The organism is Natrinema marinum (assembly GCF_024296685.1).
Taxonomy (GTDB): domain Archaea; phylum Halobacteriota; class Halobacteria; order Halobacteriales; family Natrialbaceae; genus Natrinema; species Natrinema marinum.
Genome location: NZ_CP100763.1, coordinates 1,623,277 through 1,680,947, shown reverse-complemented (window position 1 = coordinate 1,680,947; position 57,671 = coordinate 1,623,277). Strand labels below are relative to the sequence as shown.

The following is a 57,671-nucleotide window of genomic DNA, read 5'->3' as shown; positions in this document are numbered from 1 at the left end:
CTGATCGCGGTACACGAGCGCGGCCTTCCCCATCGACGTGATCTCGTAGAGGCCGGACCGTTCGGCGGGCCCGATTTTACGGACGAGTCCGTAGTCCTCGAGCACCGGCAGTCTGGTGTTGATGTTCTTTCGGCTTTTCCCCGTGTGCGCTGCCAGATTGGTCGCGACGTTCCGTCCCTTGTCCTCGAGCGCCTCGAGGATCAGGAAATCAGTTGGCTGTCTGAGTTTCACTCTCGTTCACTCTCGTACCTGACCATATTTCCAGTGGTAACTAATACTTTCGGCTCGAAACGGTGTATTAGTAATGGGCATTACCGTAAGTTAGTTCCTGTGGTCGCGGTTCAAGTCCCGTCGCTACTGTATTTCCGTGGGAACCGTGTCCCTCCGACTCGATCGGTCGATCAGTTCCGTGCCGGTCGCCTCGAGCCACGAGAGAAACGACGCCACGTCCGCGGGGTCGCCGAGCCGATAGGAGGCTGCCGTCGGATCATCGTGTCCGACGCGAACGCCGATGCCGTCGGGTTCGACGGCCCGAAACGCCGACTCGTCGGTGACGTCGTCCCCGACGTAGACGACGGCCGTCTCCGGCGGCTCGTCGGCGGCGATCAGTTCGACCGCGTTGCCCTTCCCCCACGGGAAGTCCGGCCCGAACTCGAGGATTCGTTTGCCCGTCGAGAGCTCGAGTTCGTCGTCGCCGAACCGGTCGACGACGCGCCGCGTCAGCCGCCGGACGACGCCCTCCGCGGCCGCCGGCACGGACCTGAAGTGGACGGTTCCGGTCAGACGCTTGTTCTCGACGCGGGCGTTCGGCACGCTCGCGAGCGCCGTCTCGAGGGTCGCACAGATCCGTTCGACCGTGGCCGCGCGCTTGCGCGCCACCGGATGCACGGCAACCGCACCGTTGCGGACGAGTTCGAGTCCGTGGTTCCCCGCGTAGATCTCGGGACCGTCGATCCGCCCCCGGACGTCGGCCAGCGCTCGGCCGCTGACCACCGCCGTCGTTACCCCTGGCGTGCGCGCCAGCGCGGTCACCGCCTCCCGGTTGCGGTCGGTCGGCGCTGCGGCGTCTGGCTCCTCGACGATCGGCGCCAGCGTCCCGTCGAAGTCCAGACAGACGAGGAGGCCGGCGGCGCGCTCGAGCGTCGCCCGAATCTCCGGTATCCGGTCCTCGAGGGGGGCCGGCGGCGATTCGGTGCGTGTGCCCGCCATCGATTACACGGGTGGGGTCGGCTCCGTGGAATCCGGCCCCGAACCGGAACTCGGTTCGCCCTCACCGGAGCCGTCGTGAACGCGACGGATCCAGTCGAACTGGGTGTCCATCCACGCCTCGATGTCGCCGGCGAAGACGCGCTGGCGCAGCGTGTTCATCCGCCGTCGGCGCTCGTAGGCCGTCATCGTGAGCGCGTGCTCGAGTTGGCCGGCGAATCCGTCGGTGTCGGTCGGATCGATCGTCAGCGCGTGCGAGCCGAGGCGCTCGTGTGCGCCGGTGCGATCGCTCAGCACCAGCGTGCCATCGCCATCGACGCTCGCGGCGACGTACTCCTGAGCGACCAGGTTCATTCCGTCGACCAGCGGGCTCACGACCATCAGATCGGCGTGGCGGTAGAGCGCACAGAGGTCCTCGCGGGGCAGCACGTCCTCGGTGTAGACGATCGGCCGCCACTCGGCGGTCGCGAAGCGGCGGTTGATCCGCTCGACCTCGCTGCGGACGTGCTCGCCGTAGCGTTCGTAGGTGTCGATCTCGGTCCGCGAGGGGGTCGCTTTCTGGAGGAACGTAAACTCGCCGCGCCAGTCGGGGTTCCGCTCGAAGAACCGCTCGATGGCCGCCAGCCGCTCCGGGATTCCTTTCGAGTAATCGAGGCGGTCGAGTCCCAGCCCGAGCGCCGTTCCGTGGGGAATGCCGTACTCCTCGAACAGCGATGGGAGCCGATCCGTCTCGACCGATCTGGTATCCCGGTCGTACGATTCCGCGTCGACGCCCATCGGCGTCGCGACGACACGGGTCGTCCGTCCGTCGTACCGGACCGTCCGGTCGGCGCGGTCGACGGTCGCGCTCGGGACGTATCGCTCGACACAGTCGAGGAAACAGTCGACGTAGCTCTCGACGTGGAAGCCGAGCAGGTCGTTACCGAGCAGTCCCTCGAGGAGTTGCACGCCGGCGGGGCAGTGCTGATACGTCTGCGGCGTCGGCCACGGGATGTGCCAGAAGTGGGCGACGGTCGCGCCGTCGGGGACCGACTTCTGGACCAGCCGCGGCGCGAGCGCGAGGTGGTAGTCCTGTAGCCAGATCACCGAGTCCTCGTCGGCGTGGTCGCCGACTGCGTCGGCGAAGCGCTCGTTGACCCGCCGGTACCACTCGAAATCCGTCGGTCGATCCTCGATCAGGTCGGGAAAACCGTGACAGAGCGGCCAGAGCACGCGGTTGCTGAAGCCGTAGTAGTAGGCGTCGACCGCGTCCTCGGAGAGGTCGAGCCGGTGGAGCGTGTAGGCCTCCTCGTCGGGCGGCACGGCCACGCAGTTTCGGTCGTCCGCCACGTCGAAGTCTGCGTCGCCGTCGCCCCAGGCGATCCAGGTTCCGTCGGTCTCCTGAACCACGGGGTCAAGCCCGGCGGTCAGGCCGCCGGTCGGTTCGTCGACCGTGATCGATCGCCTCGCGGTGGCCGACCGCGCACCGCCGTCTGCCTCCGTCGGCGGTTCGCCGTCGGCGTCGGCGCCGTCCGAGCCCGCGGATTCGTCTTCGTACTCGTGACGGTAGGGTTCCCGGTTCGAAACCACGATCAGCGAACCGGGGCAGTCAGGGCCGTCGATCGCGCCGTTGCCGAGCCGGCCGCGTCCGTCGCCCCGTTGGTGTCGGTTGTGTACGGTCGTCGACGACAACCGCTCAGTATCTCGCATTCGCTGCAACAAGACAGCCTCCCCACTGGTTGCTTCGCGGCCTGCGACCGCAGGGAGTCTAATATGCTCCCGCTGACGGCCGCGAAATCCGAACCGTTCCGTGCGGTGGACGGTCCGGCGAGCGATACCCCAACCGGAAGACCGGTAATTCGCTCCTACCCGCGAGGCTCGAGTGAGGGTACGGCTGGCCCGCCTCTCGCCGTCGTCGCGACCAAACGTTGATTGTCCGCTCGAGCGAACCGTCAGTTATGAACGCCCCGTTCGAGCGCCGGCTCGCGGCCTGTCAGCGGCGGCTCGCGGATCAGGGAGCCGATCTGGCCGTCTGCTTTCCGAGCCCGAACCTGACCTATCTGACCGGATTCGCGGAATCCCCCTCCGAACGCCACCTGTTGCTGTTCGTCCCGCAAGCCGGCGAGCCCGCGCTCGTCGCGCCGTCGATGTACGACGACCAGCTGTCCGAGCTGCCGGTCGCGGATCTCGAGGTCCGCCTCTGGGCCGACGCGGACGAGCCTCTCGAACTCGTGGCGGCCGTGCTCGAAGCTTGTTCGCTCGGTGGGTCCGACCCCGCGACCGTCCTCGTCGACGACCGGATGTGGGCCACGTTCACGCAGGACCTGCGTGCGCTGTTGCCCGCGGCCGAGTTCGGGCTCGCGAGCGCCGTCCTCGAGCCGCTGCGCGTTCGGAAGGACGAGGTCGAACTCGCCGCACTTCGGCGGGCCGGCGAGGTCGCGGACCGAGTCGCGCTCGAGATCCGCGGGCGCGGGACGGACCTCGTGGGAACGACCGAGGCGGACCTGGCGAGCGAGATCGACCGGCTGCTCGCCGCCGAGGGCGGTATAGAGCCCGCCTTCGAGACGATCGTCGCCGCCGGCCCGAACGGCGCGCGCCCGCACCACCACCCCGGGTCGCGCGAGATCGAGGCCGGCGATCCGATCGTCCTCGATTTCGGTGCGTTCGTTCCGGCCGACCTCGAGGTCGGAACGGGCCGATATCCGGGCGACCAGACGCGGACGATCGTCGTCGGCGAACCGCCCGCCGAGTACGAGCGGGTCCACGAGACCGTCAGAGCGGCACAGGAGGCGGTGATCGACGCCATCGAACCGGGTGTGACGGCCAGCGAGATCGATCGCACCGCCAGGTCCCTCATCGAGGACGCCGGCTACGGCGACGCGTTCGTCCACCGAACCGGCCACGGCGTCGGTCTCGAGGTCCACGAACCGCCCTACATCGTCGACGGGAGCGATCGCGAACTCGAGCCCGGCATGGTCTTCAGCGTCGAACCGGGGATCTACCTCGAGGGCGAGTTCGGCGTCCGGATCGAGGACCTCGTCGCGGTGACCGAGGACGGAGCCGAGCGACTGAACGACACGCCGCGAGGCTGGCAGACCGGTCGATAGCGCGCGGGCGGCGACCTTCGACCGCCGTCAGCGTCGGCTCCGACCGAACCGGAGCCGATCGGCGCCGCTCGAGGAGTCGATCCGACGGCGAGAACCGGTTCGCCGGCGACGAGTCCGCTTCGCCGGCGTCAGTAATAGTAGAGCTCGAGTTCGTGGCCGCAGTTACGACACTGCGTTTCCGTTCCGAGGAGGGGGTTGGAGTCGCGCTCCGCGTGGATGCCGGGTCCGGGCGGCACGGACGCGGCGATCGTTGCTTCGCACTCCGGGCAGCCGATCTGCATATCTGGTTGACCTGTACTGGACATGCCCCGAACGTAATCCGCGGTCCCGGTTAGTTATCAGAACCGTACGGCGCTGCTAGCACTCGTTTCTCATCCACGGCTCACGGTACGCTCGAGTTTACGCGGTGGAACGGCGAACGAAACGCCGAAGCTGCGCCGTCCCGCCGGCGGCTACGCTGGTGCTCTCACAGCACCGGTACGTGCCGCGGTCTCTGTCCGAAACTCGGTGAAACCGTCCCGTCCGTCGCGGTTCGTCAGACCGTGTAGGTCACCGGCTCGAACTCGAAAAACGCCGTCTCGTAGCCGTCGTGGCGGGCCACCTGCGGCGGCGTGTCGACGGTGATCGTGACGTGATCGCCGGCGGCGAGGTCGTCGACCGCGAGCCCGTAGTGGTGGCCGTACTCGCCGTCGAGCGTCTCCGTGAGCGCTCCCTCGGCGACGACCGAGCCGTCGCGTTCGACGGTCGCGGACAGGGACGTGAACGGAACGATAAGATCGTTGTACGGCGTTCGGGGAGAGACCGCCAGGTAAGCGCCCCCGTCGGTGAACCGGGCGGCGTCGGACGCGAGCGCGGGAAGCACCGCGTCGCCGCTGCGTTTCGTCCCGAGCAGTTCGCCGGGGAGGTCCTCGACCGGGGTTCCCCGTCCCATCGGTCGGCCGCCGGAGTCGTCCCCGTCGTGGTTCATCAACGGCAACGCGTCGCGGCTGCCGCGCTCGCTCTCGTCGATCGTCTCGAACGAGAGCCCGTTGATGTCCGACCGCGCATATTCGAAATCGATCTCGAGCGTCGCCCGCGAGCCCAGCCGGTCCTCGAACGCGCCGGTCCGCTCGAGCGCGACGGGACCGGCCGTGATCCGGGCCGTGTACTCGCCTTCCCCCGGCAGCCGGACGTTATCGCCGTAGTGAAAGCCCATCCGCTGGGAGAGCATCGGCCACAGCGAGGAGACGCCGATGTCGACCGGCGAACCGTCCTGCAGGATCTCGAGGCGCGTGTTCACCGGCAGCACGGTCTCGGTCTTGCGGTCCCAAAGCGAGAACATGAGGTGGAGGCTGTCGTCGGTGTCGACCTCGACCAACTCTTTCCCGCCGCTGACGATCCAGAAGCGGTGCGGAAACGTGTAGGTGAGCATGGCGGCGTAATCGCCGTCGGTCGCCATGCCGTACATGCCCATCTCCTCGCGGGAGGCCGGGAGGTAGACGGCGTCGGGCCGATCCTCGACGAGCGGGGGGTTCGCCCAGGCGGATTGCTCTTCGAAGCCGAGCCGCTCGAGACAGCCGGCGAGCCCGACGGTGCCGGCGGCTCCGGCTGCGGCTGTACCACGGAGGAAAGACCGGCGGTTCATCGGCGGATCTTGGAAACGGGCGACAAAACGCCTGTTGGTTCGGGGGTCGAACGCCGCGAGTGCGCCGACTCACAGTCGGCTCGCGGTCGGAGCCGACGGACCCGCTTCGTGAAATGAACCAACGAGCATTTGATCGGGGGCTCCCTCGAGTTCGATATGAACCGGCGGACGTATCTCGGCTCGCTCGGCGTCGCGGGGCTCGCGAGCGCGGCCGGCTGTCTCGGCGACGCGCTCGGCGGAAACGGAAGCAACGACACCGAGACCGTTCTCGACCCGCCGGAGTACGAGCAGGGCGATCCCTCGTATCCGATCTACGGCGATGAGTTCCCGTCGTTTTCGATCCGGGACCCGCTCAAGGAGGAAGCCATCACGCTCGAGCACTTCGTCGGGGAGCGCCCGTTCGTGATGACGCACATCTACACCTCCTGTCCGGACGGGGCCTGTCCCACGCTGCTCCAGCACCTCCACCGGATACAGGAAGACGCCGCCGAGACGGGCTATACGGACGACGTCGGGCTGGTCGCGATGACGTTCGATCCGAACCGCGATACGCCGGAGGCCCTCCGATCGTTCGCCGCGCAGATGGGCATCGACTACGAGGCCGAAACTTGGCACTTCCTCCGACCCGAGACCAACGAGGACGCCAAATCGATCATGACCGACACGTTCGGGCTCCCACTCCGGCGGACCGAGGAGATGCCGAACGCGAACACGTCGACGAGCGAATCGACGAACTCGTCGTCGGGCAACGAGTCGATGAGCCACGACCACGGCGAGTACATGTTCACGCATTTCTCGCTGGTCACCCTCGTCAACGACCGCGGGATCGTCGAGCGAGCGTATCCGAGGGCCGCTACCCAGAACGAACGGATCAACACCGAAGTGATGGTCGAGGACACGCGCACGGTCGTCGGGGTCGATAGCTAACGATGCGCCGACGCGAGCTCCTCGCCGGACTCGGTGGCGCGGGCATCGTCGCCGGTGCCGGCGCGCTCGCGGCCACCGGCGGGAATCTCGACACCGGCGGCTCCGGCGACGGCTCCGACGCCGACGGGTCGTCCGGGCTCGTCGGGAAGCAGTTCGACCCCCTCGAGATAGAGACGGTCGACGCACGCGGGAGCGAGGCCGGCACCGTTCAGGTGCCGGCGCCGGGACAGCCCACCTTCGTCGACTTCTTCGCGACGTGGTGTACGCCCTGCGAGAAACAGATGGACGCGCTGGCGGACGCACACGCTCGAGTCTCGGACGACGTCGTCTTCCTGTCGGTGACTAACGAACCGTTCGGCCGGTCGATCGACGCGTCGGAGCTCTCGACGTGGTGGCGAGAGCACGACGGAAACTGGACGATCGGCCTCGATCCGACCGCGAAGCTCACGTCCCGGTACTGGGCGAGCCAGTATCCGGTCGCCGTCGCGGTCGACGCCTCGGGAACCCTCCGGTGGCGCGAGACGGGAATCAAAACCGCGGACGAACTCGTCGCCGGCATCGAGCAGGCCGTCGCGGCCGGAGGCGAGTAGGATGGTCGACGCGGCGCTCGTCGGCTCGGCGATCTTCGGCCTGACGACCGGCATCGGCACCTTCTTCTCGCCGTGTGCATTCCCGCTCCTGCCGGGATACGTCGGCTTCTACGTGAGCCAGACCGACGGCGAGCGCGCGTCGCTCGGCGGCGCACTGAGCCGGGGACTGATCGCCGGCCTCGGCGTCCTGCTGACGTTTACCGCCTTGCTCGGGGCGGCGTTCTGGGTCGGCTACTCCGCGCTCTCGTCCGTCACGCTGTTCGAGGTGGTCGCTGGCGTCGTTCTCCTCGTGTTCGGCCTTCTGGTCGTCACCGACCGCGCGCCCTCGTTGACCATCCCGCTCCCGAAGCGGCGCTCGAGCGTGTTCGGCTTCGCGATTTTCGGCATCGGCTACGCGCTGGCGGCAGCGGGCTGTGTCGCGCCGGTGTTCTTGAGCGTCGTCACCCGCGCGCTCTCGTTGCCCGTGGTCTCGGCGAGCGTCCTCCTCGGGACGTACGTCGGCAGCCTCGTCGTGCTCATGATCTCGCTGACCGTCGCGACGGGGATGGGCCTCGTCGCTGGCGCGGGGCGATTGGCGGCCTACGCCGGCCCGCTCAAGCGACTCGCGGGCGCGGTCATGATCGTCGCCGGTATCGGCCAGCTCTACCTCGCGATCGTCGTCCTCGAGGTAATTCAGATACCATAATCGCAGCTGAATTATAGTTAATCCAAATTGCCAAGGGTGAGTGTTTATCGCCGGTCGGGCACCAGTACGGATCGTGAGCCGACACCGCTGTCCGAGCTGTCTCGAGAAGGCAGGCGAAGAGGTCGATCGATCGCTGATCGATGCCGGGTTGCAGCGGCAGTTCGAGTGTCGACGCTGCGGGCATACGTGGACCGTCGTCTTTTGAGCGCCGTTCCGAAGGGTGAAAAACCGGCAGGCAACGGCAGGTCTGGGATGTATGCGCCTGTCCGACGAATGGGGCGAGTAGCGATGTATCAGGATCTGCTGCTCGCGACGGACGGGAGCGACCCGGCTCGTCGAGCGACCGACCACGCGGTCGAACTGGCGGCCCAGCTCGATGCGACGCTGCACGTGCTATCGGTGTCCGAAGAGGGGCCCCAGGCCGAGGACACGGAGGACCGGTTACGCCACGATCCGGAAGACGAGGCCGCGAGGGCCGCCGAGGAGGCCGCGGAGGCGGCTGCTCGCGAGGGCGTGGAGGCGACGACGGAGATCCGTCCGGGCGTGCCCCAAGAGCAGATCGTCGACGTCGCGGAGGCGAACTCGATCGATATGATCGTCGTCGGGACGGCCGGCCGATCGGGGCTCGATCACCTGATCTCGGGGAGCGTCGCCGAAGAGATCGTCCGAAACGCGCCGGTGCCGGTGGTCACCGTTCGGGACCAGTCCTGACTTCCGCCGTCAGGTGACGGCGACTCGTACCACCGTACTGGGTACTGATACGGGATCGATACGTATGCAGCGAGACTGCAAGTCGGCCGCCGTCGTGTCCGGGTCCCTCGTTCGCGGTCCGGGCCGCTCGGCGCTCGGTCCGCCGGACCGACAGCGACACATGGACGCGTCGAGCGAGCAGCGCCACTCGGGACCGCACACCCGGCCGGCGGGAATCGGTCGCTCGGTGGTGGCACTCCGATGAGCGACGGTGCGACGACGGTCGTCGGCGACGCTCCGCGCGTTCTCGTCGTCGGCGACTCGAAATCGGCAGACGACGCGATGGCCGCCCTCGAGGCGGGGTTCGAGGGCGGGTCGCTGCTCAGGGCGCGGTCCGTCGTGGCCGCCGGCGAGCGCCTCGCCGACCGCGAGGTCCACTGTCTCGTCTGTCCGTACGGGGCCGCGGACGCCTCGGCGGCGACATCGACCCTCGAGCGCTTGGCCGACCGCGCCGACGGACGACCGATCGTCGCCGTCGCCGACGAGGACGAGGCCGACCGGGCGCTCGAGGCCGGCGCGAGCGATGTCGTCGACCGGCACGCGTCCGAGGCGGTGTTTACGGCGCGCGTCAGGACCGCCGCCGAGCGCGAACGCTATCGCCTCGCAGCGGCGGACGCGCGCCGCCGTTCCGGCTCGATCCTCGAGCGCGCCGACGCCGTCGTCTGGGTCGTCGACGCCGACGGGGCGGTCGCGTACGCGACGCCCGCGGTCGAGTCGCGGCTCGGATACACGCCGGCCGAACTCGAGCGGGCGTCGCTCACTCGGATCGTTCATCCGGACGACCGTGAGGCGGTGACCGAGACGATCGACGCCGTCGCGGCGGCACCCGTCGGGACGACCGAGCGCGTCACCTGTCGGCTCGGCCGCGCCGACGGCACCTGGCGGGTCTCGGCGCTTTCCTGTACCAACCGGCTCGCGGATCCGGCCGTCGAGGGAATCGTCATCACGGACACGGGCGCTCCGGCGGCCGACTCGGCCGTTGACGACGCCGTACGGGCCGGAATCGATCGGCTCGAGGACGCCGTCTTCGCGATCGGCCCGCGGGACGAGCTACAGTACGCGAACGCGGCGGCGCTGTCGCTGTTCGCCCCCGGCGACGGCCGCGAGGCGGACGCCCGCTCCGATCGCGGCCCCGGCCGCGAGATTCCCACCGGAACCGTCGTCTGGGATCTGTTGCCCGACGGCCTCGCCGGCGCGCTCGCCGATCGGGTTCGCGAGGCCCGGGCGACGGAGTCGATGGTCTCGTTCGAGGCGGCCTCCGACTCGTTCGAGCGACCGCTCACCGTCGACATCCACCCCGGAGCGGACGGCGTCTCGATCCGCGCCAGCGACCGGGGCCCCGACGCCGCGGCCGCGGCGGACCGGGATCGGCTCGCCCTCCTCGAGTCCGTCGTCGACGCGCTGGACGACGGCGTCGCCGTCCTCGAGGACGGAACGGTGCGGCTGGCTAACCCGGCGCTGCGGGAGCTCGCCGGAACGGACGACCTCATCGGCCGCGACCTCGCCGCGCTGTTCGACGCCGACCTCGCGTCGGCGGTCCGCGAGCGGGCGCGCTCGCCGGTCGTCAGGTGGATGGACCCCGTCTCCGGCGACCTCGCGATCGACGCCTCCCGGCCGGTCGACGTGTTCGTCGCGCCGCTGTCCGACCCCGACCGAACGCTCTGCGTGGTCCGCGACCGGCGTGGCTCCCCGGCCGCCGCGCTCGAGACAGTGCGCCGAACCGCCCGCACCCTTCGCGAGGCAGAGACGCCGTCGACCGTCCGCTCGGCCGTCGTCGACGCCGTCCGGGAGTACGCCGACGCCGATCTCACCGTCTGGTATCTCGCCAGCGACGACGGCTTTCGACCGGCCGCGATCGCGGCGGCGGAGCGCGTTGCCGGGGGCGACGGGGAGTCGATCGAGCCCCCGTGGATCGACCCCGAGGGGACGCCGCTGGCCGACGCGCTCGAGGACCGGTCCCCGACGATCTACGATCGGGGCGCGCTCCGGCGGCTGTTCGGTCCCAACGGCCTCCGCGCGGAGCGGATCCTGGCCGTGCCGATCGCGGCCGACGGCGTCGTCCTCGCGACCGGTACGGAGCCGCTGGCCTTCGAAAGACTCGATTTCGCCCCGATCGAGACCCTCTCGGACGCCGCTACCGTCGCGCTCGCTGGCCTCAAGGACGCCGCCGATCTCCGAGCGTGTCGACGCGAGCGTTCCCACCTCGAGGCCGTCGCGGCCCGGACGGAACGGCTGTGGGACGCCGAACGGTCGATGCTGAACGCCGAGACGCGCGCGGACGTCGAGCGATTGCTCTGCGAGGCGGTCGTTTCGCTGACGCCGCTCGAGTCGGCCGGCGAGATCGAACTCGTCTGGGTCGGCCACGCTGACGACGGCCGCGAGGCGGTCGTCCCGACGACCTGGGCCGGCCGAGACGGCGCCTTCCTCGAGTCGACGGCGCTTCCGCAGGACCGGGAGGGGGCCGAGCCGACGGGGGTCGCGGCGGCCACCCGCGAACCGACCGTCGTCGACGATCTCGCCGCCGATTCACCTCGTGGACCCGACTCACGCGCCCGAGCGACCGACGCCGACACGGACGAAGCGTGGCGGCAGCGCCTCCTCGAGCGCGGCTTTCGGTCCGCGCTGAGCGTTCCGGTCGCTGCGGGCGAAGTGCGCTACGGCACGCTCACCGCGTACGCGGACCGGCCGTCGGCCTTCGACGAGCGCACACGGCGCGTCTGCGCTCACCTCGCGGCCATCGCCGGCGCCGCCATCGCCGCGATCGAGACGACCGAGGCGTTGCTCGCCGACCGAATCACCGAACTCGAGATCGTGCTCCGAGACGATGCGGAGCCGCTGTCGGCGATCGCCCACCGGCTCGGTAGCCCGCTCGACGTTCGGGCGGTCGTTCCCCGATCCACCGGTGGTTCGACGGTCTTCTGTGCGGTCGCGGTAGCCGACCCGGACGCGGCCCGCGAGTCGGTCGCGTCGGTCGCTGCCGTCGACTCGGTGTCGGTCGTCGGCGGTGGCACCGACGATGCGGTCCTCGAGATCGCGCTGACCGAACGGACCATCGCTCGAACGGTCGCCGATCGCGGCGGCGTCCTCCGATCAGTTTCGCCGGTGGACGACCGAACCCGTCTCACGATCGAACTCGGGGAGCCGATCGCCGTCCGGCCGTTCGTTCGGGCGATAGAGCGGACTTATTCGGGGGCGGAACTGATCGCGCGCCGGGAACGGGACCGGCTGCCGCGAGCGACGCGCCCGTTCGATCGACTCGGCGAGCACCTCTCCGAGCGCCAGCGGCGGACGCTCGAGGCGGCCTACTACGGCGGCTTCTTCGAGTGGCCCCGCGAGCACACCGGCGAGGAGGTCGCCGACTCGCTGGGAGTCTCCCAGCCGACGTTTAGCCGTCACCTCCGACTGGCCCAGCGGAAACTGTTCGCGCTGCTGTTCGACGACGGCGCCGACGAGTGACTCTCTCCGACCCAACCCTGCTACCGGTAGTCCGTTCTTACCCGACTTTTCCACCGAGGTACAAGCGTATGTAATCGGGTAATAGACTGTTTCCGAGTGCCGCTACACCGGTCGAACGACTGAAAGATGAATACATATTGGTGTCAGCGTTGGAAACAGTTCCGTATCTAGCGCGCACGGTCATGTTCTCGGCACCTAATGAGCCATTCAATGAGTGCGTCCGAGGTAAGACGAGATTACGACGGCCGATCGATCGGCTCGCGGGTGGTTCGATGAGCATCGATATCGCCGACGCCGAGGACCGGTCAGACGCCGTCGCCGACGCGGACGGTGATCGGGCGGGGATCCGATCTGTGGCCGACGGCGGGATCATCGCCCAACTCCGACTCGATCATCCGGACCTATTCTTGCGGCCGACGCTCGAGCGCACCGCCGACGTGACCGTCGAACCCGACTACTGGACCGCCGTCGACGCCGATCGGACGCTCGTGTTCGTCACCGTCTACGGGAGCGATTTCGACGCGTTCGAGACCGCCCTCTCGACGGATCCGACCGTCACCGACCCGGTCCTCGTCGATCGCTATCCGGACCGACGAGTGTACCGCGTCGCGCTCGCCGACCGGACCGTCACGTTCACCGCCGCAACCGCCGACGTCGGTGGCCGCCTGCTCGAACTCTCGAGCTCCCGCGACGGCTGGCTGGTCCAGCTTCGGTTCCCCGACCGCGATCGTCTCGTCGCTTTCAACGACTACTGTCGAAACCGAGATGTCTCCGTCACGGTCGACCACCTCCGTGTGTCCGACGACGGGGACGACGCCGTCGTCGCCCTGACCGAGAAACAACAGGAGTTACTCGCCGTCGCCCACGAGGAGGGGTATTTCGACGTGCCGCGTGGCATCTCACAGGACGAACTCGCCGATCGGCTCGAGGTGTCGAAATCGGCCGTCTCCCAGCGGCTGCGGCGTGCGATCGGCGAACTCTGCGGCTCGACACTCGCCTGAACCGCGGGCTCGCGCCCGGTTTGGGGTGGCGCTTCTCCGTCCGATTTAGTACCCGTTTCTCGCGCGTGCGGAGACAGTCCGAAACAAAGAACAGCGTTGGCGACCGCGTCAACCCAGTCACGGTCGGGAAGCGCACCGATGGCCGGGTGTCGGCGGCTCGCACCGACACGCCGTCGGAGAGCGCTAGTCGTCCGATTCGTCGTCTTTCATCGAGCCGAGCTGGGAGACCAGCTCGTCCGTCGAGACATCGGACTCGAACGACATCTCGCCGTGGTGCTCGTGCTCGTGGACGTTGACGGCCTCTACGTCTTCGTCGTCGGTCGTCTGCTCTTGCTGTTCGGACTCGTCGTAGCTACCAAAACCCATACTCCGTGTCACCCCACCCATTGCAAAAGGTGTGGCGATTCGGTTTCGTCCGGGCACACGCCTCCCGCCGGTGTAGGGTTGGAACGGCCGCCGGCGAGGTCTACGTGCGTTCGAGCGGTGATTACCGCCAGTATTCGACTCGCTGTGTGCCACGCAGCTGTTTCGTCCCCATACCGTTGATTGGGCCGTGACTACTGGTCGTTCGTCGTTCCGTACTCGAGTCAGGATTCGCTGTTCGTTCGCCGTACTTTTCCCCTGACTGTGATAGTTCCCACGAGCGGGGCCTCGAGCGCCGGAATAATCGACTGGTCGTGTTTCAGTGAGCGTCTCTCGAGCATCGCGTTCCGAAACCTGCCGTTCGCGATCACTGCCAGCCAGCAGCCGAGTACACGGTGGCTACAGGGTTCAGTAGTCCGTCTATAGTAATGGGTTCGGGAGGTTTGAATTTCGCTCATGGTTGCGTACCGTCTGCCATCTCGAACAATCGCCACGAACCATCAGTCCGCTTCGTCAGTACTCTCATCCCGGTCGGGAGCCAGTCGAGTCGGCGTTGCGGCCGCTGCGGGAGCGGACGCCCCGAACGGACGAGACGAGCATCCCGAGCGACCACTCGGGCGGTGATTCTCCGATGTGTGGCATTATCGGCCGCGTGGGTGACGGCAACGCTCTCGAGCCGTTGCTGACCGGGCTCGAGAACTTAGAGTACCGCGGCTACGATTCGGCCGGCGTCGCCGTCCAGAACGGCTCCGGCATCGATGTCGAGAAACGCTCCGGGAAGGTCGAGGAGTTGAAGGAGTCGATCGGCGAACCGCTCAAGGGCGAGGTCGGCATCGGGCACACCCGCTGGAGCACCCACGGGCCGCCGACCGACGCGAACGCGCACCCGCATACGGACGAGAGCGAGGACGTCGCCGTCGTCCACAACGGGATCATCGAGAACTACACCGCGCTCAGAGAGCGCCTAGCGGCGAGCGGCTACGAGTTCACCAGCGACACCGACACCGAGGTCATCCCCCACCTCGTGCAGTACTACCTCGACGCCGGCTACGATAGCGAGACGGCGTTCCGCCAGGCGATCGACGAATTAGAGGGCAGCTACGCCGTCACCGCGATGGTGTCGGGCGAACACGTCCTCTATGCGGCCCGGCAGGGCTCCCCGCTCGTCGTCGGCATGGAAGACGGCGAGTACTTCCTCGCCAGCGACGTGCCGGCGTTCCTCGAGTACACGGACAGCGTCGTCTACCTCGAGGACGGCGACGTGGTCGTCGTCGACGAGGACGGCGTCGAGTTTTCCGACCTCGAGGGGAACCCTGTCACCCGCACGCCCGAGACGGTCGACTGGGACCCCGAACAGGCCGGCAAGGGGGAGTACGACCACTTCATGCTCAAAGAGATTCACGAGCAGCCGACGTCGCTGGCCCAGGCGATCGAGGGCCGAATCGATCCGACGAACGGTCGGATCTCCCTTTCGGACTTCGAACCGGGGACGTTCGAGGGGATCGAGTCGGTCCAGTTCGTCGCCTGCGGGACCTCCTATCACGCCGCCCTGTACGGCTCGCTGACGCTCAACCAGGCCGGGATTCAGTCCACCGCGCTGCTGGCCAACGAATACAGCGTTTCGGCCCCGCCGATCGACGACAACACCCTGGTGATCGCGGTCACGCAGAGCGGCGAGACCGCGGACACCCTGAGCGCCCTCCGACAGGCCACCGCCGCGGGCGCGCGGACGCTGACGGTGACCAACGTCGTCGGTTCGACGGCCGCCCGCGAGGCCGACGACGCCCTCTTCATTCGAGCGGGCCCGGAGATCGGCGTCGCCGCGACGAAGACGTTCTCCTCGCAGGCCGTCATGCTCACGCTGCTCGGTCAGCGCATCGCCGCCGACCAGCAGGGCGAACCGCCGGCCGACCTCGAGTCGCTGCTGCCCGAACTCGCGTCGATGCCCGGCGCGATCGACGACTTGCTCGCCGAGTCCGACGCGGAGACGATCGCCGAACAGTACGAGGACAGCCAGTCGTACTTCTTCATCGGTCGCGGCCTCGGCTTCCCCGTGGCGCTCGAGGGGGCGCTGAAGTTCAAGGAGATCACCTACGAGCACGCCGAGGGCTTCGCCTCCGGCGAACTCAAACACGGCCCGCTGGCACTGGTCACGCCCGAGACGCCGGTGTTCGCGGTCTTCACCGGCGAGGAAGACGAGAAGACGCTGAAAAACGCCGAGGAGGCCCAGACTCGCGGCGCGCCCGTCATCGCGGTCTGTCCGGAGGGTCACCCGGCCGTCGAGGCCGCGGACGAACACCTCGCGATCCCCGAGACCGATTCCGACCTAGCCGGGCTGCTCGCGAACGTTCAGCTCCAGTTGGTCTCGTATCACGCCGCCGATCTCCTCGATCGGCCGATCGACAAACCGCGGAACCTCGCGAAGAGCGTCACGGTCGAGTAGGGCAGTTGCCCCGATTTCGTCTTTTTCGCGCTCCCGTCGAGAGATGGCTCTCAACGAACGAAACGTTTGACCCGATCCGGACTCGAATACGGGTCTCGAGGCCGCAGGACGCGAGACCACCCCCGTAGTCTCGGAGTCCACACGGCGTCGTTAGAGAGCGACCCGTACTCGAACGATGTCGGAATCGAACGTGGAGGGTTACTGTGGCGATCGAGATTCCGGTATCGACGCGACCGGAGTCGTGGGTATCGACCGATACCCTCCAATTCGACTAGGGGTTCGCCGCGGTATAAAGGCCACACTTGATAGCTACGGGCGGTGCGGTCGAGCGGCTCGATTCGCGAGCGCGAACCGACGCCTTACCGATCCCGTTCGACGGTCTCGCCCGGGTTCGTCGTCGCCTCGGTGCTGAGCTTCAATCCGGGGGAGAGACTCGAGTTGATCCCCGTCTTGACGCCGTCGCCGGCGACGACGCCGAACTTCCGCCGACCGGTCGACACTCGGTCGCCTTTGACAGTAAATCGAACGTCGTCGTCGTCGTGACGGAGGTTCGCGACGTTCGTTCCCGCGCCGACGTTGACGTTCCGGCCGAGGACGCTGTCACCGACGTACGAGAGGTGGCTGACCGAGGTGCCCCGCGAGATCACGCTGTTTTTGATCTCGACCGAGTGGCCGATCTCGGCGTCCGGCCCGATCAGCGTCGCGCCACGCACGTAGGCGTTCGGCCCGACCTCGGCGCCCTCGCGGATCAGCGCCGGTCCCTCGATCACGACGCCGGGCTCGACGGACGCGCCGTCCTCAACGACGACATCGCCCTCGAGGTGGGCCGAATCGCTGACATCGCCGTCGATCCGGCGCTCGAGGGCGGCGAGTTTCCACTCGTTGGCCTCGAGCAGCTCCCACGGTCGGCCCACGTCGAGCCACCGCTCGAGGGTCACCGGCGTCACCGCGTACTGGTCGACGACGCGTGCGAGGACGTCCGTGATCTCGTGTTCGCCCCGTTCGCTTTCGGGCACCTCGAGCCACTTGCGGGCGTCTTCGGGGAAGGCGTACGCGCCGGCGTTGGCGAGGTTCGTCGGCGGATCGGCGGGTTTCTCGACGATGTCGGTCACGGTCCCGTCGGTCGTGCTCAGGACGCCGTAGTTACTCGGTTCGGCGACTTCGATCGCACAGACCGCTGGACACTCGGCGAACAGCCGGTCGACCGCGGCCGGATCGTAGAGGTTGTCGCCGTTCAGGACGGCAAAGGGGCCGTCGATGTGATCGCGGGCGGCGTTGACCGCGTCGGCCGTTCCTGCCTGGTCCTCCTGGACGGCATAGGAGACCGGGACGCCACGGTACTCGGTATCGAAGTAGTCACGGACCGTGTCAGCCTCGTAGCCGACGACCAGGACGATCTCGTCGGCCCCAGCGTCGACGGCGGCGTCGACCGTGTGGGCAGCGAGCGGTCGGTCGGCGACGGGAAGCATCGGCTTCGGACGGGCCGCAGAGAGTGGTCTGATCCGCGTGCCTTCACCTGCCGCGAGAACGATGGCTTTCATCACCGCTACGTACCTCGATCCGGTGGATAATTATACAGCTGTTACACCGGTGTCGCGTCCGGCGACCGCCTCGAGTCCCGTCGGCCGTGGTCGAGCGATTCCGAAGCCGATGCCGTTCACGTACGACCGTCGACTCGAGTCCTGGCGAGCGGGTCGCTCGAGCAGTCGGTCACGACCGCTATCACGAAGACAACGAGTTGCCCCGAAATTCCGGGGGTGCAATACCATATTACCCGGTCGAAATATCGTATTTCTCACGAACGAGGCGTTGATACTCTCGATACGCGGATTGTCAGCTCACAGTGATATTCCCGGCCGAAACTCGCGACTACCGCTCGCGCCAACGGTTATGCTGTCTATAGTAAATACCCTTCTGTCGCTACGGGTTGGTGATGTCGACGGACCCATCCGCGAAGTGGACGCCAATGTCGTCCCGGCAACAGACGAGCGCCCCCCGATGTATCAACTGCGGTAACCAAGTGACCCGCCAGTTCGCCCGCGTTTTCGGAGACAATCGCGATGTCGTTCACGCCTGTCCCGACTGCGCCACCTACCGCGAGATGAAGACCTCCGATTTCATCCCCAAAGAAGCACGATAGCGACGCGCTTCACCGTCGATCTCGTGCCGTTCACATCGTCGTTCTCAGCGAGTCCGGCCGCCTCCGAACCCGGTTCGGCTCTCCTCAGGCGTTCGGCGTGCCGATCTCCGTGATCACGGCCTGTGCCTCCTCGAACAACGCGTCGGCGTCGGTCGCCGAACGCGCCTCCGCCGTCACTCGGATCAGCGGCTGCGTGCCGCTCGCTCGGAGCAAGAACCAGCCGTCGTCGGTTTCGACCCGAACGCCATCGAGCGTATCGATCTCGTCGTATCGGTCCCGCACTCGCTCGCTCGCTTCGGCCATTACCGCCGCCTTCTCTTCGACCTCGAGCGACGTGCGCCGGATCGGATACCCGTCGATCTCGCCGACGAGCGCCGAGAGCGGCCCCCGTTCGGCGACGAGTTCGGTCAGCTTGCAGGCCGCGAGCGGGCCGTCTGGACAGCGCGTCTCCTCGGGCCAGATCCACGCCCCGCTGGGTTCGCCGCCGAAGACCACGTCGGACTCCGTCGTTCGCTCCGCGACGTAGACATCCCCGACCTGCGTCCGCGTCAGCGACGCGCCGACGCCGGCCAGCGCGTCGTCAACGGCGAGGCTGGTGTCGACAGGGGCGGCCACCCGTTGCCCCTCTCCTGCCGCCTCTCGAGCGAACAGCGCGAGCAGCGTGTCCTTCGGGACGAACATCCCCGTCTCGTCGACCGCCAGCATCCGATCGGCGTCGCCGTCGTGGGCGATCCCGAGGTCGGCGTCCGTCGCCTCGACGAGCGTCGACAGTGTCTCGAGCGTTTCGGCGGTCGGCTCACTCGGTCGTCCCGGGAACGAGCCGTCTTCCTGCCCGTTGAGCGTGCGCACCTGACAGCCGAGGTCGTCGAGGACCGACGCCGTCACGCCGCCGGCTCCGTTCCCGATATCGACGACGACGCTCAGTTCCCGCTCGAGATCGACGGCCGCCCGGAGCGTCTCGGCGTGGTGGTCGCGAACGCCCGCTCGGTGGCGGCGGTCGCCGACGCCGTCCCAGTCGGCCAGGTCGTACTCCTCTTCGCGGAGCCGGCGCTCGATCGCATCGCGCTGGTCGGGCCCGAACGCCTTCCCCGACGGATTCCAGAGCTTGATCCCGTTGTCTTCTGCGGGGTTGTGCGAGGCCGTCACGACGATTCCCGCATCAGCCTCGAGATGCTCGATCGCGCGAGCGATCGTCGGTGTCGCCTCGACGCCCACCGTGAGCGCGTCCGCACCGCACTCACACAGGCCCGCGACGACCGCGTCGACGAGCATCGAGCCGCTCTCCCGAACGTCGCGACCGACGACGACGCGGTCGTATCCCTCCGAGGCGACCGCGCGGCCGACCGACAGCGCCAGCTCGGCCGTCACGTCGCGTCCGACCCGTCCGCGAATACCGCTGGTTCCGAACATGGGGAACAGTGAGGCGGCCGATCGCCTTACTATGCACGGGTTACTGGCTCCGGAGACCGACCGCGTCGTGATTCTGGCGGGCCGTCCCGCGTCGGTCCCGCGAGCATCGATCGATGGCCGTTTCCCGCCACCGCTGACCCGGGCACCGACCCATCGCCCACATCGTTAGTTTCCGCCTGCATTTCTGAACTGTCGGTGCCGTATATGTGAGACACTGCGGTAGTCTCGAGCGAGAATGATGTCCGCACCGCACGCGTTTCGATCGCAGTCGCCGGCAGCCAAGCGAGGTCGAGAGCGATGAGCGCGACCGAGACGGAACCCGAAGCCGAGGGATCTGCCGACGCGGCGACCGACGAGGCCAGCGGCTCGGCCGACGCCGCCCTCGCCGACCTCCCGCCCAGCGCGAAACTCGTCTACAAAGTCCTCGAGTACGAGCAGCCGCTGACCCAGGAGGGGGTCGCCGCCGAGACGCGGCTGTGCCCCCGGACCGCTCGCTACGCGCTCGGCAAGCTCGAGGATCACGAACTGGTCACCAGCCGGGTCTGTCTCGAGGACGCCCGGCAGTCGAAGTATCGGATCGCGGAATAATGGGGCCTTTCGGACGGAACGTCGAGGATACGCGCTACCGGTGTTTCTGATACTGATCGACTAGCAGGTCGATCCCGAACGCGCCCGACGTGATCTCGTAGTGGGTCTCGAGGCGCGGGTTGAACTTCGCTTTGTATCGGTTGATGCTCGGGACGCCGGCCCCGACGAGGTCGTACTCCGCGATCCCGTCGCGGAGGCCGTCGCGCATGACGTGCCAGTCGAGCAGGTCGTTGATCGCGATATCGACGTCCGCATCGGGCTTGACGCCGCCTTGCCAGCGATACCGCCGCCGATCGGACTCGAGGACGAGGATCCCCCCGAGGAACTCGCCGTCGACCCGGCAGACGTAGGGCCTGATCGCGCCGTCGGGCAGTTGCTCGTAGGTCGATCTGGCGAACTCGCTGCTCAGATGGAACGGTTGGCCCTGGCTCTCGTACCGTTCGCGGACCTTCCGGACGATCCGCTCGACGTCGTCTCCGTCGCCCTCTTCGATCGTGTAACTCTCCTCGTCGGCGTTTCGGATGTTACTCCGCGCGTCGCTGCTGAATCGCTTCAGCAGCTCCTCTTCGGTGCCGTCGAGGTCCACGATGTACGTGTGACACGGCTCGACGTCGTACTCGTTCCAGACGAACGGGCGGATATCGTCGAACTCCGCGGTGACGAACTTGCTGTACAGCGGCGAGAGCTCGTCGTCGATCCACTCGAGACAGCCCTCCAGAAACCGCTTGATACGCCGGTCGGCCTTGCGCTGTTTGAGCTTGTCGACGTTCAACAGCGCGGGACCGAGGTACGACGTCCACGAGTGTGGCGCGGGGGAGAAGACGCCGGTGACCGGACCTCTGGTGTACTCGAAGATCGGAAAGATACCGACGGGCTCCTGTCCCTTGAATCCGGCGAGTAGATAGGGTGTTGTTCTCGTATCCTCGGCCTGCAGCCGGAGCGCTTCGGCCCGGAAGAACGGGTTCGAGCCGTCCGATCGGTCGACGTAACGGTTCCACTCGTCGGCATCCACTTGCGGATCGAGGGTGCGTATTTCGATGCTCATAGGTATCCCAGGTCCGAGAGTCGATCTTCGACGGCACCGTCGTCGGTCGCCGTGATCGGGGCCGGTTCGTAGGCCGGATACGGTTCCTCCGTGCTCCCGTCGATAATCGGGAGCGGGCCGCCGTCCATCGCGGCGTCGATCGGCACGTCGAACAGCGAACAGATCGTCGGCGCGATATCGAAGATCGTCGCGTCCTCGAGCGCGGCCGACTCGTCGAACGCCGAACCGGCGGCCGCGACGACGCCGGTGCGCTTGTGATTCCACGGCTCCATCGGCTCGCCGAATCGGCCCGTTCCGAGGTCGGCCGAGATCGCGTTGTCGAACCCCGCGGGAACCGTCACCACGTCGGGAGCCAGATCGACGTGTTCCCCCTCGAAGTACGTCTCTCTGGGTTCGACGGCGTCGAACACCGGTTCGCCGTCGGGCGTCCGGACGGCCGACAGTTCGTCGACGAGCTCGTCGCGGACGCTCTCGTACGCAGATTCGGAGACCTGCCCGTTCGGCTCGCGGCCCTCGAGGTTGATGCGGACGCCGAGTTCACTCTTCGAGCGGACGTAGGCCCGCGACTCGGGGAAGTCGACCTGTTCGCTCGCCGCGCGGATCATATCGTTTGGCACTCGCGTCCCGATCGGCTCTTTGAGTCCGACGCGGTCGAGCGCGCTCGCGACGCGCTGGGTCGTGATCCCGAACTTCGCCGCGACGTTCATCGCCCGCTCGAGCGCGCTCTGCTCGCGGTTGCCGGCCTCGGCCCCCTCGAGCAGGTCGTTCTCCCAGGCCTTCGACCAGGTCGGCATCCCCTCGCCGCCGCTCTTGGCGCTGACGTAGCCCTCGTCCCGGAGGAACTCGTTGACCCGGAACTCGGTGCCGGTCACTTTCCCCATGCCGTGGTCGCTGACGACGAGGACGTTCTCGGGATCGGTCCGTTCGATGGTCTCGCGGACCTGTCGGTCGACCTCGCGATAGACAGCTTCGATAGCCCGCTTGTCGCCGGGGCGCTCGTGAAACACCGAGTCGGTCTGCTGGAACTGGACGAACCCGAACTCCGGGTCGAACCGTCGGGTGAGATAGCGAAACGCCTTCCCACGGAGCTCGACCGTCCGTTCGTACCCTTCGATCGATCGGTCCGGCTCCGGACTACGCTGTGGGTAGAGCCAGTAGTCGCCGCCACAGGCTACTTTCACGTCCTCGAGGATTCCCGTCGGGTGACAGTCGGGGTCCTCGGGGGCGGTCAGCCCCGGAATCAGCGCCCCGTCGAACGCCCGTGCCGGGTGGGTGACCGGAACGTTGACGACGACGCTCGTAACGCCGTGTTCGCTCAATAGCTCCCAGATCGGTCGCGCCCGCACGTGCGAGGCGTTGACCACGTCCCAGTCGTAGCCGTCGAACGAGAGGAAATCGTAGACGCCGTGCTTACCCGGGTTCTTCCCGGTGTACAGCGACGGCCAGGCGCTCGCGGTCCACGGCGGAATCTGTGACTCGAGCGGTCCCGCCGTCCCCGTCTCGAACAGCCGCTCGAGGGTGGGAAGATCGCCCGACTCGAACAGCGGCTCGAGTATCGGCTGACACCCGGCGTCGAGCCCCACGACGAGCAGACGAAGGTCTTCTCCGTCGGTCGAACCTGCCATGGACGCGGTGTCCGCCCCCTCGTGCTTTGTTATGCAACTGCTGGCCGGCTGTATGCTTGCACTGTCGGCGATAAGTACTGGATAGTGGATTCGAACGCCGTCGTCTCGGCGATCGTAAGTGGTGATTGACGCTCGTCCGTTCGGAGTATTGCCACTATCACTAAGGCGTCGGTCGATACTGTATTACGTCGATGATCGTTCCCACTGCGCCGTTCACGCCTCGACCGAAGCCATGATCACCGCTACCCCCTCCGTGTTCGACGCGTCGGTCTCGCGGTCGGGGGCACCCGGTATCGGCTCGTTCGTCGACCAGCACGCCCCCGATGTCGCGTACACGTACTACGGCGCCGGCAAGGTCGCGCTCCGGGACGGCCTCTCCGGGCTCGTCGAGCCCGGCGAGAACGTCCTCGTCCCGGCCTATCTCTCGCCCGCCGTCGTCGAACCGTTCCACGAACTCGGCCTCGAGTCGCGCTTCTACGCGATCGAACCCACGCTCGCGCCCGACTTCGACGACCTCGAGCGGCGGCTCGACGACGACACCGCCGCGATCGTCTCGGTCAACTACTTCGGCTTCCCCCAACCCGGCCTCGAGCGGATCGCGTCTCTGGCCGACACACACGACTGTTACCACGTCGACGACAACGCGCACGCGCCCCTGAGCGTCGACGAAGGAACGCTGCTCGGGACCGTCGGCGATCTCGGGATCACGACGCTGCGAAAGCTGCTCCCGGTCCCAGACGGCGCCATCCTCTACTGTGCCGACGACGAGGTCCGCGAGGCGTTCGAACCGTCAGCGCTCGCCGGCCCCGCCGATCGGATCGCGGCCACCGACTGCCGGTTCGTGGCGTCGTCTGTCGCCGAAACCGTCCTCGGGGCGAGCCAGTCGCTCCATCGGTCTGTCGAGGCGTTCCTGGCCAACGGCGCGGACGACCCCGCGAGCGTCGACCCCGAAGCGCGGTACGAAGCCGCGAAAGTTCCGATGTCGAGGCTCTCGAAGGCCGTCGCCGACGCCGCGGAGCCGGACGCGATTCGAGCGACTCGGCGGGAGAACTTCCGGACCTGGCAGCGCGTGCTCGACGACCGAGACGACGTGACTGCGCTCTACGACCGGCTTCCGAAAGGAATCAGTCCCTACGAGTTCCCCGTCCGCGCGGACGACCCGGCGGCCTTCCAGTCGACGCTCGCGGATTGTGGCGTCGTCGGCGCTCACTCCTGGCCGATCCTCCGCGAGTCGGTACACGGAAACGAGGCCTACGAGACCGCCAACCGGCTCGCGGACGAAGTCGTCACGCTCCCCGTCCACCAGGGGATCGAGACGTCGGCGATCGAGGCCGTTGGCGATCGACTCGACCGTTGAGCCGCCGCTCGATCGAGACCCGAGTCACCCTCGGCGGTCACTCGGCCGCCGCGGTCTCGGTCAGCTCCGCGAGCAGGTCGTCGCTCAACCCGTAGGTCCGTTCGTCTGTCCGCTCGAGGACCCCCTCCGTCCGGAGCTCCGAGAGGAGACTCTGGACCGCGACCGGCGATCGATCGACCGCGGCGGCGACGGGTTCCGTCTCGAGTGGCCCCTCGCGGGCGAAGACGGCGAGCACGTCGCCGGCCGTCTCGACCGAGCACCGCGATCCCTCGCACGCGCGCCCCACTCGCTCCTCGAGCCACGGGACCTCGAGGAGATCGGCGAGGTCGCGCTCCTCGTCGGCGACGACGAATCCCGGCTCGTCGGTCGGGTCCATCTCTCCGTCACCGTCCGACCCGTCGGACTCGCCCTCGCCGACCGGCGTGTACCCGTACTCGTGTGCCTCGCCGCCGGCCTGGACGATTCCCGAGTCGTCGGTGCTGTCGTCCCCACCGCCAGCCTCGGCCTCGCCGTTCTCCCCGTCCTCGCCGGGGTCCAGATACGGCCGCTCGCGCTCGAGGTCGCGGACGATCCCGCGAAGCTGCTTGTTCTCCTGTTTGAGCTGTCGGAGTTTCCCGGCTCGCGCATCGAGTTCCTCCTGGAGGTCCTCGATCAGTTCGTCGCGAGCCTCGAGCGTCTCGCGGAGGTCGTCGCGTTCGCTCTCGAGTTCGGCGATCTCCTCGTGAAGCCGGCGCAGGTCCTCGCCGCCCCCACCGGGCAGTTGCGACTGGACTGTCTCCGTGTTCTGTAAGGCGTCGGCCATCTGTCTGGCCGCACTCGAGACGTCTCGCGCGGAGGAGAGTTCGTCCTCTAAGGTCTCGATGCGCTTTTCTTTCTTCTCGAGTTCATTCTCGAGTTCGTTGATCCGATCCTGTTCGCGGTCCTTGCGCTCGGAAATCTCCTGCAGATCCCCCACGAGCGCATCGGAAACCGACTTGAGTTCGGGGCGCTCGAAGTCGTCGAGGCCGGGCGTCGCGCCGGCGTCGAAGGTCCGCTTGCGGCGGAATTGGATCTTCCGCACGTCGACTTCGGTCCAGTCGGTCTGGACGAACGCCTGTCCGTCGTCGAGATCGGCGACGAGTTCCGAGTACTCGGTGTCGATGATCCGGCCGACGACCTTGGTGTCGTTGTCCCAGGTCAGCCGGTGCCAGACCAGCCAGTTGGCCTGCGTGATGAAGTCCTTCTTCACGTCGGCCGGCCGCTGGCTGATCCCCAGAATGCCCAGCCCGTGTTTCCGGCCGCGCTTGCTGATCTTGATCAGCAGGTTCCCCGTCTCGCCGACGCCGCCGCCCTCCGGAATGTACTCGTGGACCTCCTCGACGACCAGCAAGAACGGCTTCTTCAGCTTCTTCTCTTTGACGAACAACTGGCGGGCGACCTCCCGGAGCAGTTCGTCGGCCACGTCCTCGTCGAGGTACCCGGACACGTCGAGGATGACGGGGACGTTCTCCTCGAGCGCGATCGTCGCCATCTGTTCGGCGTGTTCCGGCCCGATCTGAATGTCGCACTCCTCGTCGGCCCCTGCGTGGAGCATCTCGTACTCCTCTTTCAGCCCGTAGTACTCGCCGTCCGTGTCGACGATCAGGAGCGGGTAGCCGGCCTCGAGCAGTTCCTCCGCGATGACCGACGCGGTGTTTGACTTCCCCGACCCCGACTTGCCGGTGACGAACCCCCGGCCGGTGAGCAGTTCGACGACCGGTAGTTTCAGGTTCGCGCCGTCGGCCGTTTCGCCGACGAGGATCTGGCGCTGCGTCGGTTCGTCGCTCACCGTCGCACCACCTCGAATACGCGCGATTCGTTCATACTATGAGTACAGTCCGAACACGGAACCTTGAATATTGGCCTCGGCTCGAGTTCGGAACCGGCCGGCACCTCGAACCGATCAGTCCTCGTCCCGCTCGACCGTCTGCTCGCGGACTGTCATCCCCTTGCGACCGAGATGCTGGAGCTGTTTCCGCGCGAAGTCCTCCTCTCGAGTCCCCCGCGTCGCCAACACGTAGACCAGCGCACCGCCGGCCGGACGCATCGTCCGGCCCGCTCGTTGTGTCCCCTGCCGGCGGCTCCCGCCGAGCCCGGAGGCGATGATCGCCAGATCGGCCGTCGGCAGATCGATCCCTTCGTCGCCCACTCGAGAGACGATCAGGAGGTCGCGCTCGTCTCGGCGAAATTCCTCGAGCAATCGGCGTCGCTCGTGGTGGGGCGTCTCGCCGCTGAGGAAGGGGACCTCGAGCGCCGCCGAGAGGTCCCGCCCCTGCTCGAGGTAATCGACGAAGACCAGCGCCTTCGAGTCGGGGTGGGCCGACAGCAGGTAGCGGACTTCGTCGACTTTCCCTCGGTTTTTCGCGGCGACGCGGTACTTCTCGCGGCCGTCGGCCGAGCCGTAGGCGTTTGCCTGCTCGTCGTCGCCCCACGGGACGTAGCGGATCTCGAGTTCGGGTTCGGCGACGAACCCGGCCTCGAACAGCGCCTCCCAGTCGGTGCCGATCGGCGGGCCGACGAGGGTGAAAATTTCGGTCTGACGATCGTCTTCCCTGATCGGGCTGGCGCTGAGCCCCAAGCGATGTTTGGACTGCAAGTGGGTACTCCGCCGGTAGACGTCCGAGGGAACGTGCTGACACTCGTCGAAGATCACCAGCCCCCACTCCCGGTCGTCGAACAGCGAGCGGTGGCGATCCATCCCCGCGATCTGGTAAGTTGCGATCGTCACCGGGCGCACCTCCTTGCGGCCGCCGTGGTACTGCCCGACCTGGTCGGCCTCGAGCGAGGTGTACTCGAGGACGGCGTCGGCCCACTGGCGCGCGAGGTCGCGGCTCGGCACGAGCACGAGGGTCTCGCCCTCGACGTGGGCCATCGCGCCCATCGCCGCGACGGTCTTCCCGCTGCCCGGCGGGCCAACGAACACGCCCTCGCCGGCCTCGGCGAAGCGGTCGACCCACGTCTGCTGGTAGTCCCGGAGCCGGACGCCGAGTTCGATCGGCAGCGCCTCGCCCGAGGCGAGTTCGCGGTGGTCCTGTACCGGGTAGCCCGCCTCGTAGAGGATACGCTTGATGGCGGCCTCCGACCCCTCGCGGACCCAGTCTTCGGTCTCGGAGATCGGTGCGTGGACGTGTTCCTCGTCGAGTTTCTGCCGGGCGACGTTGCCCATAACTTCGGGGCTCTGGGCCTCGAGAACGGTGTACCCCTCCTCGTGCGTCGTCAGCCGGAACTGGTGGGCGCGGTCCCACTGGCTGTGGACCCACTCCTCGAGCCGTTCCGAACGCTGGCCGAGCGCCTGCCGCATCGTCCGGGCCAGTTCCTCGAAGGAGTCGTGGGGCGTCCCCCAGACGTCCTCCGGGCGGACGACGTAGCGATACCCCTTCTCGCCGTTGGCGTCGGCCAGATGGGCGAACTGCGAGAGTTGCGCGCGTGTGAACTGGTCGGGTCGGTCGACGATTATTTCGCGGCGCTTCGGGAAGACGACCACCCGCTCGCGGTCGGTGAGGTCCTCGAGTTCGCTGGGGTACCAGACCACGGGATCGGTCGACACCGAGAGGCGCTCTATGCTTCCGTCGTCGGCGAGGGCTTCGAGCCGGTCGCTCGTTTCTTCGTGGGGGACCTCGAGGGCGCGGGAGACGGCTGCCGCCGTCAGGACGGGCCGGCCCTCGCGCTGGCTGGCGTCGTGGAAGTCGGCGATGGTGAACTCGTCGGCGCCGTTCTCGTCGGCCGCCGCGCCGGCGTCGGTCGCCTCACCGTCGGCCGGGTCGGCGGACTCGCTTCGCTGCTCGTCGGCGGGCGTCGAAGAACGTTCGTCGGTCACTGCGCGGTCGTAGCGGCGGCGGGAGTATACCGATTTCGCTCGGCGGCCGGACTCGAGCAGTTACCCTCGCTCGGTGCCCCTCGTTCAGGACGTTCGCTCGATGGCGTAGATGTAGCCATCGTTACTGCCGAAGTAGATCGTGTCGTCGGTGACGACGGGCGTCGAGTGGACCGCGTTGCCGGTTCGGTACGTCCATAATTGCTCCCCTGTCGACGCGTCGAACGCACGGAGGTGCCCTCGGAGGTCGCCGACCATGACGGTTCCATCCACGACGATCGGATCGCAATTGATCGTCCCGATCGGTTTCTCGCTCGTCCAGCGAATATTTCCCGTCTCCGTCTCGAGTGCGTAGAACGTCCCGCCGTACGTCCCGAAGTAGACGGTTCCATCGGAGATGGCCGTCGAGACTGCCAACATAGAGGCGTCCGTCGCTGAGAACAGGCGACGCAGACACGCGGCCGTCGGTCTGGTACCGCCATCTGAGCCGTTCTCGATCGAGTTCCCACTCGTCGGATTCGCCGTTGAAGCTCACACAGCCGGCGCTGGCGGTGACGAGTGCAGGAACCGTTAGAAGCGTCTCACGTCGATATTTTTCCATCCGTTCGTGGTTGTGGTGTTGGTTTTATGCCGTTACTATTCTATTCTTGTGATATCTCACCGTCGAACGAGAAGAATATTCCGGCACGTGATCCGAGCAGTTCGGGAGGATCGTCTATCGGGTTCAGGTACACGGAAGCTCTGTCGACTCTCTCGATTACGAGTGGGCTTTCTCGTACCCCTCGAGCCCAGACAGCTATATCTCATCCGACGGCGTTAATCCCTCATATGTATCGCGCGATCCTCCCGGAAGGACAGATCGTCTGTGAGCGCTACGAGCACGCCGACAACGGTCTCGAGCTGTACGACGGGGACGACCAGTTCCTCGCGTTCGTTCCGTACAGTAACTTACACGCGCTGCTCGACGAGGAGGTCTACGAAGAAGACGACCGGTCGATCATGTAGCGGGCTGCTGGTCGATCGCCTCGAGCTGTTCTCGATACCGGTTGCGAACGGTGACGACGGTCGTCTGGGCGGTGTCGGCGACGGCCCGCTGTGGGATGGTCTCGTCACAGAGGAGACCGGCGGCGTAGATGGCGGCGGCGGCGAAGCCGGTCGGTGACTTGCCGGAGTGGAGCCCCTGTTCGGTGGTTCGATCGATGATCTCGATGGCTTTGGTTTCCACGTCTTTGTTGACGTCTAGCTCCGAGCAAAAGCGAGGGACGAACTGCCGGGGGTTCGTTGGCTCTAAGTTGATGCCGAGTTCGTCCGCGATGTAGCGGTAGGTCCGACCGATCTCGCGTTGCTCGACGCGGGAGACGGACGTTACTTCCTCTAAGCTGCGCGGAATCCCTTCCTTTCGGCAGGCGGTGTAGAGCGCGCTGGTCGCGACGCCCTCGATCGAGCGCCCGCGGATGAGGTCCTGCTCGAGCGCCTGGCGATAGATGACGCTCGCCGTCTCTTTGACGGGCTTGGGAACGCCCAGCGCGCTGACCATCCGGTCGATCTCGGAGAGGGCGTACTTGAGGTTTCGTTCGCCCGCGTTCTTCGTTCGGATCCGCTCCTGCCAGACGCGCAGGCGATGGAGCTGGCCGTGCTTGTCGGCCGACATCGAGTGTCCGTTCGCGTCCTTGTTCCGCCAGTCGATGGTGGTCGTTAACCCCCGGTCGTGCATCGACTGGGTCAGGGGAGCACCGACACGCGACAGCTCGTCGTGCTCCTGGGCGTTGAATGCCCGCCATTCCGGCCCGTAATCGATGGGATCTTCGCTTAGGACCAGGCCACAGTCCTCGCAGACCTGCTCGCCGCGGTCCGGATCGTGGACGATCGTGTCGGTCTCGCAGTCGGGACACAGGCCAGTCTCACCCTTCTCTGACTGTGATTCGCTGCTCTGTTGATCGATGATAGACCGCGTCATCAGTAGCCGGACGAAACCGTGCCGGCACTGTAAGGGGTTCACATGGTTTCGCGGGAAACACCGACTTACTGTGGCGTTGCTCGCGCGAGAATCGAGCCCAGAAAATCGAACGACTCGACCGCCGCGTGCCTCGAGCGAGCATCCGCGGCGGCCGCGTCGAGACCGTGTCCCATCGGTCGCGTCAGGGTGAAGCGTCCGGTCGACGGTCGCTTCGCCCCATCGTGGTCAATGTCCACACGCCACATGAAGGGTGCCGATCGTTGTGGCGTCTCGACGACGTAAATCGTCCGTTCATTGGGTAAATCGCTCTTTCGCGTGTGAACTGTCGTTCGACTTTATACCGGTTCCACCGAACTGTGGGTACCAGTGCCGTCTTGTTACGCAGTCCGCCGACGCTCGACGGCGTCCGGTCACCCGGGGTGGAACCGACGTACGCCATCGGTACGTTCGCACAATCGATCGATACCGCGCGGCCGTCCGACCGGCAGGAACCGGTCGAGAGAGCGACGAAACGACCTCGCCGCTCCCCCGTCCGGAAGTCGCTCCGTACCCGCTTTGCAGACGGTGCGAAACGTGGTCGTGTTTAAGAGTATCTCTGTTGGTGTACAACCTGGTGTGTCAATCGTGATTTCGACTCGCCGTTCGAACGTACAGCGGTCGCCGTCGTGCCGAGATTCCGGTGATACCGGCTACCGGGCTCAGGGATCGGCGAACTCGAATGGCAACGCTCCGACCGGAGGCGCTGCATAATGTCCTCGATCGATACGTCCCTCCCGGACGAAATCGCATCGGTCGCCAACGCCGATGAAGACGAACGTCTCTCGAAGGACGTCATTTTCGAGCTCCTGAAAAACCGACGATGGCGAGAAGTCCTCGCATACTTGCTGGAAGCCGACGAAACGGTCACGCTCGGTGAACTCGCCGAACAGATCGCCGCCTGGGAGAACGACACCGACGTCAACGCGCTCAGTTCCGACCAGCGCAAGCGCGTCTACGTCGCCCTCTACCAGACCCACCTCCCGAAGATGGACGACGCCGGTATCGTCGAGTACGATCAGGACCGCGGTCTGATCTCGCTGTCGGACAACGCCGACCTGCTGATGATGTACCTCGATACGGACTCCCATCGACAGGACCGGTGGGACCGATGGTACGCCGGCGTCAGCGTCACCGGTGCGTCCCTCCTCGGGGCGGCGTTTTTCGGCGTCCCCGTCCTCTCGGCCCTTCCGATGCTCGGCCTCGCCGGCACCGTCATCGTCGCGTTTCTCCTCCTCTCTACCGCACACGCCGTGACGAACCACCGACGCGAACGCAACGTCGACGGCAAACTGTCTCGCATCGAGTGAGCCTTCGACGGCGGCACTGATCGTCGTCCGCGTCGACCGTTCTTGCGACAATCAGCCGCCTCGAGCGACTGATCTGTACCAATCCTCCACCGCCGGTACGTCTCGGATCTCACGTTCGCTCACTTATCCGGCTCCTGAGAAGGGTTTTTATTACCTGAATCCATACTGTCGAATGGCTCCCGACGACCGTCATCCAGTACCGGAACAGTCGCGTGCCAGCAGCTGTTCCAGGCGCGGGAGCCTCCTTCTTACGCGGCCGTCACCCTCGCTGACGGCAGCGACCGGTTACGACACAGCGTCGCGGCCCGAAGCCGGTAGCCCTCGACTGGGGGCGGTAAACGCCGACATTACAATGCGGGTTACTCACTCGTGTACTGACATGGTTGGTGTCACCGGCCGAACGACGAGGTCCGACGATGGGACGTTCGCCGCGTCGCTCGAGCCGCTCGTTCACACGGAGCGCTACGAGCGCGAGATCGTCCACGAGTCGTCGTCCGCTGCGATCGGCACGACGGCCTACCCGGAGTATCCGATCCGCGTCGTCGAAGACGAGGACCGCTGGGTCTGCCTCGAGGGCCGGATCTACGACCGGCCCGACGCGGTACTCGAGCGCGAACTGCTCGAGGTCGCGGCGGATGTCCTCGCGGCCGACGGCGACGAAGCGTTCCTGACGGAGTGGTTGCTCGAGACCGACGGCGAGTTCCTGCTGGTCGCCGTCGACAAGGACAGCGGTCGGCTAGGGCTGCTCAACGATCCGCTCGCCCGGCTGCCGACGTACTACTTCCACGACGGGGAGTCGTTCCTGTTCTCGCGGGAGCTACGCTACCTGATCAACGAAGCGCCGATCGAGGGGTTCGATCCGATGGGCGTCGCCCAGTGTCTCCTCTTTGGCTACTCGCTGGGCGATCGAACGCTCGTCGAGGGGGCCAACCGACTGCGCCCGGGGACGAAACTCACCGTCAACCCGGACCGCGGTGCAGTCACCGAGACGGCGCTGCACCGCTTCGACTTCGGGGAGCCGGCGTACGCCGATCGGAGCCGATCGCGAAACGCCAGCGAACTCGTCGATCGATTCGAACGAGCCTGTCGAAAGCGGTCGGGACAGGGTAGTCACGATGTCGTTTCGCTGAGCGGCGGCCTCGACTCTCGGTCGGTGCTCGCCGGCTACAACGCCGAGGGGATCCCGACGACAGCGGCCACGATGGCCTCCGACGAGTTCGTTCCCCCGTCGGACGTCGAGATCGCTCGGGAGCTGGCCAACGAACTCGAGGTCGACTGGCAACGCTACGAGATCGGGCCGCCGAACGGGTCGGACCTCGACCGGATCGTCAAAACGAAAAACGGCCAGATCGGACTCCTGACCTCCTTCATACTCGAGTTCTTCCGCCAGCTCCGCGAGGAGTACGACGCCGGCCTCACGTACGTCACCGGCGACGGCGGCGACAAGGTTCTCCCCGATCTGACCCCCGCGCGGCCGCTCGCCGACGAGGCGGCCCTGGTCGACTACGTCATCGACGAGAACTCGTTCCTCTCGCTCGAGCAGGTCGCACGAATTACCGGGCTGTCGGCCGAGGCGATTCGGCGTAGCGTCCGCGACCGGCTTCGCATGTACCCCGAGTCCGACCCCGCCTCGAAGTACGTCCACTTCCTCGTCTACGAGCGGGGCGTCAACTTCCTGTTCGAGGGCGAGGACCGCAACCGCTTCTTTTTCTGGAGCACGACCCCGTTCTACTCGATCGATTTCTTCCGGTACGCGATGAACTGCCCGCCCGACCAGAAGGCCCGGTACAATCTGTACCGCGCCTTCCTCTCGGAACTCGAGCCGGCCGCCGCGGCGCTCCCCCACCCCGACTACGGCGTGCCCGTTGCCTCTACCCGTCACGAAGCCGTGGCGTTCGTCGACGATCTGCTCTCGCGGTATCCGCGCGTGTTCGACGCGGTCCGACCGATCGTCAAGTCGATCAACGGCCTCGAGACGGGCTCGCAGCTCCGGCCGGATACGGTCGACTGCATTCGCACGCAGGTCGAGCAGTGCGAGGCCGTCGACGACGTGCTCTCGACGGACGAACTCCACGCGTTCCTCGACGCCCACGCGGACCACGACCGCACGTCCGTTTACCGGCTCTTCGCGCTCACCTCGTTCATCGACGACGTCCACTCCTCGCAGAGCGTCCTCGAGTCGCGTCGTGACACCGTATTCGGCTGACTGTCCCGTCGGAACGAACGTTGTCACCTGAGTGTTCGGATATCCTGTCGACCACGAAACGGATCAGGTCACGAATCGTACATCGACGTACTGTCCCTCCGTTCTGACAGTAGAAAATTCGAAACTATCTTTCTATCAGTATCATAATTGGCGCAGAGATAGTGCCTCACCCTGAAGTCTCCCGATTTTGTATATAAGATCCCGTGATAGAAAATCCATGAGAAAGTGAACAATATACCACGATATAATTATAATCACGAAATCTTACTGATAACGAGGGAGGAAAGTTTATGGTTCGGTAGTGTTCTCTCTCAGGTCGCATGGCACGCGACGAACCGGTACGGGACGGTGACCGTCCCGTCGAACCGACCACGAGTGACGACGAACGAACTGACGGCGGAACGATCGATCGACGGTCGTACCTGAAACTGGCCGGGGTGACGGCGATCGCTGCGGGCGTCAGCACCGGCCCGGCGAGCGCCGCCGGCGACTACGACGTGATCGAGGCCCGCGGGCAGACGATCCGCGTCAGTTCCGGCCAGACCTGGGAGAACAAGCTGATCGATCTCGGCAATGGCGGGACCATCACCATCATCGCCAAGGGAACGAACTGGACCATTCGAAATATCGGGTTTCGCGGCACCCTCGGTGCGACCGGCACGGCCCCGAACAGCGGGACTGTCTTCGGCATCGCCGACACCGGCGGTAACACCTCCACGCTCGAGAACATCTACTGGGGCCGGGGCGACCCCGACCGGCCCTCGAACGAGCGGCCGCTGTTGATGTGGGTCGACCCCGACCACAGCGGCCGTCTCGAGGTCCGGAACGTCAACTTCGGCCACGCCGGTTGCAACGGAATTTACGGCTCCGCGCCCGCGTACAACGGGAACGGCGGCTCGATCCACATCGACAGCTGTTACACCTACGACACCCATCACACGGGGCTCCGCATCGGCGATAACGGCTGTACGATCTCGAACTCGGTCGTCTACAAGAGCGGCACTCGGGCCGCGAGCCGCGGCATCTGGGTCTGGGCGGGCGACTACGGCGGCGGTGCCACGATCGAAAACACCCACGTCATTACGAACGGGACCGGCGGTGGCGTCGTCACGCACAACGGCCCGTCCGTCTCCATGGATCAGGTCCACACGGACGACGGCTCCGGCACTCACGGTAGCCCCGAGCATTTCGTCCCCGACGGGGTCCCGACCTCCCCCGAAGCGGCCGCGAGCGCCGGATCGACGTCCGATTCGCCCTCGAGCGGCGACGGCGAGTCGGACCTCCCAGCGAACACCCTCACGGTGACGGGCACCGGCGAGCCGACGGAGTACTACGTCGAGGCGACCGACGAACTCGTCGACGATCCGAACGTCGGCTCGCTCGAGAGCTACGACTCGATCGACGCCACGAGCGCGACCGGCTGGGTGACGAACACGTCCCACGTCGACGGCTACCGGTTCGCCGGCGACCTCCACGAGGTCGCGTTCCGTCAGGGCTCGGCCCACGTCGAGGTCAACGGCGAGACGATCGACCCCGACCAGTACAACGGCGATCAGCCGACCCTCGAGAACACATTGCTGGTCGACGGGGTCGGCACCTCGGGCGGGACGCGCTACGAGTTTGCGGTCTCCGGGGCCGCCCAGAAGGCGACCGTGAAGGGAGCCACGATCGACGGCGAGGACACCGTCGACGGCGGGATCATCACCGGGAGCGTGGCCGGCTGGCGCGACGGCTTCAAGTTCAGCGGCGAGTTGACGGACCTCACGCTCGACGGCGACGCTCGCGTCTACGTCAACGGCGAGCAGGTCGACCCCGCCGACTACGGCGACGAACAGCCACACGTGCTGACGCTGGTCGGCGACGGCTCGAACGCCAGCTACGAGCTCACGGTCGACGGCACGATCGATACGGTCGCGGGTGACGCCTCCGAGGAGTACGCCACCGTGCTCTCCGACACCACCGTCGAGGGGTCGATCGAACGCGACGCACAGCGGTTCCGGTTCTCCGGTGCGCTGACCGACGTGACCTTCCGCGAGGGCACGGCGCACGTCTACCTCGACGACCAGCGGATCGATCCCGATGACTACAACGGCCAGAAGCGCCTCCCGAACGCCATCGTGATCGACGGCTCGGGCACGGACGGGCAGTCGTCGTACTCCTTCGCCGTCGACGGCGAGGTCGTCACCGCGAGCTACCGAGACGCCTCGGTCGATCCCGGCGACACGGTCGAGGGCACGGCCGTCAGCGGCAGCGTCGACGACGAACTCGATGCCTACTGGTTCGACGGCGACATCACGGACTTCCGCCTGCGCGGCGACGCGACCGTCGATGTCGAGTACAACGTCTAGCGTTTTCACTCGCACCCGGACTCCGCTTCACTCCGTCTTTCGATCGCATTCGGTCGGGGTTGGTCCGTTACGACTCGACGGTCCGTACGGAGCGTCGGCTGCGGATGGCTCGGTTGACGGCCGATCGAGCCCTCCGACCGACTCGAGCGTCCCGCGACGAAGCCGTTCGATATCGCCCAACTGGGTGTCGGTTCGTCTGTGACTGCCGTAGCGGACGAGATCTCGGATACCGCTTCGCGAACTTACGATTGTGCGCGGATGAGGTCGTCGCGAAGAGCGCTGTGTTGTGCCGTCCGACGAGGAACGAGAAAACCGAGTCGCGTTACTGGTCGCGCGCGTTGTACTGCACGTCGACCGTGGCGTCACCGCACAGGTGGAAGTCCGTGATGTCGCCGTCGAACCAGTAGGCGTCGAGCCAGTTGCCGACCGCGCCGCGGACGGCCGTCCCGTCGATCACGTCCTCGGTGTCGATCGACGCGCCGTCGTAGTTCGACTGCACGACCGTCCCGTCGACCTCGAAGGAGTAGGCGCTCGGCCCGTCGGCCTCGACGCCGTCGACCACTATCGCGTGGGGCAGCATCTTGTGGTCGCCGTACTCGCTCGGATCGATCGGCTCGCCGTCGACGGTCACGTCCGCCTCGCCGTCGGTGAACGTCACGTCGGTGAGCGCCCCCGAGAACCGGAACGTCTGGCTTCCGTCGGTGAGCGAACTCTGGACGGTCGACCCCGAGACAGTCGTCGCGTCGGCGGTCGGCGCGTCGTCGGAGACGAGTTCGACCGCGCCGTCGACCGTGATTTCGTAGCTCGTTGGCGTGCCCCGACTCGCGACCTCGAGCACGTGGGGTAGTTGTTGGCCGTAATCGTCGGGGTCGACCTGCTCGCCGTTGACGGAGACCGTTCCCGGGCCGTCGACGGTGAGATTCGTCAGTTCGCCGTCGAACCGGAAGGCGTCCTTCCAGTCGGCGACGCTGCCCTGCACGAGCGAGCCGTCGATCGCATCCTCGTCGTCGATCGACGCACCCTCGTAGTTCGAACGCTCGATCGCGCCGTCGACGCTGAACTCGTATCGGGTCGCGTCCTCCGGACTGCCGTCCACGAGGAGGACGTTGGGGAGCTGAACGCTCTCGTCGTCGGTCGATTGGTTGGTGCCGGTGGCGCCGGAGCCGCTCGATGCGGCCTCCTCCGGCGAGGTCGGGACGCCGTCGGGGATCGAGAGGTCGGGATCGCTCGAGACGTCGTTCCCGATGCTCACCGTCGAGCCACTGGCCCGATGGATCTGGCCGCGGTAGCCGCCGCTCCGGAAGTCGACGCTACCGGGCGAGCCGTTCGCGCCGGCGACGAGCGCGTAGGGGTACGGCCCGTCCGCGAAGTGCGAGTCGCGGATCGTCACGGTCCCGCCGTTCCAGACCCAGACGGGGCGGCCGTTGGTCTCGCCGTAGCCGCCGTAGCCGCGCCCGTAATCCGTGTTGTCGTTGTAGGCGACGCAGTTGACGATCTCGTCTTCTGCGCTGCCACACCGGAAGGTCGTGACGCCGTTGTTCTTGCCGAAACAGTTCTCGAAGCGGACGCTGCCGCCGTAGGGCGTGTTGGAACAGTAAAAGCCGTTGTTCGGGTAACCCTGGACGTTACAGTTACGGAAGGTGATGTCCGCCTGACTGCCCCGGTGCATGAAGACCGCACCGGGACCGTGAACGAAACTCGAGCCCTCCTTCGTCGCGCCGTCGCCGAGGTAGACGTTCTCGACGAGGATGTCTCCCGGGCCGGTGTCGATCGAAATCATGAACGAGTCCCCGCGGTAGAGGCCCTTGAATCCGATATTGCGGATCGTCGAGTTCGCTCCCTCGACGTAGATCAGGAAACCCGCGCCCGTCGTGAGGTCGATCAGTTTGTTCTCGAACGTCTCGCCGCGGCCGACGCGGATCGTCTGCCCGCGGGCCTCGATCACGTCGTAGTCGTCGTCGGCGCTCGCGGCTCCCGTGAGCGTCGCCGCCGCGGTCGTCGCACCGGCCAGCTTCATGTACGATCGCCGGTGCAGTAATCCGTCGTTACCGCCGTCGTCGGCCGCCTCCCCGTCGTCGGAGGCGGTCGACTCGTCATCCAGTACCGAAGAGTCGCGTGCCATGCAATCGGGTAATTAGATACTAACGGCATAAACTTTCCGCATTTCTGTACCTAAAATTTACAGACTGTATCTATAATCGGTACGAATGGTATAATATTGAATGACTATTTTGGGAACAACAAGACGCATATAAAATTCTCTCCGCGGCCAGCTCGGGGCGCGAGTTCAGTTTGGTAATACAGAATTACCGCCCGAGAACCCTCGGAAGCACGAAGTCACAGGTTTCAATCCCGAGTAATTCGGTATTACCGGCCCCGGAACCCGACCGAGCCGCTGTTCGTCGGTGTCGTCGGGGTCCAGTGGTCGATGCAGTCGAGGGGGACCGACGTCGCGCTCGAGGGCGCGTGAACGATCCGCTCGAGTCGAAAACAGACGAAACGCGTACGCGTGCGCATCGAAACCGAAAAACGCGACCGGGGCGGCGGCGAGTCGGAGGGTCGGTGGAGGGCCGGTGGAGGACCGGCCGGGTTCGGCGTGGTGGAGGAGTGCGTCAGCGGGGATCGGTCGGGGAAGACCGATCGGAGGGGAATCGGTGGAGGGGAGCGTCAGCGGGAACCGGGTCGGCGAGCGGTCGCGGCAGCGGGGATCAGTTCGAGCCGCCCGATGCGGCCTCTTCCGGCGAGGTTGGGACGCCGTCCGGGATGAAGGGCTCGGGGTTCGTACCGACATCGGTGCCGAGTTCGACGTTCGAGCCGGCGTGTTCGGCGATACCTGCTGTGTCATCGTAGTCGCTTTCCGTGACGACGACTTCCGTCGGTTTCCCGTTCGCGCCGGCGACGATGGCGTTGTTCTGCCCGTTCATCGCGATCTGGCAGCTCTCGACTTCGATCGTCCCGGGAGCCCACGCCCAGATACCGCGGCCGACGTAGCCCTCGCTCCCGTCGACGTAGATACTCGAGTTCGTGACCTTGCTGCCTTCCGTGGCCAGTCGGAAGTGCGAGACGTAACAGTTCGCGGCGTAGCTGCTGTCGATATGGACAGTGCCACCTCCCTTGCTGCCAGGCGCGGAGCCGTAGATCGCGTTGTCCGCGAAGTTCTGGATGTTGACGTTTTTGTAGTCGATGTGCCCGGAGTGGTCCGGGGCGACCCAGAAGGCGGTCTGGCCGTGCCCGTTCGGGTTACTGTTGCCCGTGCTCGAGCCGTCACCGAGGTAGACGTTCTCGACGGTGCTCGTCCCGCCGCTCACGTCGGCGACGCCGAAGGTGGCGGTACCGGTGCCGGACGTGTTCTCGCCTTTGAAACCGACGTTTCGGATCGTCCAGTCGGTGTCGCGGGCGGTGATGACGATGTCCGCACCGGTCGTCATGTCGATCAGCTTGTTCTCCCAGGTCTCGCCTGCGCCGATGGTGATCGTCTGTCCCTGGGCTTCGATGACCTCGTAGTCGTCCTGGGCCGCGACTGCTCCGGCGCCGCCGAGTGCGGTCGTCGCCGTCGCCACCGCGGCGAGCGAGCGAACGTAGTTACGGCGGCTTAATCCAGAGTTACGACCTGTAGTCGGAGTGGAATCCGTCTCGGACGTACGGGGGTTCTGCGCCATACATCTCCGTAACTCCGTCTTACGCTCATAAACTTTTTCTTGCCATCATGGCTTAAATTTACAGACTTTGTTCCCGCCAGTGGGAAATATAGAACAATGAATCGGGGATGGTTTCCGAATATATGACTGTCTCGATATCGCATCACCCGGCACATAAGCTCGTATTTGCGACGGAAATACGAGCGTATCGCCGGAGAGAGACCGAGCGAAAGCTGTTTCCGGCGACCGGGCTGTTTCCGGGACGAACGCTCTCCCGCTACTGTTTCAGAGGGTCACGACCGTCGTTTCCATCCAGTAATAGACTATTACCCCGCAATTTCGGGCAGTGGCGCCATCGTGACCGACGGTCAATCGGCTCGCTCGAGCGAGCGAGACCGGCGACGGATCCGTGACCGTCGCGGCGTGATCATCCGTCAGGCTGGGTGTGGCTGACTCCGCGTCCGATCGCCGACGGCGACCGCTACGGCTCGCTGTCGACCGCGTACATCGTGAACTCGTCGTTCGAGATCACCTTGTTCACGGTCGGCTCGGTCTCGAGCCCCTCGACTGCGGCTGCGTCGTAGTTGAGCTCCTCGTAGACCCGCAACTCTCTCGTCCTGTCCCACTCCGTGACGACGAAGTAGTACTCGTCGGTGGGATAGGCCCCGCTGTAGTTGCCGGCCGAGAACACGGTGGCGTTGACGGACCCGGTCGCCGTCGTCGCTCCGCTGAGCGTGTCCCCGTCCGCGAGGCCGTTGATACCGTGATCGTACCGGTAGGGGTCGTATCCCATGCCCGCGTACGGGACGCCCTCCGCTCCGTGTTCCAGCCCGTCTTCGTAGCCGCTCATCATGCTCTCGGTCACGTGCTGGCTCGATCTGTAGATCAGCGGTGACGAGAACATCGTCATCAGTCCCAACACGAGACAGGCGCCCAAGACGAGCGCCGTCACCGCGTTCGCGCCGGGCGTCGAAATCGTCTTCGAGAGTCCGCCGACGAACTGGGCCAGGGCGACCCCCGCGAGGATCGTTACGAGGACGTAGATGAACCCCATCTGGCGGAACGCCATCTTCGGCGTCCCGAGGAAGTAGACGAGGAACATACCGAACAGCGGGAACAGCGCGAGTGCGACGTAGTTCACGTACGACTTGGCTTCCGCGTCGAGGCTCGAGCGACCGAGCCAGACGACCAGAATGAACAGGCCGACGACGAGGGCGACGATCGCCTTGTCGAGGAACATCTTTACGAAGATCTCGGAGAGACTCCCGCCGATCTCGGTCAACGACGATCCTTGCTGGTTGACCTGCGCGCTGCCGCCGATATCCGCCGAGAGCAAGCCGGTAGCGAGGGCGACGGCGGCCCGCCTGAATCGCTCGTTGCCGAGCGCCCAGAGGGCGAACAGCCCGCCCAGTGAGATCGTGTGGACGTAGGTCGTCGGGTGCTCGAGCATCGGGTGATCGTCGTAGCGTCGGCGCGCGAGGAACTGGACGGCGCTGATCGCGCCGATGAAGACGACGACGTTGAACATCTGCTGGGGGTGGATCAACAGGAGCGCCAACCCGGTCAGGAAGATGAGCGCGCTGAACGGGGAGACGCCGAAGGGGAGTCGCTCGATCGTTGACCGCCGCCGGAGGTAAGCAACGACCGCGAAGACGACCGGGGGCACGACGAACAGGGCGTTCGAGTTCGTGTGGACGGCCATGAAGGTCGCGATGTTGTTGACGGGCAGCACGATCCAGGAGACGATCGCGGCGAGCCCGACCGCCAGCCCGCCGCCACCGATATCGCGAACGACGAGCGGGACGAAGATCACGAACGGGACGAACAAAACGACCATCGCGACGAGAAGGGCGCGCTCGACCGATACGCCGCCGAGGAAGTGTAGGGTCGACGCGATCGAGTGCAATCCCGGATAGAACAGCTCGTGGGGTGCGGTGGTGCCGGCGACGATGTCACGCGTCCACCCCAGATGGCTGAGCGCGTCGCCCATCCCGGCGAAGTAGTAGTTCCGGATCACCGGGAGGCTCGCGATGGCCGTGACGGTAAACCCGCCGAGGCCGATGCCGAGTCCCTGCTGGCGGCCTCGGCAAGTGAGTGACGTGCCGACGGCGATCGCGAGCGCGAGCGCGAACCCGAGCCAGGCGGTCGTCGGCGTGCCCGCGTACACGGACGACTCGTAGGCCGTCGCCGGGTTCGCCCGCGCGACGAGGAGCGCGATCGCGACGGCGACGAACCCGACTGCGACCGTCGCGTTCAGCGTCGATCGTTTCATGGCCGCTCACCGGATCGCTCCGGGTCCATCCCGACATGCATGTGTTGGCCGACTCCTCGCCGCTGACGCCGTTTGTTATACAGCTCCTACCGTCGAAAGCAGATCGTAGCGCGGCTGTAGCCGATCTATGCCGTCCCTATGCCGTCCATATAGTCAGCTATCGGTTGATTTCTCCTTTCGTGATCGATCAACGGTTCTGATGATTTTTGTAGCGGGTAGTGGTCGGTCCGATCGATCAACCCACACGCCACCTATGTCATCGATACTCATCGACCACCTCTCCACCGACGACGGCACCCTCGAGTGTTCGATCCGCGCCTCGAGCGACCTCGAGCGGTTCTTCACCGACGAACAGTTTCGAACCGAGTACGACGTGCCGATTGCGGACGTGCCCGACGGCGTTCTGGCGATCCCGGTCCTCGCGCAGGTCTGTCCGGTCGCGTGGGCCAACGGGGCCGATATCTACGTCGACGAGGTCGACGCGACGTTCGCTCGGGCGCTCGAAGATGTGAAGGCATCGCTGTGCGAGATGCACGACTTCCTCGAGGGCGGCACCCTCTACGCGCGCCGGACGATCGATCCCGACCCCGAGTCGGGCGACGAGAGCGGCCTGCTGTTCACCGGTGGCGTCGACTCGACGTGTTCGTACGTCCGCCACCGCGAGGCGTCGCCGACGCTGATCAGTATCCGGGGCTGGACGATCACGCCGGACGCGGCCGACGACGGGAAGTGGGACGCCCTCCGGACGCGCGTTTCGAGCTTCGCCGACGATCACGGCTGCGAGACCGCCTTCGTCGAGTCGAACATGCTCTCCTTCCTCGACCATCCCATGCTGTTGGCCCACTACAAGCGCTACGTCGACGGCGGCTGGTACAGCTCCGTGGGCCACGGCCTCGGCCTCCTCGGGCTCTGCGCGCCGGTGGCCTACGCGCGCGGGATGGAGGACCTCTACGTCGCCGCGACCCATTGGGACGGGATCGACCTCGAGTGGGGCTCGAGACCCGATATCGACGATCACGTCCGGTGGGCCGGCACGCAGTGTCACCACGACTCCTACGACCTCACCAGACAGGAGCGCCTGGACGTCATCGCCGACTACGTCCGCGAGGAGGACCCGAACCTGCAGCTACAGACCTGCAACGACCGGATGGACGGCAACTGCGGCGAGTGCGAGAAGTGCTACCGCACCGCCGTTGGCCTCCGGCTGGCCGGCCTCGAGCCGGCCCAGCACGGCTACCCGTTCTCAGACGCCGACTACCGCGACCTCCGGCGCTCCTTGGAGCGCGGCGACTGGGTGCTCGGACAGGACGAGCGCCACATGTGGGCGGATATTCGTGACCGCGCGCGCGAGACCGAGCCGGCGACCCCGGCCGAGACGGCGTTCTTCGAGTGGCTCGAGAACGCAGATCTGGGCGAACTGATCTCGACGTCCGGTCCGCCGCTTACCCACCGACTCCTCCGTGCCGGGGCGCGGAACGCGCCCACCAGCGTCTACAACACCGCCTATCCGGCCTGGAAGACGGCGAAGACAGGACTGCGACTCGTCCGTTCCGACCGGTAGCGTCACCGACCGCAGTCGGCCGCTTTTCTGGGTTCGAGTGTCCCTCGAGCCATCGCTCTCGCGGAGTCCCTCGAGAGCTGGCTCGATCGAGTCGTGATTCGAACTATAGTTTAGGTATTTCTCAACCGATACCTACCGGCAAACTCATACTTGGGAATAGAATATCGACAAAGCTCATTTCAGCAGCTCTATCGAGTTACACCGGCACCTTTAATTGAACAGTCTGTCAATCGTGTCTCGATGGCACAAGCCACGGAGCGATTACGTCGGTACCTCGAAGACGAACTCGAGGCCTGTTGCGACGAGGACGTCGATCGGCGACTCGAGGAACTGAACGCGCTCGAGGCGACGATCGGCCGGGAGCGGATCGACGCCGAACTCGAGGTGCTGTCGGCGCTGGCAAACGAGACGCGGTACTCGCTCGTCCGCGCCCTGGTGGCGGCGGGAACGGAGCTTTGCGTCTGCGAGCTTCACGCGGTCGTCGACGCGAGCGAGAGCGGGGTCAGCCATGCCCTTTCGGCGCTCGTCGACGCGGGACTCGCCGAGGGCCGGAAGGACGGTCGCTGGAAGAAGTACCGGGCGACCAACCGGGCGGTGGCGCTCGTGACTGTCCTCGAGGGGAGCGTGACCGATGTCTAACGCCGATGCGCACGAGCACGGCCCGGACTGCGACTGCGAAGCCTGCGGCGACCCGCGGTCGATGGACTTCCTCGACAGGTACCTCACCGTGTGGATCTTCGCGGCGATGGTCGTCGGCGTCGGCGTCGGCCACGTCGCGCCGTCGGTGACCGGGCCGATCCGGGATCTCCACCTCGTGGAGATCGGACTCGTGGCGATGATGTACCCGCCGCTGGCGAAGGCCGACTACTCGCGGCTCCCGACGGTCTTTCGCAACTGGCGGGTGCTCGGGCTGAGCCTCGTCCAGAACTGGCTCATCGGACCGACGCTGATGTTCGGGCTCGCGGTGGTCTTTTTCAGCGGGCTCGTCCCCGGCCTGCCGGCCCGTCCCGAGTACTTCCTCGGCCTCGTCTTCATCGGGATGGCCCGGTGTATCGCCATGGTGTTGGTCTGGAACGAGCTCGCAGAGGGGTCGACCGAGTACGTCACCGGACTCGTCGCGTTCAACAGCCTCTTTCAGATCCTCACCTACGGGGTGTACGTCTGGTTCTTCGCGCTCGTCCTGCCGCCGCTGCTCGGGATGGAGGGGCTCGCAGCCGAAATCACCGCGTTCAACGTTTCGCCCCAGCAGGTGTTTTTCGCCATCGCGGTCTTCCTCGGCGTCCCCTTCGCGGGCGGGATCCTCACCCGGTACGTCGGTACCCGAACGAAGGGCAAAGCGTGGTACGACGACGAGTTCGTCCCGACGATCGAGCCGCTGACGCTCGTGGCGCTACTGTTTACGGTCGTCGTGATGTTCGCTACGCAGGGCGAGACCATCGTCGCCGCGCCGGCCGACGTGCTCCTGATCGCCGTCCCACTAACGATCTACTTCGTCGTCATGTTCCTCGTCAGCTTCGGGATGGGTCGGGGGATCGGCGCGGACTACTCGACGACGACCGCGATCGGCTTCACTGCCGCCTCGAACAACTTCGAACTCGCTATCGCCGTCGCCGTCGCCGTCTTCGGCGTCGGCTCCGGCGTCGCCTTCGCGACCGTCGTCGGCCCGCTCATCGAGGTCCCCGTCCTGCTCGCGCTCGTCAACGTCGCGCTCTACTTCCAGCGACGGTTCGACTGGCGGGGCCGGACGGCTGACGGCCTCGAGCGAGCGACCGGCGACCCGACGACCGACGACTAACGAACCATCATGAATTCCGAACGCACCCACCGGACGACGACCGACCGAACCGAGACCAACAACAGCACCGGCGAACGCACTACCGACGGCGTTCGAACACCGAGCGGGGTGTCGCCGTGAGCGACGCGAGCAACGAGAGCGACGACCGCGTCCGGCTCGCGTTCGTCTGCGTTCAGAACGCCGGCCGCTCGCAGATGGCCACCGCGTTCGCCGAACGCGAGCGCGAGCGCCGGGGCCTCGAGGACCGCGTCGAGATCCTGACCGGCGGCACGCACCCGGCCGAGGCGGTCCACGACGAAGTGGTTGCGGTCATGCGGGAGGCGGGGTTCGACCTCACCGAGCGCACGCCCCGTGAGATCTCCTCGGCGGAACTGCGATCCTGTGACGCCGTCGCGACGATGGGCTGTTCGACTCTCGAACTCGGCGACGCGGAGACGACGGTCGATGTCCGAGACTGGGCGCTTCCCGATCCCGACGGCGAGGATACAGCGCGCGTTCTCGAGATCCGCGACGAGGTCGAACGCCGCGTCGTCGCGTTGTTCGACGACCTGTTCTCGGCCGACTGAGCGCGAGCGCCGTCCCGTCTCCGTCGGAACGGTGGCAAGGACGTGCCACCATATTTTTCTCTCCCCCTCGTTAATCTCTCCCATTGTATCCGATGGACCCGGAAACCGGCGATATGGCCTCGGTCTTGCTCGAGTTCGCGCGGGATAAACTCGCCGTCGTCGACGACGCGGGCACGTACGTCTACGTTACCGAGGCGAGCACGTCCATCCTCGGATTCGAACCGGCACAGCTCGTCGACGAGCCCGCGCTCGAGTACATCCACCCGGCCGACAGACGAGCGGTCATCGATCGGTTCAGCCAGATCAGCGCGTCGACACAGACCTCGGCGACGGTCCGGTACCGCCACGCCACCGAGAGCGGCGACTGGGTGTGGCTCGAGAGCCGGTTTACCGATCCGCCGGACGACGCTCTCGACGGTTACGTCGTCAGTTCGCGAGACATCACCGAACGGGTCGCCGCGGAACGAGAGCGCCGCGACGCCGAGAGCCGCCTCCGAACGATCGCCGGGGCGGTGGGCGATGTCCTGTGGATGTTCAACGGCGACTGGACCGAACTGCTGTTCGTCAATCCGGCGTACGAGGACGTCTTCGGCCTGCCCGTCGAGGCACTCGAGGAGGATCCGCACAGCTTTCTCGAGGTCGTTCATCCCGACGATGTCGACTGCATCCGGGAGGCGATGGCCCACGCGTCGGCAGGGGAATCCGTAGACATCGAGTATCGGGTCAATCCGAAGACGGACTACAGCCGTTGGGCCTGGGTCCGGGCGGTCCCGGTCCTCGAGGACGGCGAGGTCGTCAAGATCGCCGGCTTCACCCGCGATATCACCGATCGCAGACGGCGGGAGCGCCAGCTCGCGGTCATGGACAACCTCCTTCGACACAACCTGCGAAACGATATGGCCGTCATCATGGGCAACGCGGAGTCTATCGCCCGAACCGCCGACGCCCCCGCGAGCGAACGCGCCGAGACCATCCGTCGACAGGGACGCGAACTCCTCGAGAGCACTGCCAAACAGCGCGAAATTATCGAGCTGCTCACGGAACGGGCGACGCCGGAGCCGATCGACCTCGTTCAGGTCGCCTCCGACGCGATCGAGACGATCCGCGACCAGCATCCCGCGGTGACGGTCGAGTTGACAGCCCCCGACGCGGCGGTCGCCTGGACGCTCCACGAGATGGAACTGGCGGTGATCGAACTCCTCGAGAACGCTATTCAGCACAATCCGAACGGGCAGCCGACGCTGTCCGTGTCCGTCGACACTCGCCAGGACCGCGTCGAACTCACGATCGAGGACAGCTGTCCGCCGATTCCTGAGGTCGAGTTCCGCGTACTGACCGGTGACTGGGAGATGGACGATATCTACCACACGTCCGGGCTCGGGCTGTGGCTGGTCTACTGGGTCGTCGACCTCTCGGATGGCCACATCACGTTCGAACGCACCGAGACGGGCAACGCGATCACCGTCTCGCTGCCGCGCAAGCGGTCGTAGTCGCGGCGACGGCCCCGTCGTTACTCCATGTAGCCGAGACCCTTGAGCCGATTCTCGACGTCGTCGAAGTCCTCGTCGACCTCGCCGTCGGTGTCGGTCTGAGCGACGGCCGTCCACTCGACTTTCGTCTGGGCCGGCCCCGCCTCCTCGTCGAACGCATCGAACAGCACCCGACCGTCGGTGTTTTCGGGTACCGGCTGGCCGATCCCGTGGAGCAGCGTCGGGGCAATGTCGACCACTCGAGCGCCGCGGAGCGTCGCGTCGGCTGCGATCGAGGGGCCCCGACAGAGGACGATCCCCTCGCTGCGGTGGCTCGCGTCGTAGGTCCCGGTGTCGCCGAGCACGGAATCCGAGACCGCGCTGCGCGATTCGTAGGTCCCGCGACCGCCGACGACCAGATCCGGCGACTCCTCGTCGGTCGGGAACAGCTCGTCGCCGTCGAACACCTCGAGCAGGGGGTCGCCATCCGAATCGGTCGCCGACTCGAGGGCAGCCTTGATGTCGGCTTTCACCTGTGGCACCTCGCTCGGCGAGATGATCCCGCGGTCGAAGCGCTCGGTGTCGTTGATGTACAGGTTGCCGGTGTCGTGGACGAACGCGACGGTCCGGTCGAAGTCGACGTCGTAGAGGGCGTGATCGCCGGGGATCTGCTCGGCGACGGAGTCGACGAGTCGCCGGGGGAGCGACTGGACGAGCGTTTCCTCGGTGATTCCGACCCGGCTGAGCGCGCCGGTGATCGAGTCCTTGGAGATGCCCAGACTCGCGAGCGCCCCGCGGGTGCCCTCGTCCTCGCGGCGGAACAGGTAGCCCTCGTTCTCGAGGATGCTGTTGACGTAGACGAGTTCCTCGATCGGCCCGAAGCCGTGGTCGGAGACGACATAGAGGTCGGCCGCGTGCTCGTCGGTGTAGTCGATGACTTCGCCGACGATCTCGTCGAGTTTCTTGTAGTGGGCCAGTAGTTTGTCCATGTCCCAGACGAGGTGCTGGAACCGGTCTGGTGCGGTGTAGACGAAAAAGAAGAGCTGCCAGTCGTCACCGGCCCGATCCATCTGAAGCTCCATCAGTTGCCGCCGCTTTGCGAGCATTTCGTCGACGGCGATCTGGAAGTCGTCGAGCCGATCGGCGTACTCGGGGTAGTCGAGACTGATCTCGTAGTCGGGGATCCGCGCCTCGATCTCGTCTTGCAGGTCCGGCGGCTGTGTGAACTGTCGGTCGGTCGAGGGCGTTATCATGCCCGTGACCATGGTGCCGTCGATCTCGCTTGCCGGATACGTCATCGGCACGTTCCCGACGTGTGCCGGTCCGAGCTGATCCCAGAGGGCCGGTTGCGCCAGATCCCGGCTCGTGTACATCTCGTGGCTATACTCGGCGGAGAGATTCTGGAAGCCGTAGAGCCCGTGTTTGTCCGGCCAGACGCCCGTCGCGATCGACGGCCACGCCAGCGGCGTCGTCGGCGGGCGGGTGCTGTCGAGTGGCCCCGCTGCACCCTCCTCGCGCAGCCTGGCGAAGTTGGGCAGTTCTCCCTCGTCGCTCCATCGCTCGATGAGTCTCCACGGTACGCCGTCGAGTCCGAGCACGAACGCCCGCTCGGAGGGGGTTGTAGATCCGCTCATGATTGTGTTCTGAGACGTCGAAGACGCCTGCTATCACGCAGGTCGGTCGATGAGCGTTTTGTTATAGAGAGGTTTCACGCGCCAGTCGACGCGAGCCGGTCCCGTTCGGTCGCGTTAACGCGCTGGCCGACTCCCATCCACCGCTGTGGCGGTCGTACGCCGCCCGTGCGACCGGCCGCGTCCGGTCGGGGCCACAACAAGTAACCCATAACAAAGCCATCCAAACGCGACCGTCCCGATATGAGACGCGTTCAACTGTGGTGGGATTCGTGGGCAGCGTCGTAATCTCGCTCGACGCCGAACTCGGGTGGGGCTTTCACGACCTCCCCGAGCCGCCGGCCGAACGGATCGAATCCGGCCGTCGGGGCTGGAACTCGATGCTCGAGTTGTTAGCAGAGTTCGACGTACCGGCGACGTGGGCGGTCGTCGGCCACCTCATGCTCGAGGACTGCGACGGCGTACACACCAAGCATCCGGCACCCGAGGGCTGGTTCGAGCGCGAGCGAACCGACTGGGCGGACCGAGAGGATCTCCGGTTCGGCCGCGATCTCGTCTCGGGCATCCTCGAGTCCGACGCCGACCACGAACTCGCGAGCCACTCCTTCTCGCACGTCCTGTTCGGCCGCCCGGAGACGGACCGCCAACTGGCCGTCGCCGAACTCGAGCGAAGCATCGAGATCGCGGCCGACTGGGGGCAGTCGATCGACTCGTTCATCTACCCGCGCAACGATATCGGCCACCGCGACGTGCTGGCCGAGCAGGGCCTCACCGCCTACCGGGGTCGATCGCCGACGCGAGACGGCGTCCGCGGCGTCTTCGACTCGACGATCCGCGACCGGTCGATGCTGGTCGAGCCGACCGTCGACGAGCACGGGTTGGTCAACGTCCCGGCCTCGATGTTCCTCTTCGGGTTCGAGGGGCGAGCGCGGACCGTCGCGGAGTCGATCTGGGAGGATCCGATGGTCGTCCTGGCCCGCCGCGGGATCGACGAGGCGGCGCGCACCGACGGGCTCTTTCACATGTGGCTGCATCCGAACAACCTCACGCACGAGCGGGACGACCGGCGCATGCGAGCGATCCTCTCGCACCTCGAGCGCCGACGCTCCGCGACCGACCTCACCGTCGAGACGATGGCAGCTGTCGCACGTCGGACGGCGGGACCCACGACCGTTAGCGAGCAGGCGACGCCGACCTGGAGCTGACGGTCGGTGCGGCGGCTGACGGGCCGCCGTCTCCCGAATGGTGGCGCTACTCGCCGCCGCGTGACGGTACGGCGACGATAACAAAGCACGCAGCCAGCCCCTTTTCGGGCAGATGGCACTGACGCTTCTGGATCGGTGGACCGACTCGAGTGCGCTCTCGCTTGGCGTCCTCGGTGTCGGGAACATCGGCATGGTACACTTGAAGTCGGCGCTCGCGATGCCGGACATCGAAGTCGTCGCGGCCGCGGACGCCGTCCCCGAGAACCGCGACCGAGCGGAGCGCGCCGGCGTCTCGCGAACGTACGACGACTACGCGGCGCTGCTCGCCTCCGAGGAACTCGACGCGGCGGTTGTCGCCCTCCCTCCCTTCCTCCACGCCGAAGCCGTCGAACAGGCGGCCGCGGTCGGCGTCGACGTCTTCGTCGAGAAACCGCTCGCTCGCTCGACCGAGGAGGCCGACGCGATGCTCGAGACCGCCCGCGAGGCCGGGATCGCCATCGGCGTCGATCACACGCTGCGCTACCAGCCCGACATGGCCGGCGTCAAGGAGGCCTACGACGACGGGGGCGTCGGCCACGTCCCTTACGCCTCGATTACCCGGCTCAACGACGGCCCGCTCGGCCGGCCGCCGGCGCGCGATGCGCCGCCCTCGTGGCCGCTCGATCCCGACGCGGCCGGCGGCGGCTCCTTGTTCGAACTCGGCGTCCACTGTTTCGACGTCCTCGAGTGGCTGTTCGGCGACCTCGAGGTCCGGGACGCCGCGACGGGCAAGAGCCTCGAGACCGACGTGGAAGACGCCGCGACCGTGCTCATGGAAGCCCCCGAGACCGGGACGACGATCACGCTTCACTGCGGCTCCTACCAGTGGGAGCAACTGCCGGAGGTCAACACCCGGCTGCGCCTCGAGGGTGTGACGGGCACGATCAGCAACAAGGATCACATGCCGGCGAACTTCTACGCCGGCGCGGCGACGTCGGCTCTGAAGAACGTCGCCAGCCGGTTTACCCGGGAGGAACCCGACGTCTTCGGCCCGTCGTTCTACCTCCAGGCTCACTACGACGCGCTGGCGGACTTCTGTGATGCGGTTCGCGCGGACGAACGGCCGCCGGTCGACGGCGCGGACGGCCGACGAACGCTCGAACTCGCCGAAAGCGCCTACGAACTGGCCGCCACGGACGACGGACGCGCGCTCGAGGCTCCGGAGGTGACGCTATGAGCGCCACGGGAGAGGGAATCTCGACGGACAACGCCACAGACGCGACGCGAGTCCGCGCCGTGGGCGTGGACGCCGCCCGCCGCGGCGGCTGGACGCCCGATATCGAGGCGCGCATGGCCGCGCTCGAGACGCCCGTCCGTGAACTCCTCGGGCCCGATATCGAGTCGCTCGCCGCGGCCGACCGGATCACCCTCGTTCCCGACGCTCACTACCCGTTCCACCCCTCGACTGGAACGGTGACCGATCCGGCCGTGGTCGGCTCGCTCGTCGCCCACCTCGAGCGCGAGACCGACGCCGACATCGCCGTCGCCGGCGCGAGCGACGACCGGATCGCGTTCGGCCGGACGGCCGCGTATCTGGGCTACGCGAGCCTGCTCGAGCAGTTCGACGCCGATCTCGTCGATCTGGCCAACGGCTCCCGGACCGAGCACGTCGACACGGTCGACGGCCGTCCGACCGCGCTTTCGGTCCCCGACCGCCTCGCCGAGAGCGCCGTGGTCGTCGTCCCGTCGCTGCGGCCCACCGAGGCCGGCCCGGTCGCGGGCGCGATGCGAACCCTCGCCGGAGTCGTCGACCGCGACGGTGATCCCGATCGGACGCCCGTCGCGGTGACTCGCGCGGTCTCGCCCGATCTCGCCGTCCTCGACGCGACCACCGCCTACGACGGCGATCCGGTCTCGGCGAACGCGCTCTTCGCCGGCTTCGCTCCCGCCGTCGACGCCGTCGCGACCTCCCTGCTCGGTCGTTCGCCGGAGGCTGACGCGGCCCTCGAGACGACCCGCGGTCCCGAGGCCGAGCCGGTCACAGTGGCAGGAGATGTCGATTTCGATCGGCTCCGAGCGCGAATCGGTGACGGCGATCTGCCGCCGGCCGACGAGACGCATCCCGCCGTGTCGGCCGCCTACCGTGTGTACGCCGCGGTGGCCGGCGACGCCGTTCCGCCGCAGCTCGAGGGGAACCGATGACCGAGACGCGCACGGCAGCGGTCACCGGCGCGACCGGGTTTCTCGGCAGCCGGCTCTGCGACCGCCTCCTCGCGGACGGCTGGGAGGTCCGCGGGCTTAGCCGACCGACCTCGGATCGGAGCGGTCTCGAGGGCGTCGACTGGCACGTCGGCGACCTTTTCGACGACGAGACGCTGCCCGACCTCGTCGACGGCGCCGACGCGGTCTTCCACCTCGCGGGGATCGGCCTCTGGAACGCCGGCCCCGAGACCGTCCGGGAAGTGAATCGGGACGGCACCGAGCGCGTGCTCGAGGCCTGCCGCGAGGCCGACGCGGGACGGGTCGTCTTCACCAGTACGTCGGGGACGCGCCGCCCGCAGGGCGACAGCGATTTCGCCGACGAGACGGACGTGGCCGAGCCGATCGGGGCCTACCAAGCCTCGAAGGCCGAGGCCGAAGAGCTGGTCGACCGGTACGCCGAGGGAGACGGCGACGCCGTCACCGTCCACCCGACCTCGATCTTCGGCCCCGGCGACGAGGAGTTCACCGCCCAGTTGCTCGCGATGGGCGTCGAGCCGACGATGCCCGCCCACCTCCCCGGCGGCCTGAGCATCGTCGGCATCTCCGACGTGGTCGACGGCCTGCTGGCGGCCTACGAACGCGGTAGGACGGGCGAGCACTACATCCTCGGCGGCGAGAACCTCACCTACAACTGTGCGGTCTCGCGGATCAGTAACGCCGTCGACGGCTCGCCCGCGCGGATCCGCGTTCCCGCGACCGCGATCCGGGCCGCCGGTCCCGTCGCCGAGGTCGTCGACGCCGTCGCCGATCGCCGACTGTTCCCCTTCGACCGGCAGATGGCCGACCTCGCCACCCAGCGGCTCTTCTACACGTCGCGAAAGGCCAACGAGGAGTTGGGCTACGAGTACCAGCCGCTCGAGGCGCATCTGCCCGAGACGATGGACTGGTACCGAGCGGAAGTGCAGTAATCCTCGACCGTCGCCGATCCCGCCCGTTCCAGCGCAGACAGGCGGTGATACTTCGCGGTTCCTCTTCGTGTCGACGCCCCCTCGGATCGGCAGGTACCGAGCTTACGCGGGTGCAGGCGGATGGCGCGCCGTCTCGATCCAAAAGTCTTCGATGGCCTGGGCCATCGAGTCGAACTCGATCGGTCCAGTCGGTTTCGTCAGATACGCGTTCGCGTTCTTCTCGTAACTTTTCACGATGTCCTCTTCGGCGTCCGAACTGGAGAGGACGAGCACCGGCGGCGGTGGATGCTCAAGTTCTTCGTCGAGCGCTTCGAGCACCGTCAATCCGTCCAGCCGCGGGAGGTTCAAATCGAGCAGGATCAGATCGAGCTGACTGTCTACCTCCCCTCGCTGGCTGCGGTGCATGTAGTGTGCCGCCTCCGCCCCGTCGGTGACGACGTGAAACCGTACGTTCTTGTCCGTGGACTTGAACGCCTCCTGGGTGAGGCGGACGTCACCGGGGTTGTCCTCCACGAGCAAGAGCTCGACCGGTTCGCCGGGGGTAGAATCTGCCATGTCTCTCTTTCCCGACCGACCGGTGTAAGCTCCGTTCCTATACAGATGGGGACTCGTTCGGCGGTCAGCGCCGCGGAGAGTCAGGGGAGTCCGGGTTTTCGCAGCCGTCACTCGAGCCGGCCCGCGATCTCCACGCGTTCGGTTTCGTCGCTCGCTTCGGTCTCGATCACCCGCCCCGCCACCCGCTCGTAGACCTCGAGCATCCGTTCCGCCGTGCGGTCGATGCTCACCTCGCGGGCCGCCTCGCGGCCGTTCGACCGCTCGCCGCGCTCCAAGACCTCGAGCAGTCCGCGGACGAGTTCCTCGTCGGTCGCGGCCACGACAGACGGATCGACGCCGGCGAGCCGTTCCCGAACGTCGCCGACGTCGACGGCGACGACGGGGAGGTTGCAGGCCAGCGCCTCCTTGACCGAATTCGGCGAACCTTCGCTGTGGGAGGTCAACAGGAGGGCGTCGGCGGCGTTCATATAGTCGGAGACGGCGTCGTGGTCGACGCCCGAGACGGTTCGCAGTCTGACCGGGCGCTCGAGGAGGTTGTCGACGACGGCCGTGACGCGCTCGGCCCGCGGATAGTTTTTCACCTTTCGAGCGGGCGAGTACGGAAAGAGCACGTCGTACCCATCCTCGTCGTCCCAGCCGACTCGTTCTCTGGCGCGGTCCTGTGGCTCCGGTCGGAACTTCTCCAAGTCGACGCCGTCGGGGATCACCGTGCAGTCCCGGCCGAGGACCTCGCGCATCTCCTCGGACATGACGACGACCTCGTCACAGAACGGCGCCGACGCCCGACTCACGGGCGCGACGGGACCGTGAACGTCCGAGCCCCACAGCGAGAGGACGACCGGTTTGCGGACCTGCGCGAGCGCCATCGGCGCGGTCAGGCCGTAGTGGGCGTGGACCAGGTCGTAGCCGTTCCCGGCCTCCCTGACGACCTCGGGGACCGTTCGGAGGTAGTCCGTCGGCCCTCGAGCGGTGTCGGCGTCGACCTCCCCGGCGACGGACAGCGTCGAAAAGGTGACGCCCCGCTCCTCGAGCGCGTCGATCTGCTCGGTCATGAACGGGGCGTCGGCGTTCGCCGTGACTGTGAGGACGTGCATCTCGAGTGGGTGGGGAAACGAGTCGAGTGCGTTTTGTTATCCGCCGGGTCCCCGCGAGTTTTCTTCACGTACAACTAGATGTGCGGGCGGTACAGTGCGATTTCCGCCCGATCACCGCCGTAGTAATGCTATTACAAAGGGTCGACGGCGGGTAGTCGGGGGCGATGCGGATCCTCGTCTTGGCGAACACGCCCGCACACGTCCACCTGTATCGAAACGCCGTCGACCGCCTCGAGGCGGCGGGCCACGACGTGCTCGTGCTTACCCGGGAGTACGCCTGTACGACCGACCTACTCGACTACTTCGATATGCCCTACCGGGTCTACGGCGACCACGGAACGGAGCGGTTCTCGAAACTCCAGTTCGCTCGCGAACTGGGGGGCCAGTTCCTCTCGATCGGAACCCAGGCGGTCCGGTTCGATCCGGACGTCGTCTTCGGTCGCGGCCCCTACGCGGCCTACGCCGGCACGCTCACGCGGACGCCGGTCGTCCTCGTCTTAGACGACGAGCCCGGCGATTTCAACCACACCGTCTCTCGCCCCTTTGCCGACTGCATCATCTCCCCGGAGGTGACGCGTCGCGATCTCGGCGACGACCACTACACCTTCGACGGCTTCAAGGAGTGCGCCTATCTCCACCCCGACGTGTTCGAGCCGCGAGGCGACGTCCGCGAGTACCTCGACGTCGGCCCCGACGAGCCGTACGTCCTCGTCCGGTTCAACGCCCTCGACGCCCTCCACGACGCCGACCTCGAGGGGTTCCGGCCCGAACAGCGACGCGACCTGATCGAACGGCTGAGCGAGGAGGCGACGGTCTTCGTCTCCGACGAGGGCGGCGACATGGACCTCCGCGAGCTCCCCGCGCGACCCTACGATCTCCACCCCGCGCTGATCCACGACGCGATGGCCGAGGCCTCGCTGCTGGTCGCCGACACCGGGACGATGGCCACCGAGGCCGCGTTGCTCGGCACGCCCGCCTTCCGCTATCGCGGCACCGACGACCACGAGTACGGCGAGTTTCGTGAACTCGAGCGCGCCGGCCTCGCCGAGCAGTTCGACGCCTACGACGCGGTCCGCGATCGTTCGCTCGAGATCCTCGCCGACGACGAGGCGGGAGAACGGTGGCAGCGCCGTCGGCAGGAGTACGTCGGCGACCTCGTGAACCTGACCGATCTGCTCGTCGACGTTGCTCAATCTCGCGGGACGGTCGAGCGACTGGATCGGTCGACCAAGCGGGTGCTCCAGCCGCGGTCGCGGTCGACGTAGCCGTCGTCGCGCCGACGGCGGCACAGCGGACGTAAAAATATCATTGAAAATAATGTTGTATCGGCGGTCACGAAACGCTTATACCCATCTCCGGAAAAGGTCCGACAACCCCCCGTTCTATGAGTCTCTCCACACTGCTCAGTGAACTGCTCACCGGATCCGAGTCCGAATCGGGGACGGAATCTCCCGCAGCAGCGCCCGAAGGCGGCGATGGTGCGCGGTCGGTCACGGTAGTTCACGAGTGTCGCGATTGCGGAACGAACGTGTCGGCCGACACGACCCGATGTCCGGCCTGCGACGGCGACGATATCGTCACTCACTCGATCGACTGACGCGGCGCCCGCTCGTCGCTCACCGCTTCGAGACCCCGCTCGCGTTCGGCGGTTTCGTGTTCGTCCCACGGCACCTCGAGATCCTCGTTCGCCTCGGCGTCGAGCCGGATAGCGGTGCCGAGCGAGATCAGTCCCAGCAACACGGCGACGAACGAAGCGACGCCGCCGGAAAAGCCGTCGTTTCCACGCGCCGCTCGAGCGGCTGCGCCGGCCAGGCCCGACACTCCGCCGGCCAGTCCCGCGGCCCCGGCCCCGTAGTAGAGGATAGCCGGGTTGAACGACCGAACGAGGTACCGCGTCTTTAGCCGCCAACAGAAGCTCTGGAGCAGCAAGGTGGAGACGAACTTGATGAACGGCACGTACTTGATGCTGCTCTCCTCGTCGCCGTAGACGGCCGTCATCGGCACGTCGGCGACCCGACAGCCCGCCACGTTGAGGTGCGTCAGGATGTGGTTGAGGAAGCCGTACTGGTCGGTGATCTTCGAGAGGTCGAGTCGCTCGATCGCGTCCCTCGAGATGGCGGTGTAGCCGTTCTGCGGGTCGCCGATCGACCAGTAGCCGGTAGCGAACTTCGAGAGGCCGGTGAGCATGGCGTTACCGACGAACCGGAACGTCGACATGTCCTCGCGGTCGTCGGGGCTGAGTAGCCGGTTGCCCTTGGCGTAGTCCGCCTCGTCCTCGACGACCGGATCGAGGATACGATCGAGAATCTCGGGGTCCATCTGGCCGTCGCCGTTCATCACCGCGACGACGTCCATCCCGTCGTCGGCGGCCCGGCGGTAGCCGGTCTTGACCGCCGCGCCGTAGCCGCGGTTCTCTTCGTGGCGGATCGGGACGACGCGCCGGTCGTCGCCGCCGTCGGCTACCGCGACCGCTGGTTCGCTTCCTTCGGTCCCGATCTCGGCGTTGACTCGCGTCGCGACCCGCTGGATCACGTCCCAGCTCTCGTCCGGCGACCGATCGTCGACGGCGTAGATCCGGTCGACGAACGACGGCACCGTCTCGATCACGCGGCCGACGAACGCCGCCTCGTCGTAGGCGGTGACGACGACGCCGATCCGTTTGCCCTTATACATCCGTGCCTCCGTCGGTGGTCGCGTTCAGCGTCTCTGGATCGTCGCGTTCGATCTCTCCCACGCCGTCGCTATCGCCCC

At 66.5% G+C, this 57,671-nt stretch carries 47 protein-coding genes (2 of these 47 only partly in view); 26 read left to right on the top strand and 21 right to left on the bottom strand.

Annotation, left to right across the window (positions count from 1 at the left end; genetic code table 11):
- The 3 genes from NKH51_RS08270 to NKH51_RS08260 form a co-directional block, all read right to left on the bottom strand.
- Positions 1 to 231 carry the 5' portion of a winged helix-turn-helix domain-containing protein gene (locus NKH51_RS08270; RefSeq protein WP_254764836.1) on the bottom strand. It extends 120 nt beyond the left edge of the window, so the window shows 231 of its 351 coding nt (coding positions 1-231); the start codon lies at positions 229 to 231; its stop codon lies beyond the left edge, outside the window.
- 123 nt (positions 232 to 354) lie between these two features.
- Entirely contained in the window at positions 355 to 1,209 is an 855-nt protein-coding gene (gene otsB, locus NKH51_RS08265) for a trehalose-phosphatase (RefSeq protein WP_254764834.1), read from the bottom strand.
- 3 nt (positions 1,210 to 1,212) lie between these two features.
- Positions 1,213 to 2,895 (bottom strand): alpha,alpha-trehalose-phosphate synthase (UDP-forming), encoded by a 1,683-nt coding sequence (locus NKH51_RS08260; protein WP_254764832.1) that lies wholly within the window; start codon positions 2,893 to 2,895, stop codon positions 1,213 to 1,215.
- A gap of 248 nt (positions 2,896 to 3,143) precedes the next feature.
- Between NKH51_RS08260 and NKH51_RS08255 the strand changes: the two genes are divergently transcribed.
- Positions 3,144 to 4,292, top strand: a complete 1,149-nt coding sequence (locus NKH51_RS08255; RefSeq protein WP_254764830.1) for a M24 family metallopeptidase — start codon at positions 3,144 to 3,146, stop codon at positions 4,290 to 4,292.
- Positions 4,293 to 4,827: 535 nt separating this feature from the next.
- Here the strand turns inward: NKH51_RS08255 and NKH51_RS08250 are convergent.
- Positions 4,828 to 5,916, bottom strand: coding sequence for a DUF7350 domain-containing protein (locus tag NKH51_RS08250; protein WP_254764829.1), 1,089 nt, complete (start codon positions 5,914 to 5,916; stop codon positions 4,828 to 4,830).
- A 156-nt stretch (positions 5,917 to 6,072) separates the two neighbouring features.
- Here NKH51_RS08250 and NKH51_RS08245 point away from each other — a divergent pair, with 156 nt between their 5' ends.
- From NKH51_RS08245 to NKH51_RS08220, 6 genes are all read left to right on the top strand, one after another.
- Entirely contained in the window at positions 6,073 to 6,843 is a 771-nt protein-coding gene (locus NKH51_RS08245; protein WP_254764827.1) for an SCO family protein, read from the top strand.
- A 2-nt stretch (positions 6,844 to 6,845) separates the two neighbouring features.
- Positions 6,846 to 7,433 carry a TlpA family protein disulfide reductase gene (locus NKH51_RS08240; RefSeq protein ID WP_254764825.1) on the top strand — a complete coding sequence of 196 codons (588 nt, stop codon included), beginning with the start codon at positions 6,846 to 6,848 and terminating at the stop codon, positions 7,431 to 7,433.
- A 1-nt stretch (position 7,434) separates the two neighbouring features.
- A complete protein-coding gene (locus NKH51_RS08235) occupies positions 7,435 to 8,118 on the top strand; it encodes a cytochrome c biogenesis CcdA family protein (RefSeq protein ID WP_254764823.1) in 684 nt (227 codons plus the stop codon).
- A 288-nt stretch (positions 8,119 to 8,406) separates the two neighbouring features.
- Positions 8,407 to 8,829 carry a universal stress protein gene (locus tag NKH51_RS08230; RefSeq protein WP_254764821.1) on the top strand — a complete coding sequence of 141 codons (423 nt, stop codon included), beginning with the start codon at positions 8,407 to 8,409 and terminating at the stop codon, positions 8,827 to 8,829.
- A gap of 240 nt (positions 8,830 to 9,069) precedes the next feature.
- Positions 9,070 to 12,324 carry a bacterio-opsin activator domain-containing protein gene (locus NKH51_RS08225; RefSeq protein ID WP_254764820.1) on the top strand — a complete coding sequence of 1,085 codons (3,255 nt, stop codon included), beginning with the start codon at positions 9,070 to 9,072 and terminating at the stop codon, positions 12,322 to 12,324.
- A gap of 272 nt (positions 12,325 to 12,596) precedes the next feature.
- Entirely contained in the window at positions 12,597 to 13,325 is a 729-nt protein-coding gene (locus tag NKH51_RS08220) for a helix-turn-helix domain-containing protein (protein ID WP_254764818.1), read from the top strand.
- A 183-nt stretch (positions 13,326 to 13,508) separates the two neighbouring features.
- Here the strand turns inward: NKH51_RS08220 and NKH51_RS08215 are convergent, their stop codons facing one another.
- The gene (locus tag NKH51_RS08215; RefSeq protein ID WP_254764816.1) at positions 13,509 to 13,691 is read right to left on the bottom strand and encodes a DUF5786 family protein; all 183 of its coding nucleotides are present in this window, start codon (positions 13,689 to 13,691) and stop codon (positions 13,509 to 13,511) included.
- Between the two features lie 628 nt (positions 13,692 to 14,319).
- Here NKH51_RS08215 and glmS point away from each other — a divergent pair.
- Positions 14,320 to 16,131, top strand: a complete 1,812-nt coding sequence (gene glmS / locus NKH51_RS08210) for a glutamine--fructose-6-phosphate transaminase (isomerizing) (RefSeq protein WP_254764814.1) — start codon at positions 14,320 to 14,322, stop codon at positions 16,129 to 16,131.
- Positions 16,132 to 16,490: 359 nt separating this feature from the next.
- Here glmS and glmU read toward each other — a convergent pair whose 3' ends face one another.
- On the bottom strand, positions 16,491 to 17,672 hold the full coding sequence (glmU, locus tag NKH51_RS08205; protein ID WP_254764813.1) for a bifunctional sugar-1-phosphate nucleotidylyltransferase/acetyltransferase: 1,182 nt from the start codon (positions 17,670 to 17,672) through the stop codon (positions 16,491 to 16,493).
- Between the two features lie 392 nt (positions 17,673 to 18,064).
- Here glmU and NKH51_RS08200 point away from each other — a divergent pair, with 392 nt between their 5' ends.
- Positions 18,065 to 18,271 carry a DUF7563 family protein gene (locus NKH51_RS08200; RefSeq protein ID WP_254764812.1) on the top strand — a complete coding sequence of 69 codons (207 nt, stop codon included), beginning with the start codon at positions 18,065 to 18,067 and terminating at the stop codon, positions 18,269 to 18,271.
- Positions 18,272 to 18,355: 84 nt separating this feature from the next.
- Here the strand turns inward: NKH51_RS08200 and glmM are convergent, their stop codons facing one another.
- Positions 18,356 to 19,681 (bottom strand): phosphoglucosamine mutase, encoded by a 1,326-nt coding sequence (gene glmM / locus NKH51_RS08195; RefSeq protein WP_254764811.1) that lies wholly within the window; start codon positions 19,679 to 19,681, stop codon positions 18,356 to 18,358.
- Positions 19,682 to 19,978: 297 nt separating this feature from the next.
- On the opposite strand from glmM, the gene NKH51_RS08190 reads away from it, so the two are divergent.
- Complete coding sequence (locus NKH51_RS08190; RefSeq protein WP_254764810.1) at positions 19,979 to 20,269, top strand: MarR family transcriptional regulator; 291 nt, start codon at positions 19,979 to 19,981, stop codon at positions 20,267 to 20,269.
- A gap of 34 nt (positions 20,270 to 20,303) precedes the next feature.
- Here NKH51_RS08190 and NKH51_RS08185 read toward each other — a convergent pair whose 3' ends face one another.
- Both NKH51_RS08185 and NKH51_RS08180 read right to left on the bottom strand, forming a co-directional pair.
- On the bottom strand, positions 20,304 to 21,314 hold the full coding sequence (locus NKH51_RS08185; RefSeq protein WP_254764809.1) for a lipid II:glycine glycyltransferase FemX: 1,011 nt from the start codon (positions 21,312 to 21,314) through the stop codon (positions 20,304 to 20,306).
- Positions 21,311 to 22,939: an alkaline phosphatase family protein gene (locus NKH51_RS08180; protein ID WP_254764808.1), complete on the bottom strand. Its 1,629-nt coding sequence runs from the start codon at positions 22,937 to 22,939 to the stop codon at positions 21,311 to 21,313. The genes NKH51_RS08185 and NKH51_RS08180 overlap by 4 nt, the downstream gene beginning before the upstream one ends.
- 232 nt (positions 22,940 to 23,171) lie before the next feature.
- On the opposite strand from NKH51_RS08180, the gene NKH51_RS08175 reads away from it, so the two are divergent.
- Complete coding sequence (locus NKH51_RS08175; RefSeq protein ID WP_254764807.1) at positions 23,172 to 24,296, top strand: DegT/DnrJ/EryC1/StrS family aminotransferase; 1,125 nt, start codon at positions 23,172 to 23,174, stop codon at positions 24,294 to 24,296.
- Positions 24,297 to 24,333: 37 nt separating this feature from the next.
- Here NKH51_RS08175 and NKH51_RS08170 read toward each other — a convergent pair whose 3' ends face one another.
- From NKH51_RS08170 to NKH51_RS08160, 3 genes are all read right to left on the bottom strand, one after another.
- Complete coding sequence (locus NKH51_RS08170) at positions 24,334 to 26,103, bottom strand: helicase HerA domain-containing protein (protein ID WP_254764806.1); 1,770 nt, start codon at positions 26,101 to 26,103, stop codon at positions 24,334 to 24,336.
- A gap of 114 nt (positions 26,104 to 26,217) precedes the next feature.
- Positions 26,218 to 28,131: a DEAD/DEAH box helicase gene (locus NKH51_RS08165; protein ID WP_254764805.1), complete on the bottom strand. Its 1,914-nt coding sequence runs from the start codon at positions 28,129 to 28,131 to the stop codon at positions 26,218 to 26,220.
- An 84-nt stretch (positions 28,132 to 28,215) separates the two neighbouring features.
- Complete coding sequence (locus NKH51_RS08160; RefSeq protein ID WP_254764804.1) at positions 28,216 to 28,548, bottom strand: outer membrane protein assembly factor BamB family protein; 333 nt, start codon at positions 28,546 to 28,548, stop codon at positions 28,216 to 28,218.
- A 408-nt stretch (positions 28,549 to 28,956) separates the two neighbouring features.
- Here NKH51_RS08160 and NKH51_RS08155 point away from each other — a divergent pair, with 408 nt between their 5' ends.
- Positions 28,957 to 29,133, top strand: a complete 177-nt coding sequence (locus tag NKH51_RS08155) for a hypothetical protein (RefSeq protein ID WP_254764803.1) — start codon at positions 28,957 to 28,959, stop codon at positions 29,131 to 29,133.
- Here NKH51_RS08155 and NKH51_RS08150 read toward each other — a convergent pair.
- Positions 29,126 to 30,085, bottom strand: a complete 960-nt coding sequence (locus NKH51_RS08150) for a transcription initiation factor IIB (protein WP_254764802.1) — start codon at positions 30,083 to 30,085, stop codon at positions 29,126 to 29,128. The two genes, NKH51_RS08155 and NKH51_RS08150, sit on opposite strands and share 8 nt — an antisense overlap.
- Before the next feature lie 749 nt (positions 30,086 to 30,834).
- Here NKH51_RS08150 and NKH51_RS08145 point away from each other — a divergent pair.
- The 3 genes from NKH51_RS08145 (at position 30,835) to NKH51_RS08135 (ending at position 35,985) form a co-directional block, all read left to right on the top strand.
- On the top strand, positions 30,835 to 31,431 hold the full coding sequence (locus tag NKH51_RS08145) for a DUF7344 domain-containing protein (RefSeq protein ID WP_254764801.1): 597 nt from the start codon (positions 30,835 to 30,837) through the stop codon (positions 31,429 to 31,431).
- 379 nt (positions 31,432 to 31,810) lie between these two features.
- The gene (locus NKH51_RS08140) at positions 31,811 to 33,637 is read left to right on the top strand and encodes an asparagine synthase-related protein (RefSeq protein ID WP_254764800.1); all 1,827 of its coding nucleotides are present in this window, start codon (positions 31,811 to 31,813) and stop codon (positions 33,635 to 33,637) included.
- Positions 33,638 to 33,957: 320 nt separating this feature from the next.
- Positions 33,958 to 35,985, top strand: a complete 2,028-nt coding sequence (locus tag NKH51_RS08135; RefSeq protein WP_254764799.1) for a right-handed parallel beta-helix repeat-containing protein — start codon at positions 33,958 to 33,960, stop codon at positions 35,983 to 35,985.
- Between the two features lie 322 nt (positions 35,986 to 36,307).
- On the opposite strand, the gene NKH51_RS08130 is transcribed toward NKH51_RS08135, so the two are convergent.
- The 3 genes from NKH51_RS08130 to NKH51_RS08120 form a co-directional block, all read right to left on the bottom strand.
- The gene (locus tag NKH51_RS08130) at positions 36,308 to 38,107 is read right to left on the bottom strand and encodes a hypothetical protein (protein ID WP_254764798.1); all 1,800 of its coding nucleotides are present in this window, start codon (positions 38,105 to 38,107) and stop codon (positions 36,308 to 36,310) included.
- A gap of 586 nt (positions 38,108 to 38,693) precedes the next feature.
- The gene (locus tag NKH51_RS08125; protein ID WP_254764797.1) at positions 38,694 to 39,644 is read right to left on the bottom strand and encodes a hypothetical protein; all 951 of its coding nucleotides are present in this window, start codon (positions 39,642 to 39,644) and stop codon (positions 38,694 to 38,696) included.
- A gap of 460 nt (positions 39,645 to 40,104) precedes the next feature.
- Positions 40,105 to 41,895 (bottom strand): hypothetical protein, encoded by a 1,791-nt coding sequence (locus tag NKH51_RS08120; RefSeq protein ID WP_254764796.1) that lies wholly within the window; start codon positions 41,893 to 41,895, stop codon positions 40,105 to 40,107.
- A gap of 253 nt (positions 41,896 to 42,148) precedes the next feature.
- On the opposite strand from NKH51_RS08120, the gene NKH51_RS08115 reads away from it, so the two are divergent.
- The 5 genes from NKH51_RS08115 (at position 42,149) to NKH51_RS08095 (ending at position 47,307) form a co-directional block, all read left to right on the top strand.
- Complete coding sequence (locus tag NKH51_RS08115; RefSeq protein ID WP_254764795.1) at positions 42,149 to 43,456, top strand: hypothetical protein; 1,308 nt, start codon at positions 42,149 to 42,151, stop codon at positions 43,454 to 43,456.
- Positions 43,457 to 43,696: 240 nt separating this feature from the next.
- Entirely contained in the window at positions 43,697 to 44,095 is a 399-nt protein-coding gene (locus NKH51_RS08110) for an ArsR/SmtB family transcription factor (RefSeq protein ID WP_254764794.1), read from the top strand.
- Positions 44,088 to 45,251: an ACR3 family arsenite efflux transporter gene (arsB, locus tag NKH51_RS08105; protein WP_277998682.1), complete on the top strand. Its 1,164-nt coding sequence runs from the start codon at positions 44,088 to 44,090 to the stop codon at positions 45,249 to 45,251. Before NKH51_RS08110 ends, arsB begins: the two co-directional genes overlap by 8 nt.
- Before the next feature lie 116 nt (positions 45,252 to 45,367).
- Positions 45,368 to 45,817, top strand: coding sequence for an arsenate-mycothiol transferase ArsC (locus tag NKH51_RS08100; protein ID WP_254764793.1), 450 nt, complete (start codon positions 45,368 to 45,370; stop codon positions 45,815 to 45,817).
- A 92-nt stretch (positions 45,818 to 45,909) separates the two neighbouring features.
- Positions 45,910 to 47,307 (top strand): PAS domain-containing sensor histidine kinase, encoded by a 1,398-nt coding sequence (locus NKH51_RS08095; RefSeq protein WP_254765129.1) that lies wholly within the window; start codon positions 45,910 to 45,912, stop codon positions 47,305 to 47,307.
- Positions 47,308 to 47,327: 20 nt separating this feature from the next.
- Here the strand turns inward: NKH51_RS08095 and NKH51_RS08090 are convergent, their stop codons facing one another.
- Positions 47,328 to 48,920: an alkaline phosphatase family protein gene (locus NKH51_RS08090; RefSeq protein ID WP_254764792.1), complete on the bottom strand. Its 1,593-nt coding sequence runs from the start codon at positions 48,918 to 48,920 to the stop codon at positions 47,328 to 47,330.
- A 269-nt stretch (positions 48,921 to 49,189) separates the two neighbouring features.
- Here NKH51_RS08090 and NKH51_RS08085 point away from each other — a divergent pair, with 269 nt between their 5' ends.
- From NKH51_RS08085 to NKH51_RS08070, 4 genes are all read left to right on the top strand, one after another.
- On the top strand, positions 49,190 to 50,122 hold the full coding sequence (locus NKH51_RS08085) for a polysaccharide deacetylase family protein (RefSeq protein WP_254764790.1): 933 nt from the start codon (positions 49,190 to 49,192) through the stop codon (positions 50,120 to 50,122).
- Between the two features lie 112 nt (positions 50,123 to 50,234).
- A complete protein-coding gene (locus tag NKH51_RS08080; protein ID WP_254764789.1) occupies positions 50,235 to 51,338 on the top strand; it encodes a Gfo/Idh/MocA family protein in 1,104 nt (367 codons plus the stop codon).
- Positions 51,335 to 52,303 (top strand): DUF362 domain-containing protein, encoded by a 969-nt coding sequence (locus NKH51_RS08075; protein WP_254764787.1) that lies wholly within the window; start codon positions 51,335 to 51,337, stop codon positions 52,301 to 52,303. Before NKH51_RS08080 ends, NKH51_RS08075 begins: the two co-directional genes overlap by 4 nt.
- Complete coding sequence (locus NKH51_RS08070; RefSeq protein ID WP_254764786.1) at positions 52,300 to 53,271, top strand: NAD-dependent epimerase/dehydratase family protein; 972 nt, start codon at positions 52,300 to 52,302, stop codon at positions 53,269 to 53,271. Before NKH51_RS08075 ends, NKH51_RS08070 begins: the two co-directional genes overlap by 4 nt.
- Before the next feature lie 102 nt (positions 53,272 to 53,373).
- Here the strand turns inward: NKH51_RS08070 and NKH51_RS08065 are convergent, their stop codons facing one another.
- Positions 53,374 to 53,826 (bottom strand): response regulator, encoded by a 453-nt coding sequence (locus NKH51_RS08065; RefSeq protein WP_254764785.1) that lies wholly within the window; start codon positions 53,824 to 53,826, stop codon positions 53,374 to 53,376.
- Between the two features lie 107 nt (positions 53,827 to 53,933).
- Complete coding sequence (locus NKH51_RS08060; RefSeq protein ID WP_254764783.1) at positions 53,934 to 54,920, bottom strand: glycosyltransferase; 987 nt, start codon at positions 54,918 to 54,920, stop codon at positions 53,934 to 53,936.
- Positions 54,921 to 55,084: 164 nt separating this feature from the next.
- On the opposite strand from NKH51_RS08060, the gene NKH51_RS08055 reads away from it, so the two are divergent.
- Positions 55,085 to 56,185, top strand: coding sequence for a DUF354 domain-containing protein (locus NKH51_RS08055; protein WP_254764782.1), 1,101 nt, complete (start codon positions 55,085 to 55,087; stop codon positions 56,183 to 56,185).
- 119 nt (positions 56,186 to 56,304) lie between these two features.
- Positions 56,305 to 56,517, top strand: coding sequence for a hypothetical protein (locus tag NKH51_RS08050; RefSeq protein ID WP_254764780.1), 213 nt, complete (start codon positions 56,305 to 56,307; stop codon positions 56,515 to 56,517).
- Here NKH51_RS08050 and NKH51_RS08045 read toward each other — a convergent pair.
- Together NKH51_RS08045 and NKH51_RS08040 are read right to left on the bottom strand one after the other, a co-directional pair.
- On the bottom strand, positions 56,502 to 57,593 hold the full coding sequence (locus NKH51_RS08045; protein WP_254764778.1) for a glycosyltransferase family 2 protein: 1,092 nt from the start codon (positions 57,591 to 57,593) through the stop codon (positions 56,502 to 56,504). The genes NKH51_RS08050 and NKH51_RS08045 overlap by 16 nt on opposite strands.
- Positions 57,586 to 57,671: the final stretch of a nucleotide sugar dehydrogenase gene (locus NKH51_RS08040; protein WP_254764776.1), read on the bottom strand. The gene runs 1,390 nt beyond the window's last position; the window shows 86 of its 1,476 coding nt (coding positions 1,391-1,476); the start codon falls outside the window, past its right edge; the stop codon is at positions 57,586 to 57,588. The genes NKH51_RS08045 and NKH51_RS08040 overlap by 8 nt, the downstream gene beginning before the upstream one ends.

Coding starts and splice junctions, on each gene's coding strand:
- NKH51_RS08140 (WP_254764800.1), top strand. CDS start 31,811: ATGGTTGGTGTCACCGGCCGAACGACGAGGTCCGACGATGGGACGTTC.
- NKH51_RS08090 (WP_254764792.1), bottom strand. CDS start 48,920: ATGAGCGGATCTACAACCCCCTCCGAGCGGGCGTTCGTGCTCGGACTC.
- glmM (WP_254764811.1), bottom strand. CDS start 19,681: ATGTTCGGAACCAGCGGTATTCGCGGACGGGTCGGACGCGACGTGACG.
- NKH51_RS08220 (WP_254764818.1), top strand. CDS start 12,597: ATGAGCATCGATATCGCCGACGCCGAGGACCGGTCAGACGCCGTCGCC.
- NKH51_RS08185 (WP_254764809.1), bottom strand. CDS start 21,314: ATGAGCATCGAAATACGCACCCTCGATCCGCAAGTGGATGCCGACGAG.
- NKH51_RS08130 (WP_254764798.1), bottom strand. CDS start 38,107: ATGGCACGCGACTCTTCGGTACTGGATGACGAGTCGACCGCCTCCGAC.
- NKH51_RS08215 (WP_254764816.1), bottom strand. CDS start 13,691: ATGGGTTTTGGTAGCTACGACGAGTCCGAACAGCAAGAGCAGACGACC.
- NKH51_RS08235 (WP_254764823.1), top strand. CDS start 7,435: ATGGTCGACGCGGCGCTCGTCGGCTCGGCGATCTTCGGCCTGACGACC.
- NKH51_RS08125 (WP_254764797.1), bottom strand. CDS start 39,644: ATGGCGCAGAACCCCCGTACGTCCGAGACGGATTCCACTCCGACTACA.
- NKH51_RS08230 (WP_254764821.1), top strand. CDS start 8,407: ATGTATCAGGATCTGCTGCTCGCGACGGACGGGAGCGACCCGGCTCGT.
- otsB (WP_254764834.1), bottom strand. CDS start 1,209: ATGGCGGGCACACGCACCGAATCGCCGCCGGCCCCCCTCGAGGACCGG.
- glmU (WP_254764813.1), bottom strand. CDS start 17,672: ATGAAAGCCATCGTTCTCGCGGCAGGTGAAGGCACGCGGATCAGACCA.
- NKH51_RS08190 (WP_254764810.1), top strand. CDS start 19,979: ATGAGCGCGACCGAGACGGAACCCGAAGCCGAGGGATCTGCCGACGCG.
- NKH51_RS08095 (WP_254765129.1), top strand. CDS start 45,910: ATGGACCCGGAAACCGGCGATATGGCCTCGGTCTTGCTCGAGTTCGCG.
- NKH51_RS08070 (WP_254764786.1), top strand. CDS start 52,300: ATGACCGAGACGCGCACGGCAGCGGTCACCGGCGCGACCGGGTTTCTC.
- NKH51_RS08060 (WP_254764783.1), bottom strand. CDS start 54,920: ATGCACGTCCTCACAGTCACGGCGAACGCCGACGCCCCGTTCATGACC.
- NKH51_RS08250 (WP_254764829.1), bottom strand. CDS start 5,916: ATGAACCGCCGGTCTTTCCTCCGTGGTACAGCCGCAGCCGGAGCCGCC.
- NKH51_RS08245 (WP_254764827.1), top strand. CDS start 6,073: ATGAACCGGCGGACGTATCTCGGCTCGCTCGGCGTCGCGGGGCTCGCG.
- NKH51_RS08155 (WP_254764803.1), top strand. CDS start 28,957: ATGTATCGCGCGATCCTCCCGGAAGGACAGATCGTCTGTGAGCGCTAC.
- NKH51_RS08240 (WP_254764825.1), top strand. CDS start 6,846: ATGCGCCGACGCGAGCTCCTCGCCGGACTCGGTGGCGCGGGCATCGTC.
- NKH51_RS08160 (WP_254764804.1), bottom strand. CDS start 28,548: ATGTTGGCAGTCTCGACGGCCATCTCCGATGGAACCGTCTACTTCGGG.
- NKH51_RS08225 (WP_254764820.1), top strand. CDS start 9,070: ATGAGCGACGGTGCGACGACGGTCGTCGGCGACGCTCCGCGCGTTCTC.
- NKH51_RS08115 (WP_254764795.1), top strand. CDS start 42,149: ATGTCATCGATACTCATCGACCACCTCTCCACCGACGACGGCACCCTC.
- NKH51_RS08260 (WP_254764832.1), bottom strand. CDS start 2,895: ATGCGAGATACTGAGCGGTTGTCGTCGACGACCGTACACAACCGACAC.
- NKH51_RS08055 (WP_254764782.1), top strand. CDS start 55,085: ATGCGGATCCTCGTCTTGGCGAACACGCCCGCACACGTCCACCTGTAT.
- NKH51_RS08050 (WP_254764780.1), top strand. CDS start 56,305: ATGAGTCTCTCCACACTGCTCAGTGAACTGCTCACCGGATCCGAGTCC.
- arsB (WP_277998682.1), top strand. CDS start 44,088: ATGTCTAACGCCGATGCGCACGAGCACGGCCCGGACTGCGACTGCGAA.
- NKH51_RS08150 (WP_254764802.1), bottom strand. CDS start 30,085: ATGACGCGGTCTATCATCGATCAACAGAGCAGCGAATCACAGTCAGAG.
- NKH51_RS08045 (WP_254764778.1), bottom strand. CDS start 57,593: ATGTATAAGGGCAAACGGATCGGCGTCGTCGTCACCGCCTACGACGAG.
- NKH51_RS08120 (WP_254764796.1), bottom strand. CDS start 41,895: ATGAAACGATCGACGCTGAACGCGACGGTCGCAGTCGGGTTCGTCGCC.
- NKH51_RS08135 (WP_254764799.1), top strand. CDS start 33,958: ATGGCACGCGACGAACCGGTACGGGACGGTGACCGTCCCGTCGAACCG.
- NKH51_RS08180 (WP_254764808.1), bottom strand. CDS start 22,939: ATGGCAGGTTCGACCGACGGAGAAGACCTTCGTCTGCTCGTCGTGGGG.
- NKH51_RS08175 (WP_254764807.1), top strand. CDS start 23,172: ATGATCACCGCTACCCCCTCCGTGTTCGACGCGTCGGTCTCGCGGTCG.
- NKH51_RS08145 (WP_254764801.1), top strand. CDS start 30,835: ATGTCCTCGATCGATACGTCCCTCCCGGACGAAATCGCATCGGTCGCC.
- NKH51_RS08080 (WP_254764789.1), top strand. CDS start 50,235: ATGGCACTGACGCTTCTGGATCGGTGGACCGACTCGAGTGCGCTCTCG.
- NKH51_RS08255 (WP_254764830.1), top strand. CDS start 3,144: ATGAACGCCCCGTTCGAGCGCCGGCTCGCGGCCTGTCAGCGGCGGCTC.
- glmS (WP_254764814.1), top strand. CDS start 14,320: ATGTGTGGCATTATCGGCCGCGTGGGTGACGGCAACGCTCTCGAGCCG.
- NKH51_RS08200 (WP_254764812.1), top strand. CDS start 18,065: ATGTCGACGGACCCATCCGCGAAGTGGACGCCAATGTCGTCCCGGCAA.
- NKH51_RS08075 (WP_254764787.1), top strand. CDS start 51,335: ATGAGCGCCACGGGAGAGGGAATCTCGACGGACAACGCCACAGACGCG.
- NKH51_RS08065 (WP_254764785.1), bottom strand. CDS start 53,826: ATGGCAGATTCTACCCCCGGCGAACCGGTCGAGCTCTTGCTCGTGGAG.
- NKH51_RS08110 (WP_254764794.1), top strand. CDS start 43,697: ATGGCACAAGCCACGGAGCGATTACGTCGGTACCTCGAAGACGAACTC.